At 42.5% G+C, this 55,744-nt stretch carries 68 protein-coding genes and 5 pseudogenes (1 of these 73 only partly in view); 46 read left to right on the forward strand and 27 right to left on the reverse strand.

Going from position 1 to position 55,744, the window contains the following annotated elements:
* Positions 1-71 precede the first annotated feature (71 nt).
* Positions 72-638, forward strand: coding sequence for a cysteine hydrolase family protein (locus tag SB24_RS18580; RefSeq protein ID WP_039254757.1), 567 nt, complete (start codon positions 72-74; stop codon positions 636-638).
* 239 nt (positions 639-877) lie between these two features.
* On the opposite strand, the pseudogene SB24_RS18585 reads toward SB24_RS18580, so the two are convergent.
* Positions 878-1,461 (reverse strand): annotated as a pseudogene (locus SB24_RS18585) (DUF421 domain-containing protein).
* Positions 1,462-2,247: 786 nt separating this feature from the next.
* A complete protein-coding gene (locus SB24_RS18590; RefSeq protein WP_032866282.1) occupies positions 2,248-2,511 on the reverse strand; it encodes a hypothetical protein in 264 nt (87 codons plus the stop codon).
* A 221-nt stretch (positions 2,512-2,732) separates the two neighbouring features.
* Here SB24_RS18590 and SB24_RS18595 point away from each other — a divergent pair, with 221 nt between their 5' ends.
* Positions 2,733-3,041 carry an MGMT family protein gene (locus SB24_RS18595; protein WP_039254759.1) on the forward strand — a complete coding sequence of 103 codons (309 nt, stop codon included), beginning with the start codon at positions 2,733-2,735 and terminating at the stop codon, positions 3,039-3,041.
* 28 nt (positions 3,042-3,069) lie between these two features.
* Here SB24_RS18595 and SB24_RS18600 read toward each other — a convergent pair whose 3' ends face one another.
* Positions 3,070-3,678: a GNAT family N-acetyltransferase gene (locus SB24_RS18600; RefSeq protein ID WP_039254761.1), complete on the reverse strand. Its 609-nt coding sequence runs from the start codon at positions 3,676-3,678 to the stop codon at positions 3,070-3,072.
* A gap of 165 nt (positions 3,679-3,843) precedes the next feature.
* Between SB24_RS18600 and SB24_RS18605 the strand changes: the two genes are divergently transcribed.
* From SB24_RS18605 to SB24_RS18625, 7 genes are all read left to right on the forward strand, one after another.
* The gene (locus tag SB24_RS18605) at positions 3,844-4,944 is read left to right on the forward strand and encodes a type III polyketide synthase (RefSeq protein WP_039254762.1); all 1,101 of its coding nucleotides are present in this window, start codon (positions 3,844-3,846) and stop codon (positions 4,942-4,944) included.
* Positions 4,944-5,450, forward strand: coding sequence for an isoprenylcysteine carboxyl methyltransferase family protein (locus tag SB24_RS18610; RefSeq protein WP_003153565.1), 507 nt, complete (start codon positions 4,944-4,946; stop codon positions 5,448-5,450). Before SB24_RS18605 ends, SB24_RS18610 begins: the two co-directional genes overlap by 1 nt.
* Before the next feature lie 72 nt (positions 5,451-5,522).
* Complete coding sequence (gene fbpC / locus SB24_RS20075; RefSeq protein WP_025284905.1) at positions 5,523-5,618, forward strand: Fur-regulated basic protein FbpC; 96 nt, start codon at positions 5,523-5,525, stop codon at positions 5,616-5,618.
* Between the two features lie 183 nt (positions 5,619-5,801).
* Positions 5,802-9,383: a dynamin GTPase gene (locus SB24_RS18615; protein WP_039254767.1), complete on the forward strand. Its 3,582-nt coding sequence runs from the start codon at positions 5,802-5,804 to the stop codon at positions 9,381-9,383.
* A gap of 68 nt (positions 9,384-9,451) precedes the next feature.
* A complete protein-coding gene (locus SB24_RS18620) occupies positions 9,452-9,709 on the forward strand; it encodes a YpbS family protein (RefSeq protein ID WP_032866470.1) in 258 nt (85 codons plus the stop codon).
* Positions 9,710-9,785: 76 nt separating this feature from the next.
* A complete protein-coding gene (locus SB24_RS20080; RefSeq protein ID WP_003153570.1) occupies positions 9,786-9,929 on the forward strand; it encodes a hypothetical protein in 144 nt (47 codons plus the stop codon).
* A gap of 94 nt (positions 9,930-10,023) precedes the next feature.
* Positions 10,024-10,911 (forward strand): 5'-3' exonuclease, encoded by an 888-nt coding sequence (locus SB24_RS18625; protein WP_032866275.1) that lies wholly within the window; start codon positions 10,024-10,026, stop codon positions 10,909-10,911.
* 5 nt (positions 10,912-10,916) lie between these two features.
* Here SB24_RS18625 and sspL read toward each other — a convergent pair whose 3' ends face one another.
* Genes sspL through SB24_RS18640 form a run of 3 tightly spaced genes read right to left on the reverse strand, consistent with a single transcriptional unit; the run spans position 10,917 to position 12,176 of the window.
* Positions 10,917-11,045 (reverse strand): small, acid-soluble spore protein L, encoded by a 129-nt coding sequence (gene sspL, locus SB24_RS18630; RefSeq protein ID WP_003153575.1) that lies wholly within the window; start codon positions 11,043-11,045, stop codon positions 10,917-10,919.
* Positions 11,046-11,096: 51 nt separating this feature from the next.
* Positions 11,097-11,489, reverse strand: a complete 393-nt coding sequence (locus SB24_RS18635; protein WP_039255083.1) for a reverse transcriptase-like protein — start codon at positions 11,487-11,489, stop codon at positions 11,097-11,099.
* Positions 11,490-11,495: 6 nt separating this feature from the next.
* Positions 11,496-12,176, reverse strand: coding sequence for a queuosine precursor transporter (locus tag SB24_RS18640; RefSeq protein ID WP_012117815.1), 681 nt, complete (start codon positions 12,174-12,176; stop codon positions 11,496-11,498).
* Positions 12,177-12,257: 81 nt separating this feature from the next.
* Between SB24_RS18640 and SB24_RS18645 the strand changes: the two genes are divergently transcribed.
* Both SB24_RS18645 and SB24_RS18650 read left to right on the forward strand, forming a co-directional pair.
* On the forward strand, positions 12,258-12,929 hold the full coding sequence (locus SB24_RS18645; protein ID WP_014418166.1) for a ribonuclease H family protein: 672 nt from the start codon (positions 12,258-12,260) through the stop codon (positions 12,927-12,929).
* 2 nt (positions 12,930-12,931) lie between these two features.
* On the forward strand, positions 12,932-13,114 hold the full coding sequence (locus SB24_RS18650) for a zinc-finger domain-containing protein (RefSeq protein WP_033574700.1): 183 nt from the start codon (positions 12,932-12,934) through the stop codon (positions 13,112-13,114).
* Between the two features lie 26 nt (positions 13,115-13,140).
* On the opposite strand, the gene SB24_RS18655 is transcribed toward SB24_RS18650, so the two are convergent.
* Positions 13,141-13,398 (reverse strand): DUF2564 family protein, encoded by a 258-nt coding sequence (locus SB24_RS18655; protein WP_007409519.1) that lies wholly within the window; start codon positions 13,396-13,398, stop codon positions 13,141-13,143.
* Positions 13,399-13,560: 162 nt separating this feature from the next.
* Between SB24_RS18655 and SB24_RS18660 the strand changes: the two genes are divergently transcribed.
* Positions 13,561-13,743 carry a hypothetical protein gene (locus SB24_RS18660; RefSeq protein WP_020955965.1) on the forward strand — a complete coding sequence of 61 codons (183 nt, stop codon included), beginning with the start codon at positions 13,561-13,563 and terminating at the stop codon, positions 13,741-13,743.
* Positions 13,744-13,794: 51 nt separating this feature from the next.
* On the opposite strand, the gene cspD is transcribed toward SB24_RS18660, so the two are convergent.
* The 4 genes and pseudogenes from cspD to metA form a co-directional block, all read right to left on the reverse strand.
* Positions 13,795-13,995: a cold-shock protein CspD gene (gene cspD / locus SB24_RS18665; protein ID WP_003153604.1), complete on the reverse strand. Its 201-nt coding sequence runs from the start codon at positions 13,993-13,995 to the stop codon at positions 13,795-13,797.
* A 15-nt stretch (positions 13,996-14,010) separates the two neighbouring features.
* Positions 14,011-14,122, reverse strand: a pseudogene (locus SB24_RS20085) (hypothetical protein); the annotation flags it as partial.
* A 94-nt stretch (positions 14,123-14,216) separates the two neighbouring features.
* The gene (locus tag SB24_RS18670; protein ID WP_007409520.1) at positions 14,217-15,359 is read right to left on the reverse strand and encodes a diglucosyl diacylglycerol synthase; all 1,143 of its coding nucleotides are present in this window, start codon (positions 15,357-15,359) and stop codon (positions 14,217-14,219) included.
* A 224-nt stretch (positions 15,360-15,583) separates the two neighbouring features.
* Positions 15,584-16,489, reverse strand: a complete 906-nt coding sequence (metA, locus tag SB24_RS18675) for a homoserine O-acetyltransferase MetA (RefSeq protein WP_003153608.1) — start codon at positions 16,487-16,489, stop codon at positions 15,584-15,586.
* Positions 16,490-16,772: 283 nt separating this feature from the next.
* On the opposite strand from metA, the gene SB24_RS18680 reads away from it, so the two are divergent.
* The 10 genes from SB24_RS18680 (at position 16,773) to SB24_RS18725 (ending at position 25,225) form a co-directional block, all read left to right on the forward strand.
* On the forward strand, positions 16,773-17,255 hold the full coding sequence (locus SB24_RS18680; RefSeq protein ID WP_007409521.1) for a glutathione peroxidase: 483 nt from the start codon (positions 16,773-16,775) through the stop codon (positions 17,253-17,255).
* Between the two features lie 11 nt (positions 17,256-17,266).
* Entirely contained in the window at positions 17,267-17,875 is a 609-nt protein-coding gene (locus SB24_RS18685; protein WP_007409522.1) for an HD domain-containing protein, read from the forward strand.
* Positions 17,876-17,943: 68 nt separating this feature from the next.
* Positions 17,944-19,077, forward strand: coding sequence for a conserved virulence factor C family protein (locus SB24_RS18690; RefSeq protein ID WP_032866274.1), 1,134 nt, complete (start codon positions 17,944-17,946; stop codon positions 19,075-19,077).
* A 253-nt stretch (positions 19,078-19,330) separates the two neighbouring features.
* Positions 19,331-21,007, forward strand: coding sequence for a dihydroxy-acid dehydratase (ilvD, locus tag SB24_RS18695; RefSeq protein ID WP_007409524.1), 1,677 nt, complete (start codon positions 19,331-19,333; stop codon positions 21,005-21,007).
* Between the two features lie 81 nt (positions 21,008-21,088).
* Positions 21,089-21,523, forward strand: coding sequence for a BrxA/BrxB family bacilliredoxin (locus SB24_RS18700; RefSeq protein ID WP_003153619.1), 435 nt, complete (start codon positions 21,089-21,091; stop codon positions 21,521-21,523).
* A 39-nt stretch (positions 21,524-21,562) separates the two neighbouring features.
* On the forward strand, positions 21,563-22,333 hold the full coding sequence (locus SB24_RS18705; RefSeq protein WP_007409525.1) for a class I SAM-dependent methyltransferase: 771 nt from the start codon (positions 21,563-21,565) through the stop codon (positions 22,331-22,333).
* 262 nt (positions 22,334-22,595) lie between these two features.
* Positions 22,596-23,204 (forward strand): YpjP family protein, encoded by a 609-nt coding sequence (locus tag SB24_RS18710; RefSeq protein WP_007409526.1) that lies wholly within the window; start codon positions 22,596-22,598, stop codon positions 23,202-23,204.
* Positions 23,205-23,303: 99 nt separating this feature from the next.
* The gene (locus SB24_RS18715; RefSeq protein WP_003153622.1) at positions 23,304-24,098 is read left to right on the forward strand and encodes a thymidylate synthase; all 795 of its coding nucleotides are present in this window, start codon (positions 23,304-23,306) and stop codon (positions 24,096-24,098) included.
* Positions 24,095-24,580, forward strand: a complete 486-nt coding sequence (locus tag SB24_RS18720) for a dihydrofolate reductase (RefSeq protein ID WP_007409527.1) — start codon at positions 24,095-24,097, stop codon at positions 24,578-24,580. Before SB24_RS18715 ends, SB24_RS18720 begins: the two co-directional genes overlap by 4 nt.
* Before the next feature lie 21 nt (positions 24,581-24,601).
* Positions 24,602-25,225, forward strand: a complete 624-nt coding sequence (locus tag SB24_RS18725; protein WP_039254784.1) for a lysophospholipid acyltransferase family protein — start codon at positions 24,602-24,604, stop codon at positions 25,223-25,225.
* Positions 25,226-25,264: 39 nt separating this feature from the next.
* On the opposite strand, the gene trhA is transcribed toward SB24_RS18725, so the two are convergent.
* Both trhA and SB24_RS18735 read right to left on the reverse strand, forming a co-directional pair.
* Entirely contained in the window at positions 25,265-25,903 is a 639-nt protein-coding gene (trhA, locus tag SB24_RS18730) for a PAQR family membrane homeostasis protein TrhA (RefSeq protein WP_007409529.1), read from the reverse strand.
* A 16-nt stretch (positions 25,904-25,919) separates the two neighbouring features.
* Positions 25,920-26,912 (reverse strand): sigma-54-dependent transcriptional regulator, encoded by a 993-nt coding sequence (locus SB24_RS18735; RefSeq protein WP_039254787.1) that lies wholly within the window; start codon positions 26,910-26,912, stop codon positions 25,920-25,922.
* Between the two features lie 184 nt (positions 26,913-27,096).
* Between SB24_RS18735 and ilvA the strand changes: the two genes are divergently transcribed.
* From ilvA to SB24_RS18760, 5 genes are all read left to right on the forward strand, one after another.
* The gene (ilvA, locus tag SB24_RS18740; RefSeq protein ID WP_032866271.1) at positions 27,097-28,365 is read left to right on the forward strand and encodes a threonine ammonia-lyase IlvA; all 1,269 of its coding nucleotides are present in this window, start codon (positions 27,097-27,099) and stop codon (positions 28,363-28,365) included.
* A 92-nt stretch (positions 28,366-28,457) separates the two neighbouring features.
* A complete protein-coding gene (locus SB24_RS18745) occupies positions 28,458-28,709 on the forward strand; it encodes a DUF2535 family protein (protein WP_007409532.1) in 252 nt (83 codons plus the stop codon).
* 98 nt (positions 28,710-28,807) lie between these two features.
* Entirely contained in the window at positions 28,808-29,389 is a 582-nt protein-coding gene (locus SB24_RS18750; protein ID WP_023842866.1) for an SCO family protein, read from the forward strand.
* Between the two features lie 77 nt (positions 29,390-29,466).
* On the forward strand, positions 29,467-30,222 hold the full coding sequence (locus tag SB24_RS18755) for an SGNH/GDSL hydrolase family protein (protein ID WP_007409534.1): 756 nt from the start codon (positions 29,467-29,469) through the stop codon (positions 30,220-30,222).
* Positions 30,223-30,231: 9 nt separating this feature from the next.
* Positions 30,232-30,795, forward strand: a complete 564-nt coding sequence (locus tag SB24_RS18760; RefSeq protein ID WP_007409535.1) for a YpmS family protein — start codon at positions 30,232-30,234, stop codon at positions 30,793-30,795.
* Positions 30,796-30,845: 50 nt separating this feature from the next.
* Here SB24_RS18760 and SB24_RS18765 read toward each other — a convergent pair whose 3' ends face one another.
* Complete coding sequence (locus SB24_RS18765) at positions 30,846-31,271, reverse strand: MarR family transcriptional regulator (RefSeq protein WP_003153639.1); 426 nt, start codon at positions 31,269-31,271, stop codon at positions 30,846-30,848.
* 128 nt (positions 31,272-31,399) lie between these two features.
* Between SB24_RS18765 and msrA the strand changes: the two genes are divergently transcribed.
* Both msrA and msrB read left to right on the forward strand, forming a co-directional pair.
* Entirely contained in the window at positions 31,400-31,933 is a 534-nt protein-coding gene (gene msrA / locus SB24_RS18770) for a peptide-methionine (S)-S-oxide reductase MsrA (protein WP_003153641.1), read from the forward strand.
* A gap of 1 nt (position 31,934) precedes the next feature.
* Positions 31,935-32,369, forward strand: a complete 435-nt coding sequence (msrB, locus tag SB24_RS18775) for a peptide-methionine (R)-S-oxide reductase MsrB (protein WP_007409536.1) — start codon at positions 31,935-31,937, stop codon at positions 32,367-32,369.
* 40 nt (positions 32,370-32,409) lie between these two features.
* Here msrB and SB24_RS18780 read toward each other — a convergent pair.
* The 3 genes and pseudogenes from SB24_RS18780 to SB24_RS18790 form a co-directional block, all read right to left on the reverse strand.
* Positions 32,410-33,030, reverse strand: a pseudogene (locus SB24_RS18780) (polysaccharide biosynthesis protein); the annotation flags it as partial.
* Positions 33,006-34,690: pseudogene (locus SB24_RS18785) on the reverse strand (recombinase family protein). The pseudogenes SB24_RS18780 and SB24_RS18785, both read right to left, overlap by 25 nt.
* A gap of 216 nt (positions 34,691-34,906) precedes the next feature.
* Positions 34,907-35,872: a thermonuclease family protein gene (locus SB24_RS18790; RefSeq protein WP_039254795.1), complete on the reverse strand. Its 966-nt coding sequence runs from the start codon at positions 35,870-35,872 to the stop codon at positions 34,907-34,909.
* A 264-nt stretch (positions 35,873-36,136) separates the two neighbouring features.
* Between SB24_RS18790 and SB24_RS18795 the strand changes: the two genes are divergently transcribed.
* The 4 genes from SB24_RS18795 to SB24_RS18810 all read left to right on the forward strand — a co-directional run bounded on the left by SB24_RS18795 (position 36,137) and on the right by SB24_RS18810 (position 39,385).
* Positions 36,137-36,571, forward strand: coding sequence for an SMI1/KNR4 family protein (locus SB24_RS18795; RefSeq protein ID WP_076982865.1), 435 nt, complete (start codon positions 36,137-36,139; stop codon positions 36,569-36,571).
* Between the two features lie 36 nt (positions 36,572-36,607).
* A complete protein-coding gene (locus tag SB24_RS18800; protein WP_033574690.1) occupies positions 36,608-38,359 on the forward strand; it encodes a T7SS effector LXG polymorphic toxin in 1,752 nt (583 codons plus the stop codon).
* A gap of 1 nt (position 38,360) precedes the next feature.
* Complete coding sequence (locus SB24_RS18805; RefSeq protein ID WP_033574689.1) at positions 38,361-38,957, forward strand: SMI1/KNR4 family protein; 597 nt, start codon at positions 38,361-38,363, stop codon at positions 38,955-38,957.
* Positions 38,958-39,052: 95 nt separating this feature from the next.
* Positions 39,053-39,385, forward strand: coding sequence for a GNAT family N-acetyltransferase (locus tag SB24_RS18810; RefSeq protein ID WP_033574688.1), 333 nt, complete (start codon positions 39,053-39,055; stop codon positions 39,383-39,385).
* 53 nt (positions 39,386-39,438) lie between these two features.
* Here SB24_RS18810 and phrK read toward each other — a convergent pair whose 3' ends face one another.
* Positions 39,439-39,561, reverse strand: a complete 123-nt coding sequence (phrK, locus tag SB24_RS18815; protein ID WP_016936664.1) for a phosphatase RapK inhibitor PhrK — start codon at positions 39,559-39,561, stop codon at positions 39,439-39,441.
* Entirely contained in the window at positions 39,558-40,673 is a 1,116-nt protein-coding gene (locus SB24_RS18820) for a Rap family tetratricopeptide repeat protein (protein WP_039254799.1), read from the reverse strand. Before SB24_RS18820 ends, phrK begins: the two co-directional genes overlap by 4 nt.
* Before the next feature lie 397 nt (positions 40,674-41,070).
* Here SB24_RS18820 and SB24_RS18830 point away from each other — a divergent pair, with 397 nt between their 5' ends.
* Together SB24_RS18830 and SB24_RS20690 are read left to right on the forward strand one after the other, a co-directional pair.
* On the forward strand, positions 41,071-41,523 hold the full coding sequence (locus SB24_RS18830) for a YoqH family protein (protein WP_039254802.1): 453 nt from the start codon (positions 41,071-41,073) through the stop codon (positions 41,521-41,523).
* 138 nt (positions 41,524-41,661) lie between these two features.
* Positions 41,662-41,740, forward strand: a pseudogene (locus tag SB24_RS20690) (hypothetical protein); the annotation flags it as partial.
* A gap of 16 nt (positions 41,741-41,756) precedes the next feature.
* Here SB24_RS20690 and SB24_RS18835 read toward each other — a convergent pair.
* Entirely contained in the window at positions 41,757-42,131 is a 375-nt protein-coding gene (locus SB24_RS18835; RefSeq protein WP_015417664.1) for a YoqO family protein, read from the reverse strand.
* Between the two features lie 341 nt (positions 42,132-42,472).
* Between SB24_RS18835 and SB24_RS18840 the strand changes: the two genes are divergently transcribed.
* Positions 42,473-42,958, forward strand: coding sequence for a hypothetical protein (locus SB24_RS18840; protein WP_039254805.1), 486 nt, complete (start codon positions 42,473-42,475; stop codon positions 42,956-42,958).
* A 210-nt stretch (positions 42,959-43,168) separates the two neighbouring features.
* Here the strand turns inward: SB24_RS18840 and SB24_RS18845 are convergent, their stop codons facing one another.
* From SB24_RS18845 to SB24_RS18855, 3 genes are all read right to left on the reverse strand, one after another.
* The gene (locus SB24_RS18845) at positions 43,169-43,633 is read right to left on the reverse strand and encodes a hypothetical protein (protein WP_039254808.1); all 465 of its coding nucleotides are present in this window, start codon (positions 43,631-43,633) and stop codon (positions 43,169-43,171) included.
* Positions 43,634-44,277: 644 nt separating this feature from the next.
* Positions 44,278-44,799, reverse strand: a complete 522-nt coding sequence (locus tag SB24_RS18850; protein WP_021493934.1) for a hypothetical protein — start codon at positions 44,797-44,799, stop codon at positions 44,278-44,280.
* A 74-nt stretch (positions 44,800-44,873) separates the two neighbouring features.
* Positions 44,874-45,302 carry a hypothetical protein gene (locus tag SB24_RS18855; protein ID WP_033574684.1) on the reverse strand — a complete coding sequence of 143 codons (429 nt, stop codon included), beginning with the start codon at positions 45,300-45,302 and terminating at the stop codon, positions 44,874-44,876.
* 605 nt (positions 45,303-45,907) lie between these two features.
* Here SB24_RS18855 and SB24_RS20460 point away from each other — a divergent pair.
* Entirely contained in the window at positions 45,908-46,045 is a 138-nt protein-coding gene (locus tag SB24_RS20460; protein WP_223255207.1) for a hypothetical protein, read from the forward strand.
* 23 nt (positions 46,046-46,068) lie between these two features.
* On the opposite strand, the gene SB24_RS20465 is transcribed toward SB24_RS20460, so the two are convergent.
* The gene (locus SB24_RS20465; RefSeq protein WP_039254812.1) at positions 46,069-46,302 is read right to left on the reverse strand and encodes a hypothetical protein; all 234 of its coding nucleotides are present in this window, start codon (positions 46,300-46,302) and stop codon (positions 46,069-46,071) included.
* A 459-nt stretch (positions 46,303-46,761) separates the two neighbouring features.
* On the opposite strand from SB24_RS20465, the gene SB24_RS18865 reads away from it, so the two are divergent.
* Positions 46,762-47,106, forward strand: coding sequence for a DUF3221 domain-containing protein (locus SB24_RS18865; protein WP_223255331.1), 345 nt, complete (start codon positions 46,762-46,764; stop codon positions 47,104-47,106).
* 362 nt (positions 47,107-47,468) lie between these two features.
* The gene (sprB, locus tag SB24_RS20090) at positions 47,469-47,645 is read left to right on the forward strand and encodes a recombination directionality factor SprB (protein ID WP_015417661.1); all 177 of its coding nucleotides are present in this window, start codon (positions 47,469-47,471) and stop codon (positions 47,643-47,645) included.
* A gap of 33 nt (positions 47,646-47,678) precedes the next feature.
* On the opposite strand, the gene SB24_RS18870 is transcribed toward sprB, so the two are convergent.
* Positions 47,679-48,104, reverse strand: coding sequence for an SDR family NAD(P)-dependent oxidoreductase (locus SB24_RS18870; protein WP_003153663.1), 426 nt, complete (start codon positions 48,102-48,104; stop codon positions 47,679-47,681).
* Positions 48,105-48,419: 315 nt separating this feature from the next.
* Here SB24_RS18870 and phyC point away from each other — a divergent pair, with 315 nt between their 5' ends.
* Complete coding sequence (gene phyC, locus SB24_RS18875; RefSeq protein WP_039254819.1) at positions 48,420-49,571, forward strand: 3-phytase; 1,152 nt, start codon at positions 48,420-48,422, stop codon at positions 49,569-49,571.
* A 49-nt stretch (positions 49,572-49,620) separates the two neighbouring features.
* Here the strand turns inward: phyC and SB24_RS18880 are convergent, their stop codons facing one another.
* Both SB24_RS18880 and SB24_RS18885 read right to left on the reverse strand, forming a co-directional pair.
* Positions 49,621-50,577: a CgeB family protein gene (locus SB24_RS18880; protein WP_039254822.1), complete on the reverse strand. Its 957-nt coding sequence runs from the start codon at positions 50,575-50,577 to the stop codon at positions 49,621-49,623.
* Positions 50,578-50,583: 6 nt separating this feature from the next.
* Entirely contained in the window at positions 50,584-51,015 is a 432-nt protein-coding gene (locus tag SB24_RS18885) for a hypothetical protein (protein WP_033574682.1), read from the reverse strand.
* A 210-nt stretch (positions 51,016-51,225) separates the two neighbouring features.
* Here SB24_RS18885 and cgeC point away from each other — a divergent pair, with 210 nt between their 5' ends.
* From cgeC to SB24_RS18915, 6 genes are all read left to right on the forward strand, one after another.
* Positions 51,226-51,525 (forward strand): spore maturation protein CgeC, encoded by a 300-nt coding sequence (gene cgeC, locus SB24_RS18890; RefSeq protein ID WP_033574681.1) that lies wholly within the window; start codon positions 51,226-51,228, stop codon positions 51,523-51,525.
* A gap of 64 nt (positions 51,526-51,589) precedes the next feature.
* Positions 51,590-52,861 (forward strand): glycosyltransferase family 2 protein, encoded by a 1,272-nt coding sequence (locus SB24_RS18895; protein WP_039254826.1) that lies wholly within the window; start codon positions 51,590-51,592, stop codon positions 52,859-52,861.
* A 38-nt stretch (positions 52,862-52,899) separates the two neighbouring features.
* Positions 52,900-53,679, forward strand: a complete 780-nt coding sequence (locus SB24_RS18900; RefSeq protein ID WP_039254829.1) for a GNAT family N-acetyltransferase — start codon at positions 52,900-52,902, stop codon at positions 53,677-53,679.
* Positions 53,680-53,757: 78 nt separating this feature from the next.
* Positions 53,758-53,904 carry a YjcZ family sporulation protein gene (locus SB24_RS18905; protein ID WP_014418145.1) on the forward strand — a complete coding sequence of 49 codons (147 nt, stop codon included), beginning with the start codon at positions 53,758-53,760 and terminating at the stop codon, positions 53,902-53,904.
* A 136-nt stretch (positions 53,905-54,040) separates the two neighbouring features.
* Positions 54,041-54,487 carry an AraC family transcriptional regulator gene (locus SB24_RS18910; RefSeq protein WP_039255090.1) on the forward strand — a complete coding sequence of 149 codons (447 nt, stop codon included), beginning with the start codon at positions 54,041-54,043 and terminating at the stop codon, positions 54,485-54,487.
* Positions 54,488-54,734: 247 nt separating this feature from the next.
* A protein-coding gene (locus SB24_RS18915; RefSeq protein WP_039254832.1) for an aspartate aminotransferase family protein crosses the window boundary here: on the forward strand, positions 54,735-55,744 show its 5' portion. 322 nt of this gene lie beyond the right edge of the window; only the first 1,010 of its 1,332 coding nucleotides appear in the window; it begins with the start codon at positions 54,735-54,737; the stop codon falls past the right edge of the window.

Here is a 55,744-nt window from a genome sequence, read left to right on the forward strand (position 1 = left end):
ACAATTGTACAAAAGTAAAATCTTTATTTAAAATGTTATAAATACGAATTTTCAATATAGGAGGTTATCTTATGGCAGAAAAGAAAAAAGCTTTAATCATTGTGGATGTACAAAAAGCCTTTGATGATAAAAAGTGGGGAGAACGAAATAACGTTAAGGCGGAAGAAAATATAAGCAAAATACTGAAATTATGGAGAGAAAAAGGATGGACAGTCATATACATACAACATATTTCTGATAAACCTGGTTCTTTATTTTATCCAAAAAATGAGGGGGTTGCTATAAAGGGAATCGTTAAACCTATGGATAAAGAAGTCATTATAACCAAGAAAGTAAACAGCAGCTTTATTGGGACTAATCTAGAAGAGCTTTTAAAAGCAAATGATATAACAACTGTCGTAATCACTGGCTTGACTACGCCGCACTGTGTTTCAACAACCACAAGGATGAGCGGTAATTTAGGATTTGATACATACCTGATTTCAGATGCAACAGCAGCCTTCGAAATGAGAGACCAAAATGATACATATTATGATGCAGAGACTATTCATAATATATCTCTGGCCACGTTGCATGATGAATTTGCCACAATATTAACGACTGATCAATTAATCAATGATTTTATAAAAACAAACTGATTAACATTATGGCTAAGGCCGGCGGTAGGGATAGGCGGCTGAAATTCAGGCGCATACAAGGACCTCTTCGGAAAATACGGGGGTTGCCGACTCTTTTCATCGTCGCAATATATATTGAAAAAGGCATCTGCTTCAGATGCTTTTTTTGTTTCTTGTAAACCGGTTTCGGTAAAAAATGGCGGTTAACGGTCTGATTCGGTTTCGGTTTTGAATAACAAAAGGCTTTACTAATCAGCGAATTATTCAAGATTTTTTGGCTTGTGCTGAGTCTGGTGTTTTTTGATTTCCTCGAATAGATTGGCTTGATCATCTTTTTGAGGCTGAGACTCTTTGTTAAGGAATTTTGGATCGATCACATTTTTAATATCTTTGATGGTTAAAGGCTTACAGTCATCTTTTAATTCGTAGCCTAATTGTCCATTAGCTTCTAAAGTGGCATATTTAATTGTGTTTATGTTTGAAATGCCAAGAAGTCTTAAACGCATTTCGAGTTGATCTGCTGTCAGTCTCAGCTTCTTTAAGTTTTCTATATTGAGTTGGCCGTCTTCTATAACGAATTTAGATTTTCCGGTTAAAAAGATTCAATCCAGTTTACTTTTACTTGAAACCATTCCATCAAAATCAAAGCGCTAAAAAGGATAGACGCAGCGATTAATGTTTTCAATAAACTGGTTTCTAAAATGGGGTGAACGATAATCGTACCGATTGAAATCATCACCAGTGTCTGTGCAATGGTCATTTGTGCAATGGATTTTCTCCCTGAAATTCTCAGTAAGATCATTCCGAATACAATTATAATTAATTCTTCCCAAGCAAATCTCATGTTATCACCCTGGGTTGTGTCCTATCAAAAATAAAAGAGCAAGTAAGAGGTTTTATGAGGTACTTGCTCACGAAAAATTATTGCCCTTATTTTTCAGGTGTTTTTCTGATCGGGGATGTCCTGCGCCCCTCGTCCAAAAGAAGGTTTGATAACTAAAGAGGGGAGGAAAAACATTCCATGGCCTTTTGTTTACGTCAGCATATATCAAGAATAGAGTTACCTTAACATGAGCTGGGGAACTCAGGCGTCCATAGAAATGTTCTGAAGGATCTGGATTGATTCTTCGTAAAGAGTTGAGGCTCGGCTTTTGGATAGACATGTGATTCACTAAAGTGCTGCAGGATCCGATCAAAAAACCTATGGCAGGAGAGAATTTTAGATTATGTGTTTTTGCGTCTAAAAGCAGAAAACAGTACGACTGATAATGATCATCGGGTGAAATGAAATTACGCACCTAGGTGCTGTATGTTGGATCAATTATAAAAGGAAGTGAAACTAGAAAAAGGGGCAAAGCCCCCTTCATATTAGTAACAGCGCTCATCATTCCCATACCAGATTCCGTTCCGGAAAGAAACTCCTTTTAGATACCAATTGATATCGTCCAGCAGTTGCAAAAGCAGAAGGTGCTGATACAAGTAGAGCAAGAGATAATTCAGAATCTGTCACAATTTTTAATTTTGACACTTTTTAGGTACATGTTAGCAATCATTTATTCTCTTATCGGCACGGTAACATACGGATTATTTTTAGTTGTTACTTAGAACAAACATTCCGCGTCATGAAAAATCAGCTTTTGTAGACGGCTGTCCAAGTGCCATCAGCACCATGGAAGGTGATGTTGTCTAAATAATAGGTGATTCCATTCCGGTAAATTGAAGTAGGATAATCAGGGCCGGAACCATTAAGTATGAACGTCGCCAAAGCAGATACTTCCTTCGTTTTACTTTCTGCAGAAGGTGTATCAGCAGGACCTGCGGCAAAAGCAGGGGCGGCAGAACAGAGTAAAGCGAGTGATAGGGCTGAGCCGGCTAAAGCTTTTTTCATTTTCATTGTAAACACTCCTTTTCTTTTTTAATACAATTGTATTATTACATATTATGTTAAATATGTACATGCTTATCTTTGTTAATTTTTTGTGAACAAACAGATAATCTATTTAAACGCAGAGATGAAATAAGTATGATGATGAAGCAATTATCATCTATAAATATAAGATCAGAAAGTGGCTGATTTTCTCGAAAATCATCTGCTCTTGCGAAATGAGGAGTTGCATGACATTTACGGAACGGGCCGTAGCCATTATCAAACAGATTCCTGAAGGAAAAGTGATGACGTATGGTCAAATTGCCGATCTTGCGGGAAGTCCGCGGGGAGCGAGGCAGGTTGTGAGGATTCTTCACTCCATGAGTAAAAAGCATCGTCTTCCTTGGCACAGGGTCATCAATGCAAAGGGCGAAATCGGATTGAGAGACGAAGAGATGTTTTCTGTACAGAAGCTGTCTCTTGAAGCTGAGGGGGTAGCGGTCACGTCAGACGGACGGATCGATCTCAATTTATACCTATATGATCCGAATATGTAAAAAAACCTGCCGTATATCGGCAGGTTTTTCAGTTATATGCTTTGAGCCGGCCAGAAAGGTTTTGCCGGATATAAGGCCATTCCTCCCGAAGGATGGAGTAGTAGGCGGTATCTCTGAGACCGCCGTCGACAGCCGGAAGGTGTGCGCGGCGGATTCCTTCAAATTGGGCACCGATCCGCAAAATCGCAGTCCGTGAGCGCTGGTTGCGAACATCGGTTTTCAGCGTAACCCTGACAGCTTGCCACGTGTCAAACGCATGGGTCAGCAACAGAAGTTTACATTCCGTATTGACACCGGTCCGCTGCACGGCAGAGGCATACCATGTGCTGCCGATCTCACACACTTCCGGGGCTGCGTCCGCCGGCCGCGTAAACACTTCCGCATCCATAAACCGCGTGCTTCCGACGATTCGGTCTGTTTCCAGACTCCGTACTGCAAAAGGCAATGCAAGTCTTTTTTCATAATCGGAAAGCGCGCGCTCAATATAACGCTTTGTTTCTTCGATTCCGTCAGGGACATGGGTGTAAGCGTAAGTCGTCCTATTTTCTGAAGCAGCGTCACAAAGTGCCTGAGTGTGATCAATCGTCATCGGCTCTAACTGAACGAGTGACCCTCTAAGAATGACAGGCTTCAGCATTCTTATCACAACCTTTTTTTATGAATGGATCAAGTATAGTCGAAGGGTTTCTTATTCAAAAGGGCCAATTTCCTATTAAAATGGCATGTCAGTGAAATCCTCGATTCAAACTTATGCATACATTCAGGAAAAAAGCGGGAACCTTTATGTAAAGAGGTGATGGGCATGGCATATGTGTTATCTGTCGGAACGAGCATTCCGAAGTATCATGTCTCGCAAGAAACGGCGGCGGATTTTGCGAGAGGGATGTTTGCCGATTCATTTAAGGATATTGATCGGCTGTTAAAAGCCTTTCAAAACGGCGAAATTGAATCAAGGCAGTTTGTCCGGCCGATTGAATGGTATAAAACGGCACGGGGTTTTTCAGAAAAAAACCGGCTGTATACGGAAGAAACCGTCAAGCACAGTGCGGATGCGGCACTTGATTGTTTAACAAACCCGGATTGTTTAACAAATCCCTTTCCATATGAAAAAGTGGATGCGATCTTTTTTATTTCCAGCACCGGGCTTTCGACACCCAGCATTGAAGCGAAAGTGATGAATCAGCTTCCGTTTTCTGCGAAAACAAAACGGATACCGATCTGGGGCTTAGGATGCGCGGGCGGAGCGGCCGGCCTGTCCAGGGCGTACGAATACTGCCGCGCGTATCCTGAAGCATACGTGCTTGTCATCGCGGCTGAACTCTGCAGCTTAACGTTTCAGCCGAACGACAAGTCAAAAAGCAACTTAATCGGAACTTCCCTGTTTGCGGACGGGATTGCCGCAGTACTAATGGGAGGAGAAAAGGCGAACCGAAACGACGTCAAACAGCCGCTTCTTCCGCGGATATTCGCCACTCAATCGGTGATGATGCCGGATGCGGAAGATGTGATGGGCTGGGAATTCACCGACAGCGGTTTTCAAGTCATCTTTTCAAGAGACATTCCCACCCTGGTTTCACAGTGGCTGAAGGACAATGTTGATGAATTTTTATTTGAATATGGCGTCAGTCCTCACGACATTAAAACCTTTCTTGCCCATCCAGGCGGGAAAAAGGTCATTGACGCCTATTTAACGAGTCTTTCAATGGACACCGGTCAGCTTGCAGCATCTCGGAAGGTGCTGCAAAAACACGGGAACATGTCTTCCGCAACTATTTTTCATGTGATAAAAGAACAGTTGCTCCGCGGCCGGCAGAAAGAAAACGAAAAAGGGCTGATCGGCGCTCTCGGGCCGGGATTTTCGTCTGAGCTTTTGCTGTTCAGCTGGGAAAAGGGGGCTTCTTAATGTTTTGGCTGTTTATCATGCTGCTTGCGGCCCAGCGGATTGCGGAGATGATCGTGGCCCGGCGCAATGAGCAAAAGGTGAAAAAGCAAGGCGCAGTCGAATACGGAGAAGGACATTATCCCTTTCTCGTCCTGATGCACGTGCTCTTTTTTGTCTCTCTTACAGCTGAGGTGGCGGCGTTTCAAAAAACGCTTTCTCCAAGGTGGGCCGCCATTATATGTATCATTTTATTTGTACAGGGGATCAGGTATTGGGCGCTATTATCATTAGGGCGGTATTGGAATACGAAAATCCTTGTCGTGCCGGATGCGGAGCTTGTCAGAAAGGGGCCGTACAGGTGGATGAAGCACCCGAACTACGCGGTCGTCATCTTAGAATTTATTTTTCTGCCGCTGTTATACGGAGCGTATTGGACACTGTTTCTCTTTTCGATTCTCAATGCCTGCATGCTCACTGTGAGGATTCGCGCCGAAGAGAAAGCGCTAGAAGAAAACACCGCAAAATAGAGATTGAAAATCATTCTCACTCATGATAAGATATAAATATGAAAATGATTCTCATTCAAGGTGGTGCCAAAAATGACAATGTTATTTTTATTTGCAGCCGTTTGTACATACAGTGTTTTAATTGGTTTCGTATTGAAAAAAGTTTCGAATAAATCGATGTCTTCTTAAACATCTGCGGTTTTTCCTGCCGCGGGTGTTTTTTCTTTATCAGCTGCCGATATCGGCGGCTTTTTTGCGTTTCCTGAAGAAAAGTGAGCCATTCTTGTGTAAAATGGGGGAGAGGTTTTTTTCAGAGCTTTCTAAAAATGAAAAACGTCATTTGATGCGACAGACACAAAGGGGTAAAGACACATGACAGAAGAAGAACGCCATAACAGGGAGATTTTCAGCAGAACGGGTGCCTTATACGCACAATTTTTGGATCATCAGGATGAAAAACGGGCCGATCAGCTCGCGGCCATTATGAAAAAAGCGGCTGATGAAGAGGTTTATATCGCGTTTACCGGGCATTATTCGGCCGGAAAGTCCTCTTTATTAAACACATTGCTCGGTGAAGACATACTGCCGACAAGCCCGATTCCCACAAGCGCCAACCTCGTTGTCATCCGGCACGGTGAAGATAAAGTCGTGCTTCATACGACGGACGGGGCTTATGCAGAGATCAAAGGAAGTTACGATAAAGAACAAGTGCAGCAATTCTGTAAAGACGGTGAGCAAATTGAAACGGTGGAAGTCTATGCCGGCTTTAAGGAGTCAGAGCCTTATGCGGCCTACATTGACACACCGGGAATTGATTCGACGGACGAAGCGCATTTTTTATCTGCCGCTTCAGTTCTCCATCAGGCTGACGCTTTATTTTACGTCGTTCATTATAATCACGTCCATTCAGAAGAAAATATGCTGTTTCTCAGCTCCATCAAAGACCGTATTCCGAATTTGTTTCTGATCGTCAACCAAATTGACAGACATGATGAAACTGAAACGAAGTTTGAAGAGTACCGCAGGCAGGTGGAAGACATGCTTGAAGGCGCGGGAATACCGAAAGAATCGCTTTTCTTTACGTCTGTCACTGAGCCTGACCATCCTTTAAACGGCATGGAACAGCTGAAAAAACATCTGCAGAAGCTGAAACAGCAGGCAAAAACAAATTTATGGTCCTTAACGGAGAGAAATGTCGCACACTTAGTCACAGAGCATACAGAGATGCTCGTAAAAGAAGATAAAAACAGCAGCGGAGAGCAGTTTGACAAACAAGAAGCACTTGTCCGTTCTGTTGAAGATGAGCTTAAACAAGCCGTTCAACAGGCTGAAACAGCAGAGAAAGACATCAGAAAAGACGTGCAGAACATACTGCAAAACGCTAATCTGACACCCTTTGAGATGAGGGAGCTTGCATCTGCTTATATTGAATCACAGCAGCCCTCATTTAAAACCGGATTATTCTTTTCAAAAGCGAAAACGGCTTCGGAAAAAGAAAGAAGGCGTGCAGAATTTTTTGCCGATATTAAAAAAAGAACGGAAGGGGAAGCGGATTGGCATATTATCGACACATTTACGAAAGCTGCCAAGCGGTATGAAGCGGATTCGGACGAACTGATCAAGAAAATCCAGGCGTACCGCACACCGCTTTCTGATGATATCACCGCTCAGGCCCTTAAGCAGGGAGCGGCCTTTTCATCTGAATACGTATTAACTTATACGAAAGACCTCGCTGAAATGATCAGAAGGGAAGCCAAAAGACAGACAGCGGAACTCATTGAGGAGCTGACCGCTTATGTTCAGACAAAAAACGGACCGCTCATTGAGAACTTGAAAAACCGGCTCGAAAAAGAAAAGAAAATAAGAGATGAGCTCGCGCAATCGGCAAAAGAAGAACGCAATGCCTTGGAAAAAGCAGCCCGCGTCCGTGCTTTGTGGGAAGAAGAATTGACCTGTGATACGGGAAGCGGCGACTGGTATACGCGAAAAAAACGCCTTGCGAAAGTGCCCGTCCAAAAAGAGAAACCAAAAGAGGCTGTACAGCATGAAGTAAGCAAGCCCGAAAAAAATGCAATGAAGGAACTTCCTATAAAAGAGCAGACTGATCGGTTCTATGAGCTTGCCGGGATTCTTGAATCCTCAAGCATTTTAGGAAAACAGGCAGAAGCCTTTCGAAGCAGGATTGAGCGGCTTGAAAACCGCCAGTTTACCTTGGCGTTATTCGGCGGATTCAGTTCCGGTAAATCATCATTTGCAAATGCGCTTGTCGGTGAATACGTGCTGCCATCATCACCGACGCCCACAACGGCTACGATCAACAAAATAACGAAACCGCAAGACGGTAAACCGCATAAATCTGCGGAGATCGTTTTTAAAACGGAGGAGGAGCTGGATGCTGAAATGCTTCAGCTGACTGAGCTGAAAGATGCTGATGTAAAGGGGCGTTCACTGAAAGAGAGATGGAATTATGCCATTAAAAAGGGAAAAGTTCCGGATGAACTCATCCCGGTAATTCAGACGATGCTGCAGGCGTTTGATACGTATGAAGAACAGATCCGTCAAAGGCTGACACTGACGGTGCCGGTTGAAGATTTAAAACCGTACGCAGCCGAAGAAAAAACGGCCTGCTGCGTAAAAGAAGTCACCGTGTATTATGATTCGCCTCTCACGCAAAAAGGCATCACCATTGTTGATACGCCAGGAGCAAGCAGTATAAACAAGCGCCATACGGAACTTGCCTTTCAATATATAAAGGATGCTGACGCGTTCTTTTATATGACGTACTATCAGCATTCTTTTTCAAAAGGAGACAGGTCTTTTCTGAAGAAACTCGGCCTCGTCAAAGAATCATTCGGCATGGATAAAATGTTTTTTGTCATTAACGCCGCCGATCTGGCCAAAACCGAAAGCGAGCTGGAAACCGTCAAAGACTATGTTCGCTCAGAACTCTCAAAAGAGGGAATTAACCGGCCGAAATTATATCATGTCTCAAGTAAAGAAGAGCTTGCGGGTAAAAAAGCAACTTTTTATAACAGGTTCTCTGATGTAAGAACCGGACTTGAGCACTTTATTGAGGAAGATGTAATGAGGGCCAGCTGCGCCCAGCTGAAAACAGAGGCGGACAAATTGTGCGATATGGTGGAACAGCTTCACGAATCTCTTCACCAGTCGGCAGAAGAAAAAGAGAAAAAGAAACAGCGTCTGGAGTCTTCCTATGAAAAAGCTCTCGCTGACATTTCAAAGCGCCGTACGTCTGAGGTCATCATTCGAAAAGTGATGAAAGATACGGAAGAACAGCTCTATCACATTAAGCACCGCCTGACGTTTTATGCGAATGATATGTTGAAAACCGCCTTCCATCCGGGTCTTCAAAACGGTGATTGGAAACGAAATATATCAGCGGCGCTGAATGAGGCGCTCAAGGAATTCCGTTTTGAATATATTCAAGAGCTGAAAACGCTCGATATCCGGATGACCGGTTTTATTGAGCGCCATATGACTGAGGAATGGATGGAAAACTGTCAGAAGAAGCTTATGGAAGACGGAGATTTCTCCATTTATGTCAGCGGTGAAAACGAATTTGCCGTTCAGCTGAAAGAGGTCGCTCCGGTCATTGACGTCTCGGCATTCTCACATCACGTAAAGGAAGTTAAATCACCGAAGCAGTTTTTTGAACAGAACGGAAAAGCAGCGTTTGTAGAAGGGCTCAGGCTCAGCCTGCAAAAAGTGACAGAAAAGTGGCTTGAGCAGGAGAAAGAAAGCCTTTCAGAGCGATATACTGAGCAGGTGCGCCGTCTGCAAGGAGACATGGCGGATAAAAGCCTGTCCCAGATCCGCGAGCAGCGGGACACTTATTTACAAGGTCTTGCGGAAAATACGAGTGCAAGGGAAATTGAACACCTTTACGAAGCCGAAAAAGCATGGAAAAAGAAAGATGAAATGCTGAAAATTTAAAAATCCGGTTGGCGGGCAGATAACAGTCGTGGTAGACTAAAATGAAAAAAAGCGAGATGAAACCTTTTATGTCAGAAGTCCATAAAGCAATTTCAGCACATTCCGCAAAACAGCATCAGCACGTCAAAACATTTGTACAGCTTGATTATGAGCGTGAACAGGCCATTGAAGAAGCCATTGTAAAATGCAGACAGAATAAACCGTTCACGACAGATGCCATCAATGGCATCACCGCAAAAATGAACCAGCTGGCGAAAAGGGGCATCGTGCCGCAAAGACAATTCGTAAGTGAAGAGATGGTGAAAGAATTCGTCAGCAGACAGTAATGGATGAACCTGCCGCGTGTGTCATCAGCGCTTGCTGTACATACTATCCGTATCTTCTCTAAAGGGGGATATGACCATGGGCAGAACAAAACTGGGAAACAGAAATGCTCAGCAGAATAACAATGCCAAAAAGAAAAACGGCTTCGGACAGAAATTTGATTCTTATGCCGGCCGTGAAGCTGAAAAGCTGATGGCAAGCAATAAAAGACACGGTGAGTAAACGTGACGGCAGCATCTTCCAAATGGGGGGATGCTGTTTTTTTACCGCCTTCTTTGGTAAAATAGGAACATTGAATAAAAAGGAGTTTCGATATATGAATAATAAATTACTGCTCGTTGACGGCATGGCGCTTTTGTTCCGCTCGTTTTTCGCGACGGCCGTTCATCGCAATTTTATGATAAATGAAAACGGAATTCCCACAAACGGCGTCAACGGTTTTTTAAAGCATCTTATTACGGCTGTTGATACGTTTCAGCCCACACATGTCGTCTGCTGCTGGGATATGGGAAGCAAAACGTACCGCAATGATTTGTTTCAAGATTATAAGGCCAACAGAAGCGAACCGCCGCTAGAGCTGATTCCGCAATTTGATCTAGCGAAAGAAGCAGCGCGAGAGCTCGGTTTTTTAAACATCGGCATAAAAGGCTATGAGGCGGATGACTGTATCGGTACGCTTTCTGCCCTATTTTCCGGGGAAGCGGAAATTACGATTGTAACGGGTGATAAAGATCTGCTTCAATTGCTGAATCATCAAGTTCAAGTAGCGCTGCTGCAAAAGGGTATCGGCAATTATAAGGTATATACAGATGAGATATTCAGAGAAGAAACGGGAGTTCCGCCAAAAGCGCTGATTGACATTAAGGCGCTGATGGGAGATGCAAGCGATAACTATCCCGGCGTTAAAGGGATCGGGGAAAAAACGGCGTACAAGCTGATCCGTGAATATCAAAACATAGACCGGTTATTAGAAAGCCTCGCTCTCTTGCCGAAGGGCCAGCAAACGAAAATTCAGCAAAGCTTGAAAGAATTGGAGCTGTCAAGGCAGCTTGCTGAAATACATTGCGAGGTGCCGTTAGCCTGTACGCTTGAAGAAGCGCTTTTTTCATTAAAGATGGAAGAGGCGGCATTAATGCTCAGACGTCATCAGATAAAAGGAATTGAAAGGATGCTCGAAAAGCTGAACGCCAGAGAGATCAGCTGATCCCTCTAGCGTTTTGTATTGCTTTTTTTTGCGTTGTTTTCAAGGGCTGATTTCGGGTCTTTATGCGCATTTCCTTCCATATTTCCCTGAGGATTCACGCCCCCGGTCAGCCGGCCTTTATTTTCTTTTCTCATAGCTGTTCACCTCATTTGTAGGATGAACAGTGAGACGCAATTTCATTCCGGTTATTTATTCAGCCGAATCGCTTTTTTTGCGAGCTGATCGGCTGTTTGGTTTTGTCTGCCGGGAATCCACTTAATGAAAAACAATGGAAATTCGGCCTTTAAGCGGATGATTTCGTCAACAAACGGCTGGAAAGCCTTGTTTTTAACCGCTTCAAGATCTGCGGCCCGCTCCACGATATCCGAATCCGTCCGGAATGACACGGACTCAAATCCGCGGGCGGCACACAGCTTCATTCCTTCAATTAAAGCGAGAAATTCAGCTTCCTGATTTGATTGGTCGCCGATCGGAATTGAGAAAGATTCTGTTTTCCCGTCATGTTTAATAAAAATACCGATACCGGACGGGCCCGGGTTTCCGGCGCTTGCACCGTCTACATAAATTTCAGCGGGCATCATCCGTCACTCTCCATTCGGTGTCATTCGTTTTGCCGCATACGCATAAGGGACAGAAATGAGTGATACCGCAAATTTAATCAGGTAAGTTGAAATGAAGATGCTGAACCATACTCCCGCGGAATAAACGCCGATAAAGGCCACGGCAGTGAAGATAAATGTATCCAGCAGCTGGCTGAGCGCCGTGCTTCCGCTGTTTCTGAGCCAGAGAAGCCTGTCTGAAGGAAAGATTCTCCGAATGGCTGAATATACATAAACATCTATCGTTTGGCTGAAAATAAAAGCCAAGAGGCTTCCGAGCGCAACACGCGGCAGAAAACCGAAAATCGTCTCAAGGGCAGGCTGTGCGATATCTGATGCAGCCGGTTTATATAAAAGAGCCCCCTGCATGGCGCATGTCAAAGCGAGCAGAGTGGAAAACCCGAGCCAGACGGCTTTGCGCGCTTCCCTGGGACCGTATTTTTCATTCAGCACATCCGTTGCGAAGAAAACGGTGCCGTACATGATATTTCCCAGTGTCGCCGTAAGCCCGAACAGCTCGACTGTTTTGACAACCTGCAAGTTGGCGCACACCGTGGCGAAACCGATCCATACGAATAGGCCCGTTTTGCCAAATCCTTTATAAAACAGAAGAACAATGATAAAATGAATGACCGCAAATAAGATCCATAACACATCGTTAAACAAAACCTGCTGACTTCCTTTCAATTTGAGAATGGTTTGATTATAGCACACGCCCGTCAACTAATGAATGGTAAGGTGATTTCAATGAATCTTAAGCCGTATATCGAAATAGAAGCAAAAGGAACAGGCCCTGTCGCGTTTTTTTCCGAAGATTGGCTGACCGTTCCGAAAGCGCGCATGCTTGCAAGAGAAGTCAGCCGCTTTCCTTATATAAAAGACATTTATTTTGAGGATGAAAAAGGCGCGAGCTGGACGCTTAAAGAATTAGAAAAGCTTACTGAAGAGCTTGCGCACGAACCTGACGACATTACAGTGTATTTCGACGGCGGCTTTGACAAAACAAGCGGACGCGCCGGACTCGGAATTGTCGTGTATTATTCTCTCGGCGGCAAGCGGCACCGCATACGAAAAAACAAAAGCTTAACGCTTCAGACGAACAATGAGGCGGAATATGCCGCTTTGTACGAAGCGCTTAAGGAAGTGCAGGAACTTGGCGCAAGCAGAAATTCAATCACGATAAGAGGGGATTCCCTCGTCGTTTTACATCAGCTTGACGGCAGCTGGCCGTGTTATGATGAAACGCAAAACGAATGGCTGGATAAAATTGAAGCGCTGCTCGAATCCTTAAAGCTGACACCGACATATGAAGCCGTAAACCGAAAGGAAAATCAAGAAGCGGATGACCTTGCCAGAAAAATTCTCTCGGACCGGCAGATTGAAAGCCGTATAACATTAGAAGGTAACGGAGATGACTGATATTGGATAAAAAAAGCATTTATAAAGAATTGACAGAGCTTCAGGATGAATATTGCAAAGACTGTTTCGTAAAAAAGCATTTCCGCAAAGAGTTTGGAAAAACGCACGCTCATTCTTTCTGCATCAAGCAATGCACGGTGGGGGAGAAGCTGAAAGCCTACGGCAAGGTGCTGACAAATCAATAAAAAATAAAACCGCAGCTTCTGCGGTTTTATTTTTCGAATTCATCGAGCTGATGCTGGCAATCGTCGAGAAGCATTCGCTGCTTTTGCAGAAAATCCTGGTCGAGAGCTTGCAGTTCACTGGATTGTGACATTGTTCTGGCATCCTGAATCGCCTGGTAAGCAGATTCCACCAAAGTTGAATTTTGGCCCCGGGTAGCCGCTCCCGTTGTTTTCTGGGCCGTTTCCACCGCTAATTCAAGCTGGCGTTTATCCGTCAGTCCGTTTGGAAAAAATTCAGAGTCCATTAAAAAACACCTCCGCAAATAGTTTGGAGATTTTTTTTTAGAAATATGTACGGAAAATAGAAAAAAATATAGAAAATAAGCCGATATAACTATTGAACCTGATTAATTAGGGCTTATTTACTATTATTCAGGGTATCTTGGGAGAGAAGGGAAAAACCAGCCGTGAATGATAATGATTTAAAAACAATCCTTCAGCAGACATTTAAAGAAATATACGGTGATTTGGGAAGTTTAGCAAAAATGGCGAAAAAAGGAATGCCGTCAATGGAGAAACAAATTGAAGAAATCGAGCAGCGCTGCAAGCAGAATCTTGTCGCAATTGAGATTCAGACGGCAATCAAATAGGAGAGGCATACGCCTCTCCTCTATTTGTCATCTGATCAACATGTATTGAGTTTAGAGTTTTACAACATTAGAAGCTTGAGGTCCACGATTACCTTCGACAATTTCAAAAGAAACTTCTTGTCCTTCTTCTAATGATTTGTATCCTTCTCCTTCGATAGCAGTGAAGTGAACAAATACGTCGTCTCCGCCTTCAACTTCGATGAAGCCGAATCCTTTTTCGTTATTGAACCATTTTACTTTACCGTTTTGCATATTGCTTAATTCCTCCTAGTACTGTAGCACCTTCGTGCTAAAAAAAATTTTGTCATCATCCAACCGTACGTATGTAAACGTTGTTAAATGATGGTTCAACTATACACCATATGGGAGCGGACGTCAAGCAGCCGCTCCCTATTTTTTATCTTTATTTTTCCAGTCACAAAGCTTAACCGGAAAAAAACAAAAAGCACACGAATCGTTCGTGTGCTTTTCTTTTACGATAATGCCATATCTGCCTTCCCGGCCATCATTTCAGATTCTTTTATAATGTCCTGCAAAATGACTTCAGAGGAGTTAGGGAGGTGCAGGCTTTTAATATTGTCCTTCATCCGGTTCAGCTTCTCCTCATCCGCAAGAAGGGAGGTGACCGACTCTAAAATTTCTTCGTGGCGGTTGACCACGACAGCCGCACCGCGATCTTCAAAGAAAATGGCGTTTTCTTTTTCCTGTCCGGGAACCGGTTTGTACAAAATAACGGGTACTCCGATCGCCGTTGCTTCCGTCAGTGTGATGCCGCCCGGTTTCGTGATCATGCAGTCTGTAATACGGAACAGCTCGTCAATTCTTTCTACATAGCCCAGAACTTTCAGCCGGTCGGCATTGTCACCTTCCAAGCTGCTGAGGGATTCTTTCAGCGAGCTGTTTTTGCCGCATACCACCACAACCTGCACCTGATCGTCATGAACGAGATTTTCGCACAGTTCTTTTACGTTTTTCAGCACACCATGCGCTCCCGCCATAATAAGAAGAACTTTTTTGTCGGGAGAGAGATTGTATTTTTTATAAATCGGCTCTTTCGGCATCGATTCCTCGAATTGAGGCCTGATGGGAATGCCCGTGATCTTTACGTTGTTCGGGTGAGTGCCGATTTCAATCAGTTTTTCCTTCACGTAATCTGTGGCGACATAATATTTATCAACATTTTCATGAACCCAGATTTTGTGAAGGCAGAAATCGGTCATAACGTTGAACGTCGGGATCACTTTTCCGGTTCTCCGTCTGTATTCCGGTACGACAATCATCGGAAATGTATTGATAATAATGTCCGGCTTATGCTCTTCGACGAGCTGGCCTAAACGTTTATTTCCCATTTTAAAATAAATATTGAATTTGCGTTTATTATAGATTTTGTCAACTCCGTAATAAAACAAACGATAAAACTGTTTCCCGATTGAGAAGCTTTTTAAATAAAGGTATTGAGTAACCTCTGAAACAATCGGATTTGACTCTTGATACAAATTGGAAACCGTCACATCTAAGCCGAGACGCAGACACTGTTCGTAGAGCGTTTTGGCCACTTGAACATGCCCGTTTCCGTAATTTGCAGTCAAAATTAATACTTTTTTATTGGTATTCAAGTAAATTCACCTCAATGTAATCAACAACAAGCAAGCTTCATGCATCGTAAGGAGTTATTGTCTATAGATAAACATAACACAAGTGCATCATTTTATAATAAGCGCGGCAACATATTTAAACTAAATTTAATTGATATGTTCCATTATTTTAAAGTTTTGTTATACGCATACTGAATCAAGAGTATTTTATCATATTTTTGTCACCGTATCACTCAAAACAAAAATTAATCCCATTCATACGGGGTTTCCTGATATACGTAATAATTCAGCCAATTCATAAACAATAACGTTGCATGAGCTTTCCAGCGGTTAACAGGTTCTTTCCCGCCGGGCGCAAAATAGTGCTTAGGAGCTTCTACGTTTGAAAGATTTCTCTCTATGTCTCTCTCATACTCCTGAAGTAGCGTATCGGTATCATATTCCGGATGACCCGTTAAGAAAATCTGTTTTTCGTCTTTTGAAACGATTAAACAGACCCCCGCTTCCTCTGAAACGCTGAGCACATCCAGATCCGAAGCCGATTGCAGCTGCTCCGTATTAATATCTGTATGCCGTGAGTGGGGCACATAGTATAGCTCGTCAAATCCTCTTACCAATCTCTCATGTTTTTTAAGAACGGTATGCTCAAACACACCGAAGATTTTTTTCGGCAGCTCCACTTTCTCAATGCCGTAATGATAGTATAAACCGGCTTGAGCGCCCCAGCAGATATGGAGGGTTGAAGTGACATTCGTTTTGCTCCATTCCATGATTTCCTTCAATTCTTCCCAGTAAGAAACATCTTCAAACGGCAGGTGCTCAATCGGAGCCCCGGTAATAATCATTCCGTCAAACCGTTTGTGGCGAATGCTGGAAAAATCCGTATAAAACTCATCCAGATGCTGCCTTGCCGTATTTTTTGGAGTATGTGTGCTCGGAATTAAGAACGTAAAGTGAACTTGTAAAGGTGAATTCCCAAGCATCCTGAGGAGCTGGGTTTCCGTTTGGATTTTTTTCGGCATCAGATTTAAAATCACGATCTTCTGCGGCCGGATATCCTGATGAAAAGCCCGGCTTTCATCCATTACAAAGATGTGTTCACTTTCAAGCACCTGCTTAGCGGGCAGGTGATTTGGTATATTAATAGGCAACATGCCACCTCCGTTATTCCCCGTTAATTTTCTTCATTATAGAAATTTTTAAGCCATTTTTCAATCCATCCCGGCGTAATAAACCGCATTTAACGCATAATGACGGGGATAAAAGCGGCAAATAGGCATAAATTCGGAGCGGCTCTTTATTATGACGGGTAAAGAGCCGTTTGGTTCCTCGAAAAAAACGTTTTCCGTTAAGTGGAAGGAAAAAGCGGTTGCCGTTTGTTTTGCAGTGTAAAACAGGTAAAATAAATGAAGAATGTAAAAAGGAGGGCCGCAGATGACAATTTACGATATAAACGTACGGACCATAACAGGCGAAGACATGACGCTATCGGCTTACAGAGGCAAGGTGATGATCATTGTGAATACAGCAAGCAAATGCGGGTTCACATCCCAGCTCAAGCAGCTTCAGGAGCTCTATGATACATATCGGGAGGAAGGTCTTGAAATATTGGGATTTCCCTGCAACCAATTCATGAACCAAGAACCTGGAAACGAAGCGGAAATTCAAGAGTTCTGTGTGAAAAACTACGGAGTCACATTCCCGATGTTTGCGAAAGTTGATGTCAATGGAGCAGACGCTCATCCTCTTTTCACATATCTGACGGAACAGGCGAAGGGGATGCTCGGCACAAAAGCGGTCAAATGGAATTTCACTAAGTTTATCGTGGACCGAAACGGTGAAGTCACCGGGCGTTTTTCACCGAACGTCAACCCAAAAGAGCTTGAAGATACGGTGCAGAGGCTTTTGGCCCGATAAGAGGTGATACGATGAACGAAAAAGAGCAGCTGGAAAGCGTCAGGAATTGGGTCAGAGAAAAGCTTATCAATGAACGAACGGGCCATGACTGGCTTCATATTTCCCGGGTCGCAAAACTTTCTGTGTACATTGCAAAAGAAGAAGGCGCCGACTTATTTATCACTGAGACGGCCGCGCTGGTTCATGATCTGATTGACGCCAAGCTCGAAAAAAGCGAAAGGCTGACGGCAGGCGAAGTGACAGAACGGCTGGCTGCTTTCAACATTGCGGATGGCTCCATTCAGGAGATCGCGGATATTATCACGAGAATGTCATTCAGACACAGGGAACTGCTGATAAAGCGGCCGCTTTCATTGGAGGGGAAAGTTGTTCAGGATGCAGACATGCTTGATGCGATCGGCGCAGCGGGCATCGGCAGGGCTTTTATGTTTGCCGGGGCGAAGGGTCACCCGATGTACGGAACTCAAACAAGTGTGCTGGCCCATATAGAGGATAAATTAATCAAGCTTAAAGGCTTAATGAATACAAAAGCGGGGGCCGGTTTAGCAGAGGAGCGGCATCAATTTCTTTTGCAGTTCGCCGCCCGTATCCAAAAAGAGGCCGGCATTTGCAAAAGCTAAGCGGCGCAATAGAACGCTTGTGCCGACTATGTTAGAATAAGTGTCAGATTGCGCATAGGAGGACCAATATGAAGATTAAATCAATAGAACCGACGCCGAGTCCGAACACGATGAAAGTGATTTTGACTGAAGAGCTTCCGGCAGGGAAAAGCAACAATTACAAGCCCGGTCAGGCAGGTGATGCTCCGGCTGTCGTACGTGATATTTTAAACATCGAAGGAGTAAAGGGCGTTTATCACGTTGCCGATTTCCTGGCTGTGGAGAGAAACGCCCGTTTTGACTGGAAGGAAATTCTGCCTCAGGTCCGTTCCGCCTTCGGAATGGAACATACGGAGCAGTCTGAGAGCCGTTCTGAACAGGAATCGTTCGGTGAAGTGAAGGTTTTCGTACAAATGTTCAGCGGAATCCCGATGCAGGTCAAATTGACGGACGGCGAACGTGAAGAGCGCTTCGGCCTTCCGGAACGTTTCCAAGAAGCCATCTTAAAGCTGCGTTCCGAAGCTTCAAATGTTGTATTTGAGCGGGCTTGGAAAGAACAAGGCGTGCGCTTCGGGGATTTTACCGAAATCGGACACGATGTCACAGAAGAGCTTCAGGCCGCCTACAGTGATGAGCGGCTCAAACGCCTGACAGAAGCAGCCGCACAGCAAAAGGGTGAGGCCAAACCTGCAGTGCAGCGGAAAGCTTATAAAGTGACTTTGGACATGCTCGATGATGAAGACTGGAAACAGCGCTATGCCCATCTTGAGCAAATGGATCCGGATGAAGACGATTTACCAGTATTGGAAAAGGCGCTGTATGATCCGAAGACTTCGATCCGAAGACAAGCCGTCGTTTATTTGGGAATGATCGAAAAGCCGTCTGTGCTTCCGCTGTTATACAAAGCGCTTGAAGACAAAACGGTGACGGTCAGAAGGACGGCGGGTGACTGTCTGTCGGATCTTGGCGATGCGAGCGCCATCCCGGCCATGACGAAATCGCTCAGTGACTCAAGCAAGCTCGTGCGCTGGCGCGCGGCCATGTTTTTATATGAGGTCGGCGATGAAAGCGCGCTGGAAGCATTAAAAGCGGCGGAAGACGATCCGGAATTCGAAGTCAGCCTGCAAGTCAAAATGGCGATTGAACGGATTGAGCACGGAGAAGAGGCGAAAGGTTCAGTCTGGAAACAGATGACTGAAAGCAGAAAAAAAGAACAGTTATAACAAAAAGGTGCGCCCATGCACCTTTTTTATTTGAATTCACTTTTTATAAAAATTATTTAGAATATTGTTGAAAAATGATTCAAAACTCTATATAGTAAGTACAATATTAATTGTTGGAGGGTTTTTATCGAAATACAGAAAGAATAGAAAAGCGAGACAGGGCAAAGACACTGTAAAATTTGCAGAACGCGCCCTAGAATAAACTGAAAATTTTAAAAATAGTGCACAGTCTAAAAACAGTAGGGGGATCACCATGGCAGAATTACGCAGCAACATGATCACACAGGGAATTGACAGAGCGCCGCACCGCAGCCTTCTTCGCGCTGCCGGCGTAAAAGAAGAGGACTTCGGTAAGCCGTTTATCGCGGTCTGTAATTCATACATCGATATCGTTCCCGGGCATGTTCACCTGCAGGAATTTGGAAAAATCGTAAAAGAAGCAATCAGGGAAGCGGGCGGTGTGCCTTTTGAATTTAACACGATCGGAGTAGATGACGGAATCGCAATGGGGCATATCGGCATGAGATATTCGCTGCCGAGCCGCGAAATCATTGCCGATTCAGTTGAAACGGTCGTCTCGGCGCACTGGTTTGACGGAATGGTCTGCATTCCGAACTGCGACAAAATTACGCCGGGAATGCTGATGGCGGCTATGCGGATTAATATTCCGACCATTTTTGTCAGCGGGGGGCCGATGGCAGCCGGCCGCACAAGCGACGGCCGCAAAATTTCGCTTTCTTCAGTATTTGAAGGCGTCGGCGCATATCAAGCCGGGAAAATCGGTGAAAGCGACCTGCAGGAGCTGGAACAGTTCGGCTGCCCGACGTGCGGATCTTGTTCGGGCATGTTTACGGCAAACTCCATGAACTGTCTGTCTGAAGCGCTCGGTCTGGCGCTTCCGGGCAACGGAACAATTCTAGCAACTTCACCGGAGAGAAGAGAGTTTGTGAGAAAATCAGCGGCCCAATTGATGGAGACCATCAAAAAAGACATTAAGCCGCGCGATATCGTCACCGAAAAAGCGATTGACAACGCGTTTGCGTTAGACATGGCTCTCGGCGGCTCAACCAACACAGTGCTTCATACGCTTGCGCTTGCCAATGAAGCTGGGGTTGAGTACTCTTTAGAACGCATTAACGAAGTGGCTGAACGAGTGCCTCACTTATCGAAATTGGCGCCGGCCTCGGACGTCTTCATTGAAGATCTGCACGAAGCGGGCGGTGTGTCGGCTGCCCTTAATGAATTGGCGAAAAAAGAAGGGGCGCTTCATCTTGACGCGCTGACTGTAACAGGCCGCACACTCGGAGAAACAATTGCGGGTCATGAAGTAAAGGATTATGACGTGATTCATCCGCTTGACAATCCGTTTACCGAAAAAGGCGGTTTGGCCGTCCTGTTTGGGAATCTGGCTCCGGACGGCGCCATTATCAAAACAGGCGGGGTGCAGGACGGGATTACAAGACATGAAGGCCCCGCTGTCGTCTTTGATTCCCAGGATGCCGCGCTTGAAGGCATTATAAACCGCAAAGTAAAAGAAGGAGATGTTGTCATTATCCGTTATGAAGGGCCAAAGGGCGGCCCGGGCATGCCGGAGATGCTCGCTCCGACGTCTCAGATTGTCGGAATGGGGCTTGGCCCGAAAGTGGCGCTTATTACAGACGGCCGTTTTTCAGGAGCGTCCCGGGGCCTTTCAATCGGGCACGTATCGCCTGAAGCGGCTGAAGGTGGCCCGCTCGCATTCGTAGAAAACGGCGACCATGTCATCGTTGACATAGAAAAACGGATTTTGGACGTACAAGTGCCTGAAGAAGAATGGGAAAAACGCAAGGCCGAATGGAAAGGCTTCGAGCCGAAAGTAAAAACAGGATATCTGGCCCGGTATTCCAAACTCGTAACAAGCGCCAATACGGGCGGAATCATGAAAATATAAAACAGAGGCCTGAACAATTGAATTCCGGCCCCCTCTATAGTATCCTTGACTTCATATAAGGATTTTAGAGGGGGCTTTTTTATGTCAATGGCTTATGAAGAATATATGCGCCAGCTGGTCGTGCCGATGCGCCGTGAGCTGACGGGTGCGGGTTTTCAGGAATTAACGACTGCTGAAGAAGTAGAAAGCTTTATGGAACAGGCAGAGGGCACGACATTGGTCGTTGTCAACTCCGTGTGCGGCTGTGCAGCCGGTCTTGCCCGTCCGGCTGCGACTCAGGCTGTTTTACAGCATGAAAAAGCGCCTGATCATACGGTTACCGTATTTGCCGGTCAAGATAAAGACGCAACTGCAAAAATGCGTGAATACTTTACAGGGCAGGAACCTTCCTCGCCATCAATGGCGCTGTTAAAAGGGAAAGAGGTCGTTCATTTTATTCCCCGTCACGAAATCGAAGGGCATGACATGGAGGAAATTATGAAAAATCTGACGGATGCCTTCGATGCGCACTGCTGAAATGCCCGAATTCCGGGCATTTTCTTTTTGGAGAAAAAGATGATCACAACGAGTTACCGACCAAGCGAATATACGATACACACAGCGCAGTCACTCAGTGTCAGGCTGGGTGACACTTACTGCAGCCGCAATAAACAGCCCATTGAAAAAATGCTGGAACGAGCGGCTAGCGATCTTTTAGTCATCGGAAAGGAACGGTTCGAACTTTACACGAAGCAAGGGGAGAAGTTCTTTTTTCACCCGAATACAGCGATGTTCCGCGCAAAGCGGTTTTTGAGAGGGGAAGCCGAGCCGTTGTTAAAAGCAGCCGGATTACGCGAAGGGGATTCCTTTTTAGATTGTACGCTCGGGCTGGCATCCGATGCGATTTTGGCAAGCCTGGCAGTCGGAAAAAGCGGACAAGTCATCGGCCTGGAGAAAAACAAGCTTGTCTCATTGCTTGTTGAAACAGGACTTCAAACGTGGGAAACCGGAATGGAGCAGCTCCAAACCGCCATGAAACGCATTCAGGTCAAACATGCCGACTGCGCCGATTATTTGCGGGAGCTTCCTGATTCATCGGTAGATGTCATTTATTTTGACCCGATGTTTCACGAACCTGTTGAAACGTCAGACGGCATTGCACCACTCCGCGCGCTGGCAGAAGAGGGTTTTAACGAAGAGTGCATCACGCAAGCCGTCCGGGCGGCGAAAAAATGCGTAGTGCTTAAAGACCATTGGAAAAGCCCGCGGTTTGAACGATACGGCTTCAAGGTGCTGAAAAGAAAGACGGCGCTTTTCCACTTTGGTGTCATCCATGTGAGCTCATGATATCTTGGGCTTCTTTTTCGTTAATCAGTGATTTCCATAACGACAAAATAAAGCAGCGTGAGAAGTGATACAGTCGCAAATAAAGCGTTAATCATCTCATCCCCTCCTTTTTCTCCTTCTTATTGTAAGCGGTTTATCCGCTCGGTCACAGTTACCAATTTCCCATATTGCATGATAATACGCTGCCGGACATGACGCCGCGCTTTCATCTATGCTAAAATAAAGGAAAAGAGGACAATAAAACAGAGGGGAACAATCTGTCATGAAATTGTGGATGAAAAAGACCCTTGTGGTTCTGTTTACCATTGTAACGTTCGGACTCGTGTCTCCTCCGGCTGCTTTGATGACAGACAAGCCTTCAGGACAGTCGAGCAGTCTTGAGCAGAATGATTACACCGCTTTTTATGATGAACACGCTCTGCCGGGAGAAGAGAAGGCAGGGCGGGAGCCTGAATTACTGTTTCAATCGTATCAGCAGCAGCTTCTCGGTGATGCTGAAAATCAATCATTTTTAAAATTCGGCAGCAAAATCTCTCCGGTCATTGAAGATGATTACAGAAGTGAAATTCTGCCGAAAATCGAAGATGTGATCACAGGACATTTAGCCAAGTTTCAAGATGATGAAGCGTATCAGGATGTGGTTATTTCCAGCAAACCGTCGGCCGGAAAAACTGAAAAAATTTTTCATGTGTATAACAGGCTGACGGGTGAAGATCTTTTAAGGTTCCACGTCCGCCGGGATCATCCTCCGCAAGACGGCTACTGGTTTAATTTTCATTACCATACCGCTGAAGACGGATTTCAATCACATCATGAGCTCGGCAGCATTTACTGGGACCGCAATACGCCGCCTGACTGGATGAGCGTGTAATAGCGAGAAGAAATAAAAAAATCATTTCTGAGAAATTTTGCAGAAATGATTTTTTATTGTGTTACACTACTAAAAGACTACTTTAAAAGGATGAAAAAAATGAAACAATATAAAGATTTGTGCCGTCATGTGTTAGAAAACGGAGAAAAAAAAGGAGACCGTACGGGAACGGGTACGATCAGCACGTTCGGCTACCAAATGCGGTTTAACCTTCAGGAAGGTTTCCCGATGCTTACGACGAAAAAGCTCCATTTTAAATCCATCGCGCATGAGCTGCTTTGGTTTTTAAAAGGAGATACGAATGTCCGCTACCTTCAGGAAAACGGAGTCCGCATCTGGAACGAATGGGCGGATGAAAACGGAGAGCTCGGACCGGTTTACGGTTCTCAATGGCGTTCATGGCGCGGAGCGGACGGCGAGACCATCGATCAAATCTCCCGGCTGATTCATGACATCAAGACAAACCCGAATTCCAGACGTTTAATCGTCAGCGCCTGGAATGTCGGCGAAATTGATCATATGGCGCTTCCGCCTTGCCACTGCCTGTTTCAGTTTTATGTCGCGGACGGAAAACTGTCGTGTCAGCTTTATCAGCGCTCAGCGGATGTCTTTCTCGGCGTGCCGTTTAATATTGCGTCTTATGCGCTTTTAACAATGATGATCGCGCATGTGACGGGGCTTGAACCGGGTGAGTTTGTTCATACATTCGGAGACGTCCACATTTACCAAAACCATGTGGAGCAGGTGAATTTGCAGCTGACAAGGGATGTCCGTCCGCTGCCGAAACTGCGGTTTGCGCGAAATGTTGATTCTATTTTTGATTTTACGTTTGAAGACTTTATCATTGAGGATTATGACCCGCATCCGCACATAAAAGGAGCTGTCAGCGTATGATTTCGTTTATTTTTGCGATGGATGAAAACCGGCTGATCGGAAAAGATAACGATCTGCCTTGGCACCTTCCCGATGATCTCGCATATTTCAAAAAAGTGACGACGGGCCACACCATTGTAATGGGGCGGAAAACGTTTGAATCAATCGGACGCCCGCTTCCGAACCGGCGTAACATCGTTGTAACCTCACGGGACGAATCTTTATTCCCGGGCTGTATTACCGCCGACTCGGCTGAGGAAGTGCTCAAGCTGATCCCGGCAGATGAAGAATGCTTTGTGATCGGCGGCGCCCAGCTGTACAGTGCGCTCTTTCCTTATGCGGACAGACTCTACATGACAAAAATTCACCATGTCTTTGAAGGAGACCGTTTTTTTCCGGAATTTAATGAAGCTGAATGGGAATTGACATCCCGCAAACAGGGAGTAAAAGATGAAAAAAACCCTTACGATTATGAGTACCTTGTATACGAGAAAAAGAATTGAGTTTAAGCAGGGGGACAAGAATTGATTCGTTACGGCTGCCTTGTGATGTACGTTGTATTTATGTTCATGAAAAATATTCAGGAATATATCAATCAAAAAGAGCTTGACCCGCGGCTTTCTTTTCAAAAACAGATGAGGCTGGTGTATGAGCGGCCGAAAGCCTTTATGAGAGGCTGCATTGACGTGTCGGGATCGGCAATCGGCATTCATCATGATCAGCCGATACCGGACGGCCCCGTATTGTATGTGCCTCCCAGATTGCGCCCGGCTGATCTTCTGCTGCTTGCGGGACATCTTGAAGAGCCGGCTGGTTTTATCGCTGGCGAGAAAGCTTTCCGGATGCCGTTTCTCGGAAATTGGCTGCGGCTGATGGGTGTCATTTGTGGCGGAGACAGCCGGGATGCAGTGCTTCATGAGGCGGAAGTCCGTCTGCAAAAAGGGCAAAGTCTGATTCTGTCCGAAGACGGCAAAATCAATCCGGAGGAACTGGCCCTTCGTTTCGACCTCCCGATTGTGCCTGTCAGCACTTCGGGAACAGACCGGCTGCTGCGGGGCAGATTACTGAAACGGCTGAAACCGGCTGACATTGAATTACATATAAAGCCCGCTTATTTTCCGGCCGGTCAGAAACGGCTCCGTGCATAAAAAAAGCACAGTCTCTATAGAGAGGCTGTGCTTTTTATTTCAGATAAAGGGGACTTTGACGCAATAAAATAAAATACAGAAAAACATCGAGGCGCTGCCGCCTAAAACAAAACTGTGCCAAATGGCGTGATGATACGGAACCTTTCTCCAAATATAAAATATTGTGCCGGCGGAATACAATAAACCGCCGAAAAGAAGAAGGCCGAAACCGGGGCCTGACAGCGAAGCGTACAGCGGTTTAATGGCGACGATGATCAGCCAGCCCATCATTAAATAGACAAGCGTTGAAAAAATGATAAACCGCTTCACGAAAAAGATTTTAAACACGATGCCTCCGATGGCAAGCGACCAAACAATAATTAAAAGGGTCAGACCGAGCGCCCCTTTAAGGGGTCCTAATAAAAATGGCGTATATGTTCCGGCTATTAATACGTATATCGCGGAATGATCCACAATCTCAAGAATGTCTTTCGTTTTTTTATGCTGAATGCTGTGCAAAAGAGTCGAGCTGAGATACAGCAGCAGCATTGAAGCGCCGAAGATTGAAAAGCTGACGATGTCTGTCGGCGAGCCGTATTTCACCGCGAAGATAATGAGAAAAATAAGCGCCGGAATCGACAGCAATACACCGATTCCGTGTGTGACGGCATTTGCGATTTCTTCTTTTATTGTGAACAATCAAATGTCCTCCTTTTTAAAGGATTTGTTTTTGCAGTGACTGCAAAAAGCTCAACCCTTCTAATGTAATTTTTGTTCCAGCGCGTCCTCGGCCTTTTGTCACATAGTTCATCTTTTCTAAGTAATCAAGCCTGTTTCTGACCTGCTGGGGCGATAATGTCATTGTGCTGTTTTCGCTTAATTCGGATATGCTCCGTCTGCTGGCGGGTTCGCCTTTTGTATTTAAGTCTTTAATTGATTCCAAAATAAACAAAAACTCTTCTTTCTCCATCAATGTCAGCCGTTTTTCTTTTTTCTTAGCTGTTTTCACTTTCTGGCTGTTTTTGATATACAGCGGGACATCATCGGGATAAATCGTGCTGCCGGATGCTGCCGCGGCCATATAGTACGCCGCATTTTGAAGTTCTCTGATGTTGCCGTTAAAGGTGTGCCGCTCAAACAGCGGATAAACGGACGGATCGATATGAACATGCTGCCCCGTGGCTGTCAGCATATGCTGCAGAAGAAGCGGTATATCGCTTTTTCGTTCAGATAAAGCAGGGAGCGGAAGGCATAACACGTGAAGCCTGTAAAATAAATCTTGGCTGAACGTATTTTCTGCGTCGGTATCACCAAGATCCGCCGTGCTGCTTGCAATGATGCGGGCGGAAAGCCCGGCATCCAGCTCGGAAAGAAGGCGGGCCTGTACCGAGAGCGGCATGTCTCCGATTTCATATAAGAATAATGTTCCGCGGCGGGCCCTGTTTAATGCGCCTTCAGCGCCGAACAGTTCATATTCGAGCCGCTCTTCGCTTTGGCTGCAGTGAACGGTAATAAATAGTTCGCTGTTTCTGCGGGATTTATGGTGGATCGCTCTGGCCATTTGTTTTTTTCCGGTTCCGACTTCACCCGTTATGAAGACTGGCAAATCAGATAAAGCAAATTGCGAGGCCAATCGTTTCGCTTCTGAAAAGGTGTGATGTTCGCCGGCTAGCTGATAAAAAGGATCAGTTTGTTCAATTACACTCATGAATTGGCTCCTTTTGGTTCTAATTGGTTTAAGTATAACACGTTTGTGCGATCGAAAATATCTTTTTCTCTTGTATCGGTTCATTTAATTTTATTTACAAAATTAAAATAATTGTCTTATTATTTGAATATTCATGTTATAATGGCATATTAAATAGGGATTTAAATAAGAAAGGACTCTGTAAATGAAACCGTTGCTTAAAGAAGACTCTCTCATCCAGGTAAAAGACATTTTAAAAGCGCACCAAAATGTAAAGGACGTTGTGATACATACGCCTTTGCAGAGGAATGACAGACTTTCTGAGAGGTATGGCTGCAACATCTATTTGAAAAGGGAAGACCTGCAGGTGGTCAGATCATTTAAGCTCAGAGGGGCTTATAATAAAATGAGGCAGCTCTCAAAAGAGCAGACTGAAAACGGAATTGTATGCGCAAGTGCGGGAAACCATGCGCAGGGGGTTGCGTTTTCATGCAAACACCTCGGCATTCACGGCAAGATTTTTATGCCGTCAACCACACCGAGACAGAAAGTATCCCAAGTGGAACTGTTCGGAAAAGAATTTGTTGAAATCATATTGACGGGTGACACTTTCGATGATGCGTATAAGAGTTCTGCGGAATGCTGTGAAAAAGAAAACCGCACGTTTATTCATCCGTTTGACGATCCCGATGTCATGGCCGGACAGGGAACGGCTGCCATCGAAATTTTAAATGACATTGACGTTGAACCGCATTTTCTTTTTGCAAGCGTAGGGGGAGGAGGACTCCTGTCCGGGCTCGGCACGTACATGAAAAACATATCGCCGGATACAAAAATCATAGCGGTAGAGCCGAAGGGCGCAGCCTCCTATTTTGAATCGAAAAAAGCCGGACAAGTGGTTGAACTTGAGAAAATTGATAAATTTGTCGATGGGGCGGCCGTAAAAAAAATCGGCGCGGAAACCTTTCAAACGCTCGAAACCGTCGTCGATGACGTTGTGCTTGTCCCGGAAGGAAAAGTGTGCAGCACGATTCTCGAATTATATAATCAATGCGCCATCGTAGCGGAGCCGGCGGGGGCATTGTCCGTGTCAGCCCTTGATCTGTACAAGGAAGAGATTAAAGGGAAAAACGTCATCTGCATGGTCAGCGGAGGGAATAACGACATCGGCAGAATGCAGGAGATGAAGGAACGCTCCATGATTTACGAGGGGCTGCAGCATTATTTTATCGTTAATTTCCCGCAAAGGGCGGGAGCGCTTCGCGAATACCTAGATGAAGTGCTTGGGCCTGATGAGGACATCACCCGGTTTGAATACACGAAAAAAAATAACAAAAGCAGCGGCCCCGCATTGGTCGGCATTGAGCTCAAGCATCGGGAAGATTACGGCGCGCTCATTGCCCGGATGAATCAAAAAGGATTTCATTACGTAGAGGTGAATAAAGATCAGGATCTGTTCCACCTGTTAATCTGACTTTTTTTAGAACGGCCGCGCAAAATGACAGACACGCTTTCTCAGATTGTATATAATAAAAAGAAAACAATCGAAAAAGAAGGATTGATATCTTGTTACTCAAAAGCCTAGAGTTCAAACGACAGGACGGGATTCAGGTAAAAGTGACAGAAATACCGGTTGTCACGGAAGGTGAACATTATTTTTTTCAAATTCATCAGCACCTTGAGCTTTATTTGAGAGAGGTTTTTGCTTCACAAAGTGTGAGAACAGTGTATTCATTCCGACAATATGTCAAGCGCCGTATGAAGTGGAAAGATTACGAGGCCGTTTTCAACCAAGAGATTTTAAAACATAACGCATAACGGTGCATATTCCTTAGCGCCTTCCTTTTGATAAGGGAGGGTGCGGGAATTTTTTTATGATGAATGCTGTAAGCGTTTTATCCATGGGGGGAATGGAAATGAAAAAAATGAAAATCTTCGCTGCCGTCTTTTGTTTGCTGCTCTTGTGCGCCTGCGGGGGGAAAACGATAAAAGACCCGCTGAACTATCAGATTGAACCGTTTTCATATCAGAACCAAGACGGGAAAACAGTGTCACTGAAAAGCTTGAAGGGGCATGTCTGGATTGCCGACTTTATGTTTACAAATTGTAATACGGTCTGTCCGCCGATGACGGCCCACATGACCGAACTGCAAAAAAAACTGAAGGCTGAGAATCTGGACGTGCGGATTGTGTCGTTCAGTGTAGATCCTGAAAAGGATACGCCGAAACAGCTGAAAGCCTTTGCTTCCAAATATCCGCTTTCGCTTCGCAACTGGGATTTTCTGACCGGTTACAGCCAAAAGGACATTGAAGATTTTGCGCTGAACAGCTTTAAAGCAATCGTCAAAAAGCCGGAGGGAGAGGACCAGGTCATACATAAAACCTCTTTTTATTTAGTCGGACCTGACGGGACGGTGCTTAAAGATTATGACGGCGTGCAAAAGGTTCCGTATGATGACATCCTCTCAGATGTCAGAGCGGCTGAGGAGCTCAAGTAAACTGGCAGATTAGACATTTTCAAATCTGAAAAAACATGTTACACTTTCCACTAGTAGACGGGGAAGGAGCAACCAGATTGAAGCTGCGAATGTTCTCATTGATCGCCGGACTGGCTTTGCTTTTATCAGCTTGTTCTGTCCAGCGCACCGGTTCTGACACTGAAGAACCGAAAACGAAAGATCATATTGTCATAGCTGCGGTCGGTGATTCATTGACTGAAGGAGTAGGAGATCCTGACGGTTCAGGATACGTCGGCAGGGCAGCGGAGTCTCTTAAGAAAAAGGGACATGTGAAAACGGTTGATATTAAAAATTATGCGGTGCAGGGTGACAAAACGTCTGACCTGCTGGAAAAGCTTGATAATAAAAAAGTTCAGAAATCATTAAAGAGCGCCGACTATATCTTTTTTACCATCGGCGGTAATGACTTAATGAAGGTGCTCCGCCAGAATATGATGCAGCTGACGGTTCAGCCGTTCCAAAAGGAAGAGAAACCTTTTGAAAAACGATTCAAGGCGATCGTTTCAAAAATCCGCAAATATAATGAAAACGCAGAGCTGGTGTATGTCAGCATGTATAATCCATTCACGTTTACGCTGCCTGAATTAAAAGAAATTAATGGGGTTGTAACGGATTGGAACAAGATCGCCGCAAAAGAGCTGGAAAAAGATCCTCACGCCGCCGCGGTGAATGTTGAAGACTTGTTCAGTCAAAAAAGCGGCAGCAGACGGATTTCAAAGGATGATGATTTTCATCCGAACGCAAAAGGGTATGCACTTATCGCCGATCGATTGTACGGCATCATTGAAAAACAAGGGTTACCAGCAGAATAGGGTGAAATGATGAAAAAGTGGAAATCGCTGTTTTTTGTTCTTCTCGCACTCAATGTGATTGCCGCCGCGGTAATTGTGACATTATTGGTTATGCCGGGAGAGCAGGCGAAAATACAAGATCAGACAAAAAGTGAGTACGGCTTTCATATCACGAGCTCGAAAGAATCTCTTGCCAGGTTTGTGAATGCGTACTTAAAAGAGAAGGCATCGAATCAGCTTGACTACAAAGTGGACATCAATAACGATGTGCACGTGGCAGGTAAAATCAAAGCATTCTCAACCTCCATTAACGCGGTCGTCACATTTGAACCGTCCGTACAGGAGAACGGAGATGTGATGTTGAAAGTGACGAAGTTTTCCTTAGGCGAATTAAGCCTGCCGATCAGCTTTGTGCTGAATTATATGGACAGCTTTTATGAACTCCCGTCATTTGTGCACGTTCATTCCGGGGATAAAAGCATCGAGATCCGTCTGTCGGAAATGCCTTTAGACAACGGCATGTATGTAAAAGCGGATAAAATCAATCTCGACACGGATGAAATTGAATTTTCCTATTATCATCCGAAACAATAAGTTTTCATAAAAAAAACACAGATCCTTTCAGGGATTTGTGTTTTTTCGTGTCAGCGTTTTTTGTCCAGCTTGCTGAACAGTTTGATTAACGTTGCGAGCTCTTCATCAGAGTAGCAGTCAAACCGTTTAAAAAAGTATTCTGTTTTTTTCTGGTTGAAATGATCGACAATTTTCTCCCCGGCTTCCGTAATATGGATTCTGATAATTCGCCTGTCCTCTTTGGAACGGATGCGGGTGATCCATTCCTTTTCTACTAAAGCGTCGGTCACTGCGGTAATATGGCTTGCGGAGACCTCAAGAATGGGGGCGAATTCCGTTACTTTTTTAGGCCCTTGTTCACTGAGAATCCGCAAAATGGTGAATTCGTTCCTGGACAGCTCTTTATCTAGAATTTCATTAACTTCATTTCTGATTTGTTTAAACACTTTTCGAAGCAAAGCTTCCATATCATACATCATTTGTGTCCTTACTTTCAAATCATGAACCTCCAATATGTAGTCAGCGTGGCATTCGTTCAGCTTCCCCTGAAAGCAGAATTATTTTTATTCTGTTTATACATGCTATAATATAATAATACCACGTATGAACAAAGGAGGGCACCCGTATGTCAGAAAAAAAAGAAATCGCCACATTTGCAGGCGGCTGTTTTTGGTGCATGGTGAAGCCGTTTGACGAACAGCCCGGGATTGAAAAGGTGGTGTCCGGCTATACAGGAGGTCATACTGAGAATCCGACTTACGAAGAAGTGTGCAGTGAAACGACCGGACACAGAGAAGCCGTTCAAATCACATTTCAACCTGACATTTATCCGTATGAAAAGCTTGTCGAGCTGTTTTGGCAGCAGATCGACCCGACTGATGCAGGCGGCCAGTTTGCAGACCGCGGAAGTTCATATCGGGCGGCGATATATTACCATAATGATGAACAAAAACAAATCGCTGAAGCCTCAAAAAAACAGCTTGAAGAAAGCGGCATATTTAAAAAGCCGATCGTGACAGACATCTTGAAGGCTGAGCCTTTTTATGAAGCGGAAGGCTATCATCAGCACTTTTATAAGAAAAATCCTGATCACTACGGGCGCTACCGTGTAGGTTCCGGACGTCAAGGCTTTCTGGATGAGCATTGGAGGGACAGATAAGATGGCTTTTAATAAAGAAGAAAAAATCAAATCATTAAACCGCATGCAATATGAAGTCACACAAAATAACGGAACGGAGCCGCCGTTTCAAAATGAATTCTGGGATCACAAAGAAGAGGGGCTGTATGTTGATATCGTATCGGGAAAGCCCTTGTTTACTTCTCTGGATAAATTCGATTCTCATTGCGGCTGGCCCAGTTTTACAAAACCGATTGAGGAAGAAGAGGTTGACGAAAAACTGGACACAAGCCACGGGATGATCCGGACGGAAGTGAGAAGCAAAACAGCTGATTCCCACTTAGGCCACGTATTTAATGACGGTCCGGGGCCAAGCGGTCTCCGTTATTGCATTAACTCTGCGGCACTCCGGTTTATTCCGAAAGACAAGCTGAAGGAAGAGGGCTATGAAGCCTGTCTGCATTTATTTGAAAAATAGAGCTCAGCAATGAGGCCTGCCTATCAGACAGGCCTTTTTTCTATGTTTTTTTTTCTTCATGTAATCGTTCAATAATCTTTACGATTGTGTCTTTTGTGATGAGCGGCGCCTGATCGGATTGATATCTGGGGAGATTGACCTTCCGAAATTCCGGATGTTTGGCGGGTTCCGGCAATATTGCGTAAAGATTGCCCCATTCATATAAAGATTCCGTCTCATGAGGAGAGGTCAGTTCTTCATGAAGCTTCTCACCGGGACGTTTTCCCACTTCAACAGCGGCGGGGCGCGGCAGTCCGTGCCGGAACGCATATTCTTCAAATCCGTGAAGCAGTTCTTCAAGCCTCAGGGACTCCATTTTAAAAATAAATGTTTCTCCGCCCTTTGTGATCGCCGCAGATTGCAGGGTGAGCGTTGCGGCATCATCAATCGACATAAAAAACCTCGTCATGTTTTTATCCGTAATGGTGAGCGGGCCGCCTGCCATCAACTGCTCAAATAAAATAGGAATAACGGAACCGCGTGAACCGAGCACATTGCCGAAGCGGACCGAACAAAATACCGTACCGCGGTTTTGAACATGATGATTCGCCTGATGAAACAGCTTTTCGGACAACAGCTTCGTAGCTCCCATTGTGTTTACCGGGGAAACAGCTTTATCGGTTTTTTAAGATATTTACTGCATTTTGAGGGACTATCAGTGACGGTGAGGTCGAAAACGAAAAATTAAACCTCAGGATAGGGGTAATTTCAAACTGAGCCGGAATTGGCCCTTTTCGTTTTTGTGTCATCGTAACGATAACTTCTTTGAAGACCATTCTTAATAGCGCGTTCTTTTTCTCTGTGCTTGATTCAATGTGATATTGATCAATTATCTTATTTATGTTGTTTCTGACTGTATTACTGTCTATTTCTGATTGCGCTTCTTGAGTTCCATTGAGCTCATGCTTGGCAATCTGGAGTTCTTTAAATTCTTCATCTAAAACAGCTTTTCTTTTCAAAAAAAGTTCATCAGTGTAAATGCCGCTCTCATATTTCTCAAAGATAAAATTCTCTTTGTTTTTTAACTCTTGTTCTTTTTGTGAAAGATGTTCAGACATTTGCTTTTTTGTTTTCACATTACTATTTACGTCTTCGTATTTAGAAATCATTGAAGTGATATGTTTTGTTAAAGTCTTATTATCTAAGTTGCTTAAAGAAGAGAGGTAATCCAAAATGGCATATTCAACATCGTTATATCTAACATAAGTGCATTTATTCTTTTTGCAAGTGAGTGATTTAACGTGATACACACTTTCCGTGCCGTTTTTGTTTTCTCGCGTTCTCCTAGTTTCGTATTTAGATAATGGTTCACCGCACTTAGAACAAGTGCATACGCCTGCCAATTCACTTAATTCCAATGCATTTTTATTAGGCAGCAGGGGGACTTTGTTTGCAATTTTATCTTGTGATTGTTGAAATTGTTCTTGATCTATTATAGGAGCATGTGCATCCGATACTACAATTTGTTCCTTTTCAGGTCTAATTGTTCGTTTACCGTCTTTTGTTTTTTCCCTAACCTTATATTTAACAGTTCCGATATACGCTTCGTTTTGCAGAATTGCTTTAATTGTGTATTGATTCCAGCGCTTTTTTCCTGATGGAGTCGGTATTTGTAATTTTGTTAAGTGAGAAGCAATCGCTGTATAACTATAATCTTTTCCATTCAACCCATTTAAAAAGATGTTAAAGATGAATTGAACGACTTTTGCTTTTTCTTCGACTGGGACTAGTTTGGATGTTTTTTTGTTTAACCGGTATCCATAAGGCGCTAGTCCGGAAATCCATTTCCCTTGTGCCGCATATGTGTATTTAGCGCCTGTCATACGCTCTCTGGTCATTTCAAATTCTTCTCTGGCCATAAACAATTCAAAACGAATCTGACGCATGTCTGCAGGGTTTCGAGGGTCATAAACTTTATATGGTGTAATGATAATCAATCGCTTGCTTTGAAGAAGGTTAACAATTTGTCCCGCATCACTGTAGCTCCCGCGGCTGAGTCTTGTTATTTCTTTAACAGCAATTGCCTGGTACTTGCCTTCCTCGAGGTCTTTAAGACATTCTTTAAAAACAGGGCGGCCCTCAATGCTTTCTCCTGACCCGATTTCCATTTTTAATTCATAGGGGATTTCAATCGACTTCAATATTTTATTCATGAGTTCTTTTTGTTCTGTTAGCGTATCTTCGCCTGTTCTTTTTTCTCGCTCCATATCCTGACGAGAGCGTCTAAGATAACCCAAAATATTTGTAATGTTGTAAGAATGAACGATGTTTTTTAACTCCAAAAAATCAGCACCTCCTCTTTATTGTATTTGCTGTAAAAACAGAAGTATTCATACAATATGCTGTCTGACATTGAATACGAAAATAACGTAATAAATATTGTAGGGGCTGTATTCTTTAAGTGTTGGGCTAAAGAGCTCGCTCATACGCTCTATGTTTTTTGTTAGCCTGAGAAAATACTCAAATAAAAAAAGAAGCCTCAGAGGACTTCAAAATAATTAATTCTTCTCACATGCAAAGTTGTCATTATCCCGATCCATTTTAGATGTATAGGCAGGGTGAGTGCTTGGTACTCCATGCGGATATTTCTTTCTCAGCTCTGTGCAGTTTGCAAAGTGTTCTGTTCCTCCAGCAGAAGGGGAGGCTTGTGCAGAGTTAGAAGAGCTGCTTGGTGCTGAACCGCTTGAGTTCGATTTATGTGTCTCGGATTGGTGTGTTGTAACTGACTTTTGAGCCGGCTTAGATACACTTACTGATTTCTTCGGTTTCGTTACGCAGCCATTAAATCCTTTATCAGTCGCATATCCATTCTTACTCCAAATCTTCAAGTCTTTATCTTTCGCAGCTTGCTCATCTTTCTTATACGTGTCTAAATACTTCGTGTTTGGCTCATATACATAAGCTACTCGTGCTAATCCTTCTTTAAGCAGTGTTTCTTGTACTGATTTGCCATCTGCATAAACGTAAGCCAGCATTCTGCCATACTTGTCTGTACGATCTCCTTTATCAAACTCCAGTTGAAGTTTTCCCTTGTTAACCAGCTGTTTGTTTCTTGCTGAAGCATCCTCACCATATGGTTGTACGCAAGAGTTTGGGTTCTTAGTTTTAGGCGTGTCAACAAGTAAATAACGAACAGTTTTGACTTCGCCTTTATAGTTAACTTTAATCGTATCCCCATCAACTGTTCTGTTAAGTGTTACATCGACCAGCTTTTTCTTTTTGTCAGACGCCTTTTTATCCGACGAATCCTTCTTTGAAGCATTTTCGGCTTTTTCATTTTTGTCATTAGTACTTTTGTCATTTGATTGAGTGTCTGCCTTTGTCTCTTTTGCATCCTTTTCTTCTTGCTCTGTTGTTTTAGCTTGATCTGAATCTGTTTTATCTGTAGAAGCAGAATCAGATCCACACGCAGCTAAAGAAAAGCTTAGAGATAATGCGCCAATACCTAACAGCCATTTCTTCAATGTAATTCCCCCAATTTGTTTGTTCTGTCTCTATATCGGACAAACCTTCCTAATTATAAGTGTAAAACCAAATATTGTAAATTTCATTTTGGCATTTTAAGACACTCAAATACAGTTGTGTGGTAAAATTTAGTGACTCAAACACCTTAGAGGAGGGAAATTTAATTGGAAGAAGGAAAGTTAATTCGCATGACTCTTGATGGGATAAAGGAAGCTGTTTCTAAATACGGAACTTTTCCTATGCTCCAACATGGAGGGCATGTCATGGAAGATGCTGCTTTTCAATTCAGAGACCCAGCCAGTCCTCAAGAAATTAATAGTTTAGAAAAGATGTTAGGGGTAACTTTGCCTAATGATTATAAAGAGTTCCTATTCAATCACAATGGAATGGAAATGTTTAATGGTATTGAGCTTCTTAGTACAGAAGGGATAATTGAATTTAATGAAGTTCAAGACTTCCCTAAGGGATATGTCCTAATTGGGTATCATTATGATGGCAGGTATGTTATTGATGTAAACAAATCAAATAAAGGGTTGGGGTATATGTTGCATCTGGATTCAATTGATAATATTGAAGATGCGGTATATTTAGACTCTAACTTTGAGATATGGTTTGACATGTTGGTGTCATCAAATGGAGCTAAATACTGGGAAGTGAAGCCGAAAATCCAAGAGTATTATAAATATATTTCAGAATAGAAAATTTAGATAAGATTAAGTGGGAAGGAGACTTAAATGAAAGTATTTGAAGCAGCCTCGTTCATTTCAGCCGCAGAAAAGCGGGCAAAACAATACGATCAGATTAGAGAACAATTTATCAATCTCAGAAAAGCGTTTCAGGGAATGGCTGACTTAGACGACAGTGAGTTTTCAGGCAAAGGTGCTGATAACATCAAAGCATTCTTTCAAGACCACGCCGGCGTCACAGACAGCTGGCTTGATCTGATCGATATGAAGATTGCGTTTCTTAACAGTATTTCAGGAAAAGTAACAGATGCGGGACTGGCCGATTCGTTTGTGGAAGAGTCCTTTTTAGAACACGAGCTGTTTCATGCGAAGAATAAATCACAAGCCATCATGCAGGAGCAGCGCAATGAAATGAAAGGTATCCTTGATGAAATCAGTGATATCATTCATCTAGAAGTTTTTTCCACAGAAGATGTCGATCAAAAGCTGGATTCAGCAGATAAAAAAAGGAACGATACCGTAAATAAGCTCGGCAAGCTTGATCACGATCTAACGAAAGAATACGCAGAAACCGAAGCGAACGAACAGTTCATTCAGGCAGATTTTCAACAGCTTCAAAATGCAACGGGTAAAGGGAAAAACGCCACTCCGCTTCACTATAACGCCAAGGCATACAGGGAAAGTGACATACATAAGAAAAAAGGCGAGATTGCAAGACATTCAGACACATATTTAACGTTTAAGAAGGAAGAAGCAAAAGAGCGGGAAATCAAGGATCTGAAGAAAAAACTCGCCGACGGTGTGACCGATCCGGATGAATATTTAGAAATTGCGAAGAAGATCGGCTATGAAAACCTTGAACCTTCCCAGCAGCAATATGTCATTCAGCTTGAACAAGCAAAACAGATGGAAGAAGCCGGAGAAGTGACTTGGGATATTTTAAAAGGAGCCGGCGTTGGTTTATATGATGTCGGGAAAGACACGGTAACCGGTTTATGGCAACTAATCACTAAACCTGATGAAGTTGTTGAAGGTATCATAGGGGCAGTTGCTCATCCAATTAACACGTATAATGCCATTTCAACAGCTATTGAGGAATCGTATCAAAAAGATATGGTAAATGGAGATGCTTACTCCAGATCAAGATGGGTGACATATGCGATAGGTACAGTAGTTACCTCTGTAGTAGGCACAAAGGGAGCCGGTTCTCTTACAAAAGCTGACGTAGCAGGAAAAGTCACCTCTAAAGTCAATAAAGCAGGCCAAAAACTGAAAGATGTCTCAATTGCTGATTTATTGCCTTATAATCCCCGTTACGATGTTGTTCCGGCTGGAGGAGTTCCTTATAATGTAGTTAACAGTGAAAATTTAAAGGATCGGTTACTTAGATTAATTGAATCAGCAAATCCTAGAACGGTATTACCAAGGAATAAAGGTCGATGGGAAGGCGCACCTGGTGACGGAAAATGGTATTCCGACATACCTGAAGTAAAAGCAGCGACTAAGGGAGAACCGATTACTTTTAAAGATGGACGTCCTGATTTTACTCCATGGACTGTTGCAAACATTAAGTTTAAGACTGGTGAATTAAATGGAACGAAAAAAGATTTTAGGCTTGTTTATAAAAAAATTAAAGAGATCAAGGGTTTTAAATCTCAAGCGCAGGCGAAAAAATGGCTGTCACAACAGGGACTTACCCCACACCATTTGGATAGTGTCACAATACAACTAGTGCCTAGTGTGATTAATAACAAAATACCTCATATTGGAGGAGCTTCTGATTTAAGGGGAGGGTATTAGAATGAGTTTCAATAAAATTGAACAAAAGTTAAAAGAATTTACGATAGATACTGAAACAGAACCCAACATTAATACAAACGAGCAGCTCAAAGAAATTGAAAGAAATATAGGTAATCAATTGCCTTCCGACTATAAGGATTTTTTGAAGGGATATGGAGGCTGTTATTTAGAAAGTAAAAAAACAACAGATGAAGTTGAGTACGACGTTTGCTACAAACCTATAGAGAAAGATCCTTGGATGGGTAAGGAAGATGATACACAATTACTAGAGAGCTTCTATGGTTTAGCTAACGATCATAACAGTCTCCAAGAAGCAATCAATACTTATTCTGATCGCTTTCCTGGGAATATTATTCCTATAGCAAGCTCGGCAGGTGGTAATGTAATATGTATGGACATCGACAATGAAAAAGTTTTGTTTTGGGATCACGAATTAAGTCAGCCTGATAAAGACTTTTTCCTAATTGCCAATTCGTTTGAGGAGTTTATCCTAAGTTTAGTAGACGAACCAATTGAAACGGATGATAGTGACAGTGATGTGGAAATTGAGATTTTAGAAAATGACTTTGGAAAATTGCTCTTTGGTAAGGACAATTAGCTTTTATTTTTAGGAAAAGTATTGCAAAGTTAAGCTCTCAGAAAGAGAGCTTTTTTATTTTCGATAGTAACTAATTATAAAAAGGGAGAGAGGTTATGGATTCGTACCAAATAAAGAAATTAAAACCCGAAGAATACAATAAGTGTAATAATATTTGGGACATGGAAAAGAAAATGGCTAAGGTGTTTTATGACGAATTAGTAAGCGGCAACAGAATTACTTTTATTTACTCAGTGAATGACGAGTTTATAGGAGAAGGATTGTTAGTTTTTCAAAACAATGACCCGGATTATACCATTCCGGATAAACGCATTTATCTATCTCGTATGATTGTTAAAGAAGGATATCGAAATCGTGGGATAGGTGGCATTATTGTTGATTATTTGATTGATTATGCTAAACAACTAGGATATGAGTTTGACAGGTGATCACAAATCATAAAATAAAAAGCCCACTCATATGAGTAGGGCTAAATTAATTTTTAACCTCCGACTGGCCTTTCAGCTACCTGGATGTTAGATGGTGAATCTGTACTCAATTGCGTTAAAGCTACCCCACTTAAAATTACAGTTAAAATAGATACGCAAAGCACAATTTTTTTCATAAGATTCCCTCCACCTGATTCATTTTCTGTTCAGCCCAAATTTTTTCATTGAAAAAGCTTGTTGCTTCTTCAAAAGCACCTATTGATTCAAACCTTTTTGCAGCTATGTAGGACAATTCATCTACACTTTCAAGGTCATTTTGTTGTTTTAAAAACTCAATATAACGGATGCAATTATTGAAGTTGTTTTTTAATTCACCGCAATATAGGTTGTATAGGATGCTAATTTTGGCTTCGTATATCTTATTCTCCATTAATATGAGTCTTTCCTGTGCTTTATTGTAAAAATTAATGGCTTTCATTTTTTCGTCAATTTTAAATAGTTCCTTAATCATCATGAATAAAGAATTTATATAATAATTTGAATTCATCCAAGATTCATTTTCAATAGCTTTTTCGAGAGATTTAATGCACTTATCAGGTTTGTCCCAATCAGAATACACGATACTAAGGTTGTGATATAACTGAGCTTTCAAATATTCATCCTTTGTTTCTTGTGCAATGTCTATTGCTTCTAAATAATATGTTTCTGACTCTTCAAACCGTTTCATATCGGAATAGTTTGCAGCAGCAATCATTGTTGAAGTTGCCAGTTTGCATTTATAATCAGGGTGTCGCTTATATATTGCAATTGCATTCTTGATGTAGTGTTGTGCCACAATGCTTTGTTTAACAAGAGTGTATAAGTAGGAGACCTTGGAGTAGAATTCAGCTGCTTCAATTTCATCCGGAATTTCTGCAAGCTTTTTCTCTGCTAATCCATATAAGTTAATTGCTCGATCATAATTTTTGTTGTATGCCTCGTACATTGCTTCGAATAAATAAAAGTTATATTCCAATTTATCGTTCGTTCTTTTTATGAAATTTTCATTCTCTTCAGTGAAATAAGTGTGCTTTTGTAAAGGCTCTCCGCGTGAAGAGTGTAGCAACATTTTGTGTCTTTCTTCTAATAAACTGTAATATGCAAGAACTTCTTGATCCTCTTCCATATCATCGAACAGGCTTTTAATCTCTGAGTAATATTTTATTGACTCATGTACCTTTTGTTTCTTTATAGCAATGTACCAATCATTCAGTGTAGTAGCAACAACTTCTGAAGCGATCTTGCTCATCCAAACCCCTCTTTCTGAAAATTTCAAAAACCCTTTGGGAATAATCATAACATAGTCATTGAAAAAATTGTAAAAGGATGTAGAGATTTTGGGATTTTCTAATTTGAAAAAACGAAAAAAAATACCCTCCTCGTTAGAGAAGGGTACGTGATCAGTTTGCTGTTGCTTTTAGTGAGGCAAGCCATTCATCTAATGTTCCTGAGAAACCTTGTGGAACGGCTAATTCATATGCTGATTTTCCATCTTTACCGGCAGCACCAGTAGCTCCTTTAACCCCGGTTGCACCTGTAGCTCCAGTATCGCCTTTTTCACCTTTTAATGAAGCTAACCATTCAAAAGTGATGAATATTCAAGGCGGGAGTAAGGGAAATTAACAAAAAAATGTGAGGGAATGTAGATGAAACGATTTATCTTGGTTATACCGTTATTGGCTGCTGTTATTGCCTCTCCAACTCAAATGAAAGCAAGTCCAATGCCTTGTAGTGCAGTACTCGAACCGGTAAATCAAAAACTGAAAAATGCGAAGGGTGCGGCACTAATCTATAAAGTGCAGTTATACCCGCCAAGTGCTGCAAGAACGAATATGAGTATTCTTGCTGTCCACCTTCCTCAGCCATCTTCTTATGGAAGCTACGACGGTTATGAAGGATTTGCCGCCAAAACAGGGGAGATCAGTTGGCGATTTAAACTATATCCAACTCCCGAGGAAGAGAGCCCTAATTGGGCTGGAAGGATTGATTCCATATCGGCTGAAATGACAAATGTTAAAGTGCAAGTACGCCTTTCAAATTCTAAGACGCAAAAGTTGGGGCCAAGTGTAATAACAAACAATATTCAATCTTGCTATTAGAAATGTAGAGTTCTTATCAAAGAGAGCAATGCGACTGGATCTTTTGTAAAGTGTCAAAAAGGTAATTGATCGAGAAATTCTGGTGAAAAATGAAAAAGAGCCCATTAAGATGCAATGTCTGGAGTCAATTCATCATTTGACAGAAGAGAGCCGGCAAAAGTCGATATTGCGTTTGATTTTGTACATAGAAAGACGGCATAAAAAGAAATGGTTAGCTAAAAAAAGGCAAAGAGTCAACGCTCTTTACCATCAGGTGTTTTCCTTAAGCGGTCTGCAATATGCTTAATTAAACTCAGCGCAGCAGTCACTAATCCAATAACTAAAACAATTTCAAGTAAGAGGATAAATCCAAAATTTAAACCGCGACTTTCAAAGTAATCACTGGTAAAAAAGAGGAATTGATAAATTCCAAGCATTAGCACAATAAAGGAAGCGCCTATAATCGCCAGAGACTTTTTAGAGAACTCCTTAGTATGGTTAAAATTATAAACCAATAAGAACAAAAATAGACAAGCCATGGCGATCTTATGAGTCAATGAATCACTTGCTGAGAACCCTTGCACAAGTAAGGAGATAATTAATCCGGTCATTCCGATTATTTTGTTCAATATATCACCTGCTTTGTATAAGTATGACCTTAGATGTCAGCTTACCAATTAAAGGTGATATTCTCAACATAATGCAGTTTAAAGTTAACTTAAAAATGTGATTATTTTAAGAAAGGGGTTGAAATATGCTCGGTTGTCAAAAAGGGGAGCAAGTAAGGTCTTTGAGAATGGAGAAATGGGAATTATATTGTGGACGACAAATCGAGGTTCTGTAGGTGTTGAATGGGACTCTGGTGAATATGGTGAATACAATGATAATGTCGATGAGCTATTAATGTTAGCAGATTAATATGTTTTCCGAAAGTTAAACGAAAGCAGTTCATTAAAGGAAGGGTTAGACAATGATTAAAATAACGTTATTCCAAGATGAATATTGCAATGGTGAATGGGTTGAAATTGATAGGCTATTAAATGGTTTCATAAGAGCAGAGTCAATTAATATTGAAGTGATTGATATCAAATACAATTCATTAAATACTATGCGAACTCATAATACAGCTCTGCGTATATTGAGAAAGGACTTAAGATCACTAGGACGTGAAGATGAAATCGTGATTTTAAACGGAGTAAGAGGAAGAAATGAAACCTATGTAGCAACCAGGGAAACTGAGTACTTTACCAATGAATCAATTAAAGAGGTGCATTATGCTGGTGACAATAAAGAAGCTGCCTTTAGCAAAATTGATGGCACTTCAGGCAACAGGCTAATTTTAGATGTTTGTTTTGATGGCTTGAGGATTAAATCTTTTATCAAAATTCATAATGGTGAGCTTTTGATAAATTGGGCAGCACAAAGAAAGAGGTTGAAGACTACAATGCCAAACTAATTGCGGCACAATTTCTTTGAAATGTTGGAGAGAGCTGAACAAGTCTAGATAAAAGAAGAAGGATTTTATCACTGGCTTGTTTTTTGTGTAGGAGCCTTGAATCTTCGATTGTATTATCAATATATCATGTTTTTACAAATAATTCATTTCTGTCTTACGATAGTTTTTAATGAATACAAAAAGCCCCACGAATGGAGCTTAAATTACGTTTTATTGAACATAGCCAGAAAAGTCGCTCGGAGCAGAGAAAGATAGATAGTAAAGCGCATTGGCATCTAGATTTTTTATTGTTCCTGTAGCTGTACCGTTAGCATTTACAGTTAGTGTTTCAGTAGCAAAAATCCAGTCGGAATCATTCCAAACTTTCACAGTTAGTTTAGTTCCAATATTGTTTGTAATTGAATAGCTTATCGAAGATTTTCCTTGAAAATAACTGTTTGAATATAATGTATTGCCAGTTGCTTGTCCAGCGAATGTCAATTTGTTTTTCGTAAGATTTACAATGCTATTTGAATTAGGAGGGTTAAGACCAAAAGCTTTAAATTCACCTTCGGCAGAGCTAGTAAGCTTAGTTGAAAACCTAGAATTGCCGGTCTCAGCAGACGCGGCAGTGGCAAAGCTCAGAGAAAGAATGGCCACCATGGTGCAAACAATAAAACTAAACAACTTTTTCAAATTAAACACTCCTTTATTTGTAAATTAAAGTAAATAATAACACTTAATTTTAGGAGGTCAATAGGTTTATTCAAACTGGAATGAATCTGTCACAAAATATGAAGAGCATTTGGTGAAGGATAACTTATTGTATTATGTACTAAATTTTCAGTTCATTTTAAGGGGCTAAGCATTAAGGAGTTATGTAACGGAGAGATTATACTCTCCAAGATTCAAAGGAATGTATGCGGGGTTTACCATGTAGTCTTAAATCTATAATCACTTTCAGCCAGCTATAAGAATGTTTATTAATCTCATGGGGGCTTTTTTAATACGATTCCTTCAAGATGCTTTTCTTTGGCAGATTAAAGTAAGCTAGCGTCCCATTACAGTCTCAAAGCCAGGAACACCACCTTGGGCTGCAAAAACAACAGTACCATTTAGCATATCAAGATTCGAGAGTTCTGGGAACTTGCTTGTTACTTTATTGTTGTGACGAAGTATAAAGCATGAAGGTTCAGTGTGAGCTTTAGGAGCTGAATTTCTTAGAGAAAGCACTGTATGAAGAGGGATTTTAATTAAATAAAGCAGACATTAAGCCTGCTTTATCTTTTTGAACATTATTCCTTTTTTATATGCATTATATTCTCACCAAATGCCCGTCCTTAAGATTTTAAATTCTGGGCACGATCAGACTTTTTAGGGAAAATACATTCTAACAAAAGAAAAAATAAAGTTAATCCTAATGATAATTTAAAATTGTCGCTGTTCCCAATTGAACATAAGATACCCACTATATAAATGAATAAAAACCTAAACAATGAGGCAAATATAAACTTGAAGAAGTTATCCCCAATGAGATGCCTTCCAACAGCCACAAAAATATTATCAAAAGTAAAAGAATAAACAACCATACACACACTTGTTATAACAATCTGTTTAAATTCTATTTCTAATTCAAAGAAGCTTACAAGCACATTTGCTGATCCTGTTGCAAATAAGATTATCACCATTATGACTGCAGTAGGAATGAGTGATAAAACCAAAGCTCCTATTACTGTAGATAATAAAAATTTTTCATTTGTGTTTTTTTCTGCAGCTTCTTTCTTTTCTCCTCTGTACATAAAAATAAAAAAGACGATGAGAGATAAAAGATAAATTGATAACGTCATAACAAGCAGATTCATGGTGATCTCTCCTTACCTAATTAAAACAAAAGAGTGAAGGTTGTAAGCCTCACTCTCTTGTTTTTAATGTATAGTTATACCAAAAAGAACACAACAACCTTCGCAATTAACTGTGCATCAGCTAATGGAATTCCGGCTTTCACTAAGGCCACAGTAACAGCTGTTTCTCCGAAATTTGTAAGTTCATCTATAACGTCCGCCGCTTTGTGTCCCCACTTAGAACAAGCATCACCAGCTTTTTGAGCCCATTTATATGGGATCTTTTTAATAAGGTTTCCTAAAGCGGGACCGCCAACCCTAAGTGCTTTTACTAATATTTGTTTAGCGAAAGGAATGCCCTGTGTATGTACTTCAGAATTTGAAGCTAAAGGAGCCTGTACGCTATTTTGAACTACAGGTGCTTTTTTACTTTCTGCTGCACTTGCATAGCCAGGAGAAACAACTGATATAGTCAGCACAGCCAACGTGAACACCATGATAAATGAAATAGGTTTTTTCTTCATTAAAATTTTCAGTTATAAAAGAAGGAACAAGAATTTTAAAAACATACTTTTGTTATTATACGAGACACAACTTTTTTAAAAAAGAACCGAAAGTCTCACTGGGGATGCCCATTTTATGCCGTGGAGAAGATTCAATAAAACTGTAATTTTAACAAAAACAAATATTTTCAGGGTAACGTCTGAGTGTTAAAACACTCAGAGGGGGGAATTAGGTTTGAGAAACACCATTGGCAAGATTGGAATTTTACTGGAGTGGTTTGCTTTATGATTTTGGGCAGGAGTTAATGCGAAAGAGCTAACTCAGACTAGGAATGATACTGAAAGCAACATCTACCTTTAATCAATCAGTCAATATACTTAACTTAAAACCGCCTCAAATATTAAGACCCTAAGTTACTCGACAACTGCAGATGATTGGGAGGATGCCGGAACTACATACGGGATACCAAATTTGAAAAGTACTCAACGGCCGCTGTCGTTCAAACATAGGATTTGCTTTTAAATTTGCCTACAGGGGGTTGGTCATCTTATTTAGCTGGATTAGCTAATATGATCATTCTAGGTGAATGTAAATTGTTTACTTTAAGGATAGGCAGGAATTTAAGATGGCAGGGGCAACTTTAATGACAAAACACCTTGTAACGATTGATGAAGATAAGGATCGAAAGAAAAAATCGGGAGTGACAGCTTTATCATCTCAAACTAAGGCGGCCCAAAAGTTGCTGCAATGTGATAAAAAATAATCCTGCCTTAGGTGGGAGGATTATTACATGCTGTTTATTAAGCTGTAAACAAACGCAACAATAAATAGTGGATAAGAGATAATAGCAATTAGTTTTGAAGATTTGCTCTTTTTTTCAAATGTGTATATCAGTGCAAATCCTAAAAAGAATATTGTGACAAACCAAGAAGAATAGGACGGGTACAATGCAATAAGTAAGACAATAAGAGTGGATAACGCAAAAGAAGAGTTTAGTGTTATTTTCTGATCGTTTTTCAAATAAACCGCCTCCTTACACATATTCCCCCCATATAAAAACACTTAAACATTATATTAAGTCAGCATGATTAAATGATAAACATTTTAAGTAAAGAACAAGATAAAGCAATCCGGCATTTCAAGGACAAGCTGAACATGTCTGAAAAACTGTAAATACCCTTAGTTAATGTAAACTGCTTAGAGATAAGCAAAATGATTAAGCGGAGGAGCTGTATAGACTTATAAGACCTTATATAAACATTAGATCGCTTAAAGAAGGTGATGTGGTTGATCAGCCAATTGAATATTTCATGATGCAATTGTACGGTTCTATAATGGTGAAGACCTCGCCGTGTTCCATTTGTCTAGGGGGAATTGGTTTAAATTCATAAACATGAGGCGTTTTAGTCTGTCATTTCCTAAAACAGTGTTTTATTCTTGTTACAAATATGCAAGAAGGGCGGTTTGAACTTGTATAAAGTGTTTATAATGCTGTTAATTTTGTTATGTATAACATTAGGGTGTCAAAACCAACATAACAAACATTTTATGGAGGCTGAGCAAACTATGGTCGGCTATGTCATCTTAAAAAGAGAGAATCAAGCAATTCTCATACCTAATGAGAAAGCTGATGTTAAAGACTATAAAAATCTTAGTGAAAAAGAAATTATTGAGAAGTATAGATCGGATATAGTTATACTGGGACTTAGTCAACTTAACAATAAAGATGACTTGAGCAAAGGACAAAAAATACGTATTTGGTATAAAAAATTAAATGAATCTTCACCTCCAAAAACAAACATCTCAAAGTTTGAAAGTATTTAGTACCATATTCTGTAATTCCTCGGAATGCCGCTGCAAAACTGAAGCGGCATATTGAACAGAAATAATGTCTTCAAACCTTACCTCATTCGCGGTGGCTTAATCCTGCCCCAAGATTTATTTGACGATTGTTGACTCAGGTGCAGAGAAGGCACATGCCAAGAACACATTTTTGAATTACTGGGCACCTTGAATAAAACCAGCATTCCCGTATTCATATGAGAAGAGATCGGTACTGAACGCTGGATAAAGAAAAAAGTTAACCGTACATTTGAACAAGCTTGCGAGGTTTTGATAAAGAAAGAACAGTCAAGAGACGAACCATTACATACATATAATACTCCTGTGAAAGCGGGGGTGTAGTTTTGGAACCTTACCAACGTTATGAGGAATTGAAGAAGAAAACAATAAAGGTTGTCCATAAAGATAATTACAGTATCCGCTATATAGAACAGGATGAAGCCAGTGATGACTTAGATGAATTTTATAAACAATTTGCTCAACATTTATTGGAAGCTGCTTTGGAAAGAACTGCAGAGTAAGCTTCTTTTTTTAATTGGTTAGTAGTAAGTATCTTAATAAACAGCTTTATCGGTACTGATATTAATCACATGCGTCACTTCTTGCAGCAAAGCGGCTTCTGCGACATTTTGTCCGCCGATAAGGTTGGTTTGAATGGCTTCAAAGGGATTATCCTCACATGTCGGAACCTGCTTCAGCGCAGCTGTGTGAAAGACAATATCAACACCTTTCATCACTTGGTTGACTCTTCTGTAGTCACGAACATCGCCGAGCACAAACGACAGTCTTTGTTCATCCGCGTATTTTTGTTTCATCACATATTGTTTGCTGTCATCTTTGCTGAACACAATGACTTCTTTAGGGGTTAAGAGCAAAAGGCGTTTTACTATTTGGCTTCCGATTGATCCTGTCCCGCCTGTGACGAGAACAGTTTTATCGTGAAAAAACGGTTGTAGCTCTACTGCTTGCTGTTTAGGCATGGCTTATCCTCCAACTCTCGTTTCTCTACCATGCATCATATGTTGAACAATTTCAGCGAGTTAATGAAAGAAACCAATAAATCAAAAATTAGAGAAAAACATTAATCTGATGCGCTTTTATATCGCTTTACCTGGTTAATAGAATAGAAATAACAAATAAAACATTGTACTAAATGTTCATTTTAAATATTTGCTCATGTCAATTCTTTCTCTTCATAAATTCTCACATGCGGACAATCTTCACAAAAACTTAACACTGAACTTCCTGTATGTATTTTACAATTAAAGTACACTTTCATAAAAGGAGGAAGGAAAATGAATCATTCAAAAACACTTTTGTTAACCGCGGCAGCCGGATTGATGCTCACATGCGGTGCGGTTTCTTCCCAGGCCAAGCATAAGCTGTCTGATCCTTATCATTTTACCGTAAATGCGGCGGCGGAAACGGAACCGGTTGATACAGCAGGTGATGCAGCTGATGATCCTGCGATTTGGCTGGATCCCAAGAATCCTCAGAACAGCAAATTGATCACAACTAATAAAAAATCAGGCTTAGTCGTGTACAGCCTAGAGGGAAAGATGCTTCATTCCTATCCTACCGGGAAGCTGAACAATGTTGATATCCGCTATGATTTTCCGTTGAACGGAAAAAAAGTCGATATTGCGGCGGCATCCAATCGGTCTGAAGGAAAGAATACCATTGAGATTTACGCCATCGACGGAAAAAACGGCACATTACAAAGCATTACGGATCCAGACCGCCCGATTGCGTCAGCAATTGATGAAGTATACGGTTTCAGCTTGTACCACAGTCAAAAAACAGGAAAATATTACGCGATGGTGACAGGGAAAGAAGGCGAATTTGAACAATACGAATTAAATGCTGATAAAAATGGATACATATCCGGCAAAAAGGTAAGGGCGTTTAAAATGAATTCTCAGACAGAAGGGATGGCAGCAGACGATGAATACGGCAGTCTTTATATCGCAGAAGAAGATGAGGCCATCTGGAAGTTCAGCGCTGAGCCGGACGGCGGCAGTAACGGAACGGTTATCGATCGTGCCGACGGCAGGCATTTAACCCCTGATATTGAAGGACTGACGATTTACTACGCTGCTGACGGGAAAGGTTATTTGCTTGCATCAAGCCAGGGTAACAGCAGCTACGCGATTTATGAAAGACAGGGACAGAACAAATATGTTGCGGACTTTCAGATAACAGACGGGCCTGAGACAGACGGCACAAGCGATACAGACGGAATTGACGTTCTGGGTTTCGGGCTGGGACCTGAATATCCGTTCGGCCTTTTTGTCGCACAGGACGGAGAAAATATAGATCACGGCCAAAAGGCCAATCAAAATTTTAAAATGGTGCCTTGGGAAAGAATCGCTGATAAAATCGGCTTTCACCCGCAGGTCAATAAACAGGTTGACCCGAGAAAACTGACTGACAGAAGCGGAAAATAAACATGAAAAAAGCAGCTTATCCAAGCTGCTTTTTGATGTGAAGAGCGTTTCATGAGAAAGTCTTGGAACGGATAGCCGCAAGCACAGCCGGAATCTGGTCATACGTGTACGCCGGTACTGTCTCTTCATAATTAAGCGCCGCGATTTGTTTACGTTCACCCGGGTTTGTCATATAAAAATGGATTTTATCCGCAAAATCCGCAAGCCCGCTGTAAGAAACAAAGGATGAAAACGGGGGCGCGGGAGAAAGGTCTGTCAGCTGAAAGGCCTGACAAGCCGCAATGTCTAAGCTTCTCGTATTTAAACTGATATTTTCGATGCCGCGTCCGTTCTGATTGAGCGCAAACCGATAAGAACGGTGAGGGTTTAAGACCACGTCTGCGCTGTTGTAATATAATGCGGCACGTTCGGGTGCAATCCATTCATCCATTACGAGCACATTTTGCTGCCTGGCGATTTTTTTAGGCAGATGTCTGCGCCATCCCTTCCCGATGATACGAAGCGTATACGGAAGCCTCGCCGCTGCTTTCACCAGTTCAACGCGGTTCGGGTACGGGTATCCGATCAGAAGCAGATTTGTGTGAAGAGAAGATTCAGCAGGTTGTTTCTTAAAAAGCCGCTGATTAACGGGGATCGGGACATAATATACGTGCTGTAAGCCCATTTGCCGGTAAGCATCAAGCGCGTTTTGTTCTATCGTTAAAACGACATCGGCGAAAGGGGCGATTGTCATGCTCACATCGAAATAAAAAGGATCTTCCGTCATCCATAGATAAACGGGAATCTGTTCTGTCTTCAGCCATTGAAGCCATTCAGACGGAATACGGTCTCCCGTCATCATCAGACTGATGTCTGGTTTGAATGCCCGTATACTGCGGATGGTATCTTCCTCAAACTCAGAAACAGAAAAAAAGCGGACGGAAGACTGTAAAAAGCCTTCCTCGATCCAGCGGTCAAAATACGTGTATATGCCTTTATATCCTGAACGGATATATAAAACGTTCATATGCTGTTACGAAGTGAACGTGACACTTTCAACTTTGTCGACGTCAAGCAATGTTGTAGCAGAGCCTGCCGGTGTAACGGAATTTTCCTGCGTAACAAAAACGATTCCGTGAATTTCGTCAAAGGCCACAAATTGAACCGGGCCGATCATGTCTCCTGAATCCATCACAATGCTGATGACAGTGCCGGGCTGAATTCTTGCAAAAATCCATCTCGCCGCTAATGAAATACCGCTTCCCAATACAGATTGTGCGCTGAGACTGTCTTTCACCGCTGCTTCATCTACTTTTGCATCAATTGCCGCTTCCAATAATTCTTTTACGCTGTTTTTCACGTTATCTCCTCCATCTGTACCGCTAGATAAAGCGCTGTTGTCAAATACAGGGGCTAAAAGAGTTTTCAATAAGTTCTTTTTAAGCTCCAAACGATCTTCGCTCATGCGGACATACACCTCCTTTAACAATTTCAACCTCACGTTTATTCATATTCCTGATTGAAGAGATTGGTATAAGTCGAATGCCGTTTTGCTTGTGTTTTTTTCAATATTTAATCAAACAGCTGAATTTTCGAATCAGGCTTTGTTTGCCTATGCGGTTTGTAAGAGTATGACATACGTTGTATAGATTAAAAAATGAAGGAGAGGAATACTTTGGATTCAGAAGAAACTGTAAAACACGGGGGTTTTGAGGAGGAATTTCAGCTCGTACTGCTTCTTCTTCTTTTGTTATCCCGTCAGCCGTCCGAAGATCATTCAGATTTGCGGCGTCAGCTTGTAATGGCAAAAGAGCTTGGGGTTCCTGTATCACGCGTCAATCTGATTAACGGCAGCACACTGCAAAACGTAATTGTCAAAGAAGTGCTGTCAGATTTGGCCGTTTTTCAAAATCCGCTCAATCATACGAGATCAAACGTCGCGATTTCAAGCATCGTCAGCTGGGGTGCTTTTTAATAACGGATATCAGGCTCTGTCTCTTTCGGAGCCGTTTTTTATGTTTTACAGAAGGGGTGATGGGATGGAAAAGAAGATCTCAATTATCTTAACGAGTTACAACAAACCGGATCTTGTGAAACAGGCGATTGAAAGTGTTTTGCATCAGACCTACAGCAATTGGGAGCTGTTTGTGATGGATGATCATTCAAATGAAGAAACCTCGGCTGTCATCAGTACGTATATAAAAGATCCTCGCATATATTATGACAACAGTTTTATCAATCCTGCCGAACGGCTGAAGTCCACCCGGTATGCCGTTTTGATTAATGATGCGCTTTCACGGGCTAAAGGCGAATACATCACTTATTTGACAGACGACACCGTATTTCATCCGGATAGGCTCAGCCGCATGGCGGAAGCGCTTAATCAATACAGCGAGTTTGATGCCGTCTATTCCAGCCAGAAGGTGATACATGTAAACGGGCGCGGAGCAGAACAATTCCACTTCTATCGTTTTGCTGAAGAGGTGCTTGATCAGGCCGCTTTTCTCGTTGATCACTGTTCAGTGATGCACCGGAGATCATTGCTTGAGCGTGTGAAAGAGAAGTTCGGCAGCTTTTGGGACGAAGATGTTATGCATTGGAATCACGGAGACTCTGTTTTTTGGAGCAGGCTCAACACATTTACATCATTTCTGCCGATAAAAGAAGTGTTGGATACGACCTATAAAACACCCCACTCATTTCAGAACACGTATCAATCGCTTCCGTCTGTCCTGATCGACGGATCCTTTGTAAAGGGGACGGATCAGAAAGTATATCAGCTTGACCGAAATAAAAGGAAGCCTGTAAACGAGCGCTGGCATTCGTTATATGAAGGGCGAACCGTCGTCATTCCGGATCCGTTTTTATTTCAATATGAGGAAGAGAACTCCGTCAGTATTCCGAATTTTCAGCTCGTCAGGGATCAGTTTCATGTTTATTTTATAGAAGACGGGGAGAAAAGACTGGTTGATCATAGCGCATTTCGCTTTTACCGATTTAAACGGCATGACATCCCGGCTTTAGAACGGGACGAAATACAAGCGCTTCCGGACGGTCCGCCGATCAGCCGGGGGACATCGGGGTGTATTCAACATCTGCCCGGGAGAATGCTGTTTCGCATTGAACGGGAATTTTATGTTTATTTGAGAGGGGTTCTCCATCCGATCAGTCATGACGTAGCGAAACGTTTTTTTGCGAATCAGAAGGCGATACCCATTTCCTTTCAGCAAATTAAACAATTACCAATTGGAATGCCGTTCTATCCGGTGTACGATGAAATTATGAGAAATCTCAATATAACAAAAGGTTGAGAGATGCAGTTGGATGTGTAAGGAAAAGGAGAGCTTTTATGACCGATCAATTTGATAAAACCGAGAAGCAGTATATAGAGCTTACTTCCGGCATTCAGAGGTTCGAGCATTTCAGTGTATATACGGACCCTTTTTTGCCGCAGATTTTTTCGCATAACTTTGTTCAGCTGCACAGTACATTTCCGTTAGACAAACTGCTGCCGTTTTTTTCGTCCGTTCCGGGCTTGCTTCAAGCCAATTATATTCATGTGAAAGCGGCTCCGGAGCACACGTTTCCGCTTCTTCTGAAACAAAATCTCGTAAAGCAGGGCTGCGTAGTGGAAGATGAGCTGTTTTTTGCAAGGAAACTGGAAAATGGGGACCTGCAGGCGGGACACCCGCTCACTGCTTGGGGGACGGAAAAAAGCCTCGCCGACGGGTCGTCTATTATGAACATCTATGACGCCCTTTACATTGGCGAGGCGGCGGCCGAACAAAAGCTTGAGCGGAAATATCCTTTGTATAAGGACGGAACGGTCATGCTTGTTGTGTGCTACAGCGACGCCTCGCAAACGATTCCGATCGGCTGCGGAGAGCTTTTCATCAACAAAGCAGATAAAACCGCAAAAATAGAAGAAGTCGCAATTCTGGATCAATTCCAACGAAAAGGCTACGGATCGATATTGATGAATGAGCTGATGGCGGCGGCAAAGCTGAACGGCATGGAAACCGTATACCTTGTGACGTCCGGGATGGACGGTGTAAACCGCTTTTATGAAAAACTCGGCTTCAAAAGATTTCGGCGCGTGCATACAATTTTTCATTATTTTCTTACATAGTTGGGCATTCGCATAAACCAATTGGGAGTTGGCCCGCATACAATGCCGTATATCGTAAGAAGAAAGGATGATTTGCGTATGTACGGATACGGATATGGCTACGGTTGCGGCAGTTTTGGCTATGGTTACGGACACGGCGGCTGCGGAGGCGGAACCAGCACTTTTGTGCTGATCGTGGTATTGTTTATTTTATTAATCATCGTCGGTGCGGCTTTTATTTGTTAGACTGAAAAAATCCTATAATGAAAATCAGCCTGCAGAGAACATCACTTTCTGCAGGCTTTTTGTTATATCCATGCTGAAAAATCAGCTTGAAAAACATTTTAATACATATTACCTTTCTGGAGAAGGGGGCGAAAATGTGAACATAACGATTGAAGAATTACCTGAATCCAGAATTGCTTATTTCCGAAACGTCGGAGAGTATGGCGGAAAGCAAAACAAAGAACTGATGGAGTCATTTAAAAACTGGGCGCAATTGAATGGTCTGCTTGATCATTCTGTCATTTTAGCAATTCCGCAAGATCATCCGAATCGTACTCCTAAAGAGAAATGCCGCTATGATGTTTGTCTTGTTATCAATCAAGACCATGTGCCTGAACCAGCCCGGATCGGTACATTTTCCGGAGGGAAGTACGCTGTTTTCTTGCTTGATCATACAAAAGAGGCAGTCAGTGGATTTTGGAACACTGTTTTTTCTGAGATCGAAAAAAATAATTTATCAATCAGAGAACAGCCCATTATCGAAAGGTATACTTTACAAAAGGTGAATCATCATTTGTGTGAAATATTAATTCCCATACAGTAAAGAAGACGGGAATTTTCCGCCTTCTGCTTATACTGATTCAGATCAAAAATGATGTGATGATGAGCTGAGCAAAGAATAAAATCAACAATAGGAATAGAATTTCCAGAACGCTCTTCAGGCTGTCGGGACATTTCCGGCAGCCTGTTTTACAGAAAGGCATTTTCTGCAAAAAACTTTCTGAAGGATAAGAATGCGGTTATTCATCTGTTCATACAATGAAGCAAATGGGTTTTCGAGGTGGAAAGATATGGGGAGCTATTTAATCAAACCGGAGCTTGACGCAAATTATCCGTCAGTCAGTCATGGAAAGGGATCATATGTGTATGATCAGGAGGGGAACAAGTATCTTGACGGAGCATCGGGGGCGGTCACTTGCAATATCGGCCACGGCACGGAGGATATTATACAAGCTTTAAAAGAGCAGCTTGACTCTGTTTCGTTTGTGTATCGCTCGCAATTCACCAGTACTCCGGCAGAAGAACTCGCTTTATTTCTGGCCGATCATCTGCCGGGCGGGCTGAATTGGTCATTTTTTGTAAACAGCGGATCAGAGGCAGTCGAAACAGCGATGAAAATAGCCGTTCAATATTGGCAGGAAAAAGGGCAATACCAAAAATCCGTCTTCCTATCAAGATGGGGCAGTTACCACGGCATTACTTTGGGAGCGCTTTCATTATCGGGGTTCTACGAACGGAGATACCGCTTCACCCAGTTGATCGAACGGTTTCCTGCCGTTTCAGCGCCTAATATGTATCGTTCAGAGCTGCAGGGAGAGGAATTTGTGAAAGCTGCGGCGGCTGAACTGGAAACGGCTGTTCAACGGATCGGTTCCTCATTTATCGCGGGATTTGTCGCAGAACCGATTGTCGGAGCAGCCGGGGCGGCCATCACTCCGCCGGCAGGTTATTATGAAGCGCTTGAGGAGGTCTGCCGCCGGCACGGTATTTTGTTTATCGCGGATGAAGTCATGACGGGGCTCGGGAGAACAGGGCGGATGCTTGCTTCTGAGCATTGGGGGATCGCACCTGATATCGCGGTGCTCGGAAAAGGGTTAGGCGCCGGTTACGCTCCGATAGCGGCAGCTGTTGCGTCTGATGACATCATTGAAACGATCAAGCGGGGCTCCGGGGTCATTATGAGCGGACATACGTACAGTGCCAACCCATACTGTGCTAGAGCGGCGCTTGAAGTGCTTCGCTATGTTAAGAAACACGAGCTGCTTCGGCAGTCAGAGGAGAAAGGCGTAATGCTGAAGCG

Source organism: Bacillus sp. Pc3, from assembly GCF_000815145.1.
Lineage (GTDB): Bacteria > Bacillota > Bacilli > Bacillales > Bacillaceae > Bacillus > Bacillus velezensis.

Coding starts and splice junctions, on each gene's coding strand:
- SB24_RS18580 (WP_039254757.1), top strand. CDS start 72: ATGGCAGAAAAGAAAAAAGCTTTAATCATTGTGGATGTACAAAAAGCC.
- SB24_RS18590 (WP_032866282.1), bottom strand. CDS start 2,511: ATGAAAATGAAAAAAGCTTTAGCCGGCTCAGCCCTATCACTCGCTTTA.
- SB24_RS18595 (WP_039254759.1), top strand. CDS start 2,733: ATGACATTTACGGAACGGGCCGTAGCCATTATCAAACAGATTCCTGAA.
- SB24_RS18600 (WP_039254761.1), bottom strand. CDS start 3,678: ATGCTGAAGCCTGTCATTCTTAGAGGGTCACTCGTTCAGTTAGAGCCG.
- SB24_RS18605 (WP_039254762.1), top strand. CDS start 3,844: ATGGCATATGTGTTATCTGTCGGAACGAGCATTCCGAAGTATCATGTC.
- SB24_RS18610 (WP_003153565.1), top strand. CDS start 4,944: ATGTTTTGGCTGTTTATCATGCTGCTTGCGGCCCAGCGGATTGCGGAG.
- fbpC (WP_025284905.1), top strand. CDS start 5,523: ATGACAATGTTATTTTTATTTGCAGCCGTTTGTACATACAGTGTTTTA.
- SB24_RS18615 (WP_039254767.1), top strand. CDS start 5,802: ATGACAGAAGAAGAACGCCATAACAGGGAGATTTTCAGCAGAACGGGT.
- SB24_RS18620 (WP_032866470.1), top strand. CDS start 9,452: ATGTCAGAAGTCCATAAAGCAATTTCAGCACATTCCGCAAAACAGCAT.
- SB24_RS20080 (WP_003153570.1), top strand. CDS start 9,786: ATGGGCAGAACAAAACTGGGAAACAGAAATGCTCAGCAGAATAACAAT.
- SB24_RS18625 (WP_032866275.1), top strand. CDS start 10,024: ATGAATAATAAATTACTGCTCGTTGACGGCATGGCGCTTTTGTTCCGC.
- sspL (WP_003153575.1), bottom strand. CDS start 11,045: ATGAGAAAAGAAAATAAAGGCCGGCTGACCGGGGGCGTGAATCCTCAG.
- SB24_RS18635 (WP_039255083.1), bottom strand. CDS start 11,489: ATGCCCGCTGAAATTTATGTAGACGGTGCAAGCGCCGGAAACCCGGGC.
- SB24_RS18645 (WP_014418166.1), top strand. CDS start 12,258: ATGAATCTTAAGCCGTATATCGAAATAGAAGCAAAAGGAACAGGCCCT.
- SB24_RS18655 (WP_007409519.1), bottom strand. CDS start 13,398: ATGGACTCTGAATTTTTTCCAAACGGACTGACGGATAAACGCCAGCTT.
- cspD (WP_003153604.1), bottom strand. CDS start 13,995: ATGCAAAACGGTAAAGTAAAATGGTTCAATAACGAAAAAGGATTCGGC.
- SB24_RS18680 (WP_007409521.1), top strand. CDS start 16,773: ATGACAATTTACGATATAAACGTACGGACCATAACAGGCGAAGACATG.
- SB24_RS18685 (WP_007409522.1), top strand. CDS start 17,267: ATGAACGAAAAAGAGCAGCTGGAAAGCGTCAGGAATTGGGTCAGAGAA.
- SB24_RS18690 (WP_032866274.1), top strand. CDS start 17,944: ATGAAGATTAAATCAATAGAACCGACGCCGAGTCCGAACACGATGAAA.
- ilvD (WP_007409524.1), top strand. CDS start 19,331: ATGGCAGAATTACGCAGCAACATGATCACACAGGGAATTGACAGAGCG.
- SB24_RS18700 (WP_003153619.1), top strand. CDS start 21,089: ATGTCAATGGCTTATGAAGAATATATGCGCCAGCTGGTCGTGCCGATG.
- SB24_RS18705 (WP_007409525.1), top strand. CDS start 21,563: ATGATCACAACGAGTTACCGACCAAGCGAATATACGATACACACAGCG.
- SB24_RS18710 (WP_007409526.1), top strand. CDS start 22,596: ATGAAATTGTGGATGAAAAAGACCCTTGTGGTTCTGTTTACCATTGTA.
- SB24_RS18715 (WP_003153622.1), top strand. CDS start 23,304: ATGAAACAATATAAAGATTTGTGCCGTCATGTGTTAGAAAACGGAGAA.
- SB24_RS18720 (WP_007409527.1), top strand. CDS start 24,095: ATGATTTCGTTTATTTTTGCGATGGATGAAAACCGGCTGATCGGAAAA.
- SB24_RS18735 (WP_039254787.1), bottom strand. CDS start 26,912: ATGAGTGTAATTGAACAAACTGATCCTTTTTATCAGCTAGCCGGCGAA.
- ilvA (WP_032866271.1), top strand. CDS start 27,097: ATGAAACCGTTGCTTAAAGAAGACTCTCTCATCCAGGTAAAAGACATT.
- SB24_RS18750 (WP_023842866.1), top strand. CDS start 28,808: ATGAAAAAAATGAAAATCTTCGCTGCCGTCTTTTGTTTGCTGCTCTTG.
- SB24_RS18760 (WP_007409535.1), top strand. CDS start 30,232: ATGAAAAAGTGGAAATCGCTGTTTTTTGTTCTTCTCGCACTCAATGTG.
- msrA (WP_003153641.1), top strand. CDS start 31,400: ATGTCAGAAAAAAAAGAAATCGCCACATTTGCAGGCGGCTGTTTTTGG.
- msrB (WP_007409536.1), top strand. CDS start 31,935: ATGGCTTTTAATAAAGAAGAAAAAATCAAATCATTAAACCGCATGCAA.
- SB24_RS18795 (WP_076982865.1), top strand. CDS start 36,137: ATGGAAGATGCTGCTTTTCAATTCAGAGACCCAGCCAGTCCTCAAGAA.
- SB24_RS18800 (WP_033574690.1), top strand. CDS start 36,608: ATGAAAGTATTTGAAGCAGCCTCGTTCATTTCAGCCGCAGAAAAGCGG.
- SB24_RS18805 (WP_033574689.1), top strand. CDS start 38,361: ATGAGTTTCAATAAAATTGAACAAAAGTTAAAAGAATTTACGATAGAT.
- SB24_RS18810 (WP_033574688.1), top strand. CDS start 39,053: ATGGATTCGTACCAAATAAAGAAATTAAAACCCGAAGAATACAATAAG.
- phrK (WP_016936664.1), bottom strand. CDS start 39,561: ATGAAAAAAATTGTGCTTTGCGTATCTATTTTAACTGTAATTTTAAGT.
- SB24_RS18820 (WP_039254799.1), bottom strand. CDS start 40,673: ATGAGCAAGATCGCTTCAGAAGTTGTTGCTACTACACTGAATGATTGG.
- SB24_RS18830 (WP_039254802.1), top strand. CDS start 41,071: ATGAAACGATTTATCTTGGTTATACCGTTATTGGCTGCTGTTATTGCC.
- SB24_RS18840 (WP_039254805.1), top strand. CDS start 42,473: ATGATTAAAATAACGTTATTCCAAGATGAATATTGCAATGGTGAATGG.
- SB24_RS18850 (WP_021493934.1), bottom strand. CDS start 44,799: ATGAATCTGCTTGTTATGACGTTATCAATTTATCTTTTATCTCTCATC.
- SB24_RS18855 (WP_033574684.1), bottom strand. CDS start 45,302: ATGAAGAAAAAACCTATTTCATTTATCATGGTGTTCACGTTGGCTGTG.
- SB24_RS20460 (WP_223255207.1), top strand. CDS start 45,908: ATGGCAGGGGCAACTTTAATGACAAAACACCTTGTAACGATTGATGAA.
- SB24_RS18870 (WP_003153663.1), bottom strand. CDS start 48,104: ATGCCTAAACAGCAAGCAGTAGAGCTACAACCGTTTTTTCACGATAAA.
- phyC (WP_039254819.1), top strand. CDS start 48,420: ATGAATCATTCAAAAACACTTTTGTTAACCGCGGCAGCCGGATTGATG.
- SB24_RS18880 (WP_039254822.1), bottom strand. CDS start 50,577: ATGAACGTTTTATATATCCGTTCAGGATATAAAGGCATATACACGTAT.
- SB24_RS18885 (WP_033574682.1), bottom strand. CDS start 51,015: ATGAGCGAAGATCGTTTGGAGCTTAAAAAGAACTTATTGAAAACTCTT.
- SB24_RS18895 (WP_039254826.1), top strand. CDS start 51,590: ATGGAAAAGAAGATCTCAATTATCTTAACGAGTTACAACAAACCGGAT.
- SB24_RS18900 (WP_039254829.1), top strand. CDS start 52,900: ATGACCGATCAATTTGATAAAACCGAGAAGCAGTATATAGAGCTTACT.
- SB24_RS18905 (WP_014418145.1), top strand. CDS start 53,758: ATGTACGGATACGGATATGGCTACGGTTGCGGCAGTTTTGGCTATGGT.